The sequence below is a fragment of the Sinomonas humi genome, assembly GCF_000802235.1.
Lineage (GTDB): Bacteria > Actinomycetota > Actinomycetes > Actinomycetales > Micrococcaceae > Sinomonas > Sinomonas humi.
This window is the reverse complement of record NZ_JTDL01000141.1, coordinates 114,158-170,791: the sequence shown is the minus strand read 5'-3', so window position 1 is coordinate 170,791 and position 56,634 is coordinate 114,158. Positions and strand designations below refer to the sequence as shown.

At 67.6% G+C, this 56,634-nt stretch carries 53 protein-coding genes (2 of these 53 only partly in view); 18 read left to right on the top strand and 35 right to left on the bottom strand.

Features of this window, described 5'->3' with window-relative positions; translation table 11 throughout:
- The 6 genes from LK10_RS16465 to LK10_RS16440 form a co-directional block, all read right to left on the bottom strand.
- Positions 1–316: the beginning of an FUSC family protein gene (locus tag LK10_RS16465; protein ID WP_081998618.1), read on the bottom strand. The gene continues 860 nt to the left of window position 1, outside the view; only the first 316 of its 1,176 coding nucleotides appear in the window; the start codon lies at positions 314–316; its stop codon lies beyond the left edge, outside the window.
- Positions 317–323: 7 nt separating this feature from the next.
- Complete coding sequence (rlmN, locus tag LK10_RS16460) at positions 324–1,544, bottom strand: 23S rRNA (adenine(2503)-C(2))-methyltransferase RlmN (RefSeq protein ID WP_231567811.1); 1,221 nt, start codon at positions 1,542–1,544, stop codon at positions 324–326.
- Positions 1,545–1,924: 380 nt separating this feature from the next.
- Entirely contained in the window at positions 1,925–3,820 is a 1,896-nt protein-coding gene (locus LK10_RS16455; RefSeq protein ID WP_043125907.1) for an ABC transporter ATP-binding protein, read from the bottom strand.
- Positions 3,821–3,845: 25 nt separating this feature from the next.
- Positions 3,846–4,442, bottom strand: coding sequence for a PadR family transcriptional regulator (locus tag LK10_RS16450; RefSeq protein WP_043125905.1), 597 nt, complete (start codon positions 4,440–4,442; stop codon positions 3,846–3,848).
- A 304-nt stretch (positions 4,443–4,746) separates the two neighbouring features.
- A complete protein-coding gene (locus LK10_RS16445) occupies positions 4,747–5,937 on the bottom strand; it encodes a 4-hydroxybenzoate 3-monooxygenase (RefSeq protein ID WP_043125902.1) in 1,191 nt (396 codons plus the stop codon).
- Positions 5,938–6,165: 228 nt separating this feature from the next.
- Positions 6,166–6,921, bottom strand: coding sequence for an IclR family transcriptional regulator (locus tag LK10_RS16440; protein WP_043125900.1), 756 nt, complete (start codon positions 6,919–6,921; stop codon positions 6,166–6,168).
- 335 nt (positions 6,922–7,256) lie between these two features.
- Between LK10_RS16440 and LK10_RS16435 the strand changes: the two genes are divergently transcribed.
- Positions 7,257–8,951, top strand: a complete 1,695-nt coding sequence (locus LK10_RS16435) for a GAF domain-containing sensor histidine kinase (protein ID WP_043125898.1) — start codon at positions 7,257–7,259, stop codon at positions 8,949–8,951.
- Positions 8,952–8,957: 6 nt separating this feature from the next.
- Here the strand turns inward: LK10_RS16435 and LK10_RS16430 are convergent, their stop codons facing one another.
- Complete coding sequence (locus tag LK10_RS16430; RefSeq protein ID WP_052207493.1) at positions 8,958–9,623, bottom strand: response regulator transcription factor; 666 nt, start codon at positions 9,621–9,623, stop codon at positions 8,958–8,960.
- Positions 9,624–10,038: 415 nt separating this feature from the next.
- Between LK10_RS16430 and LK10_RS16425 the strand changes: the two genes are divergently transcribed.
- Positions 10,039–10,569, top strand: coding sequence for a hypothetical protein (locus tag LK10_RS16425; RefSeq protein WP_043125894.1), 531 nt, complete (start codon positions 10,039–10,041; stop codon positions 10,567–10,569).
- A 200-nt stretch (positions 10,570–10,769) separates the two neighbouring features.
- Here LK10_RS16425 and LK10_RS16420 read toward each other — a convergent pair whose 3' ends face one another.
- The 10 genes from LK10_RS16420 to pcaH form a co-directional block, all read right to left on the bottom strand.
- Complete coding sequence (locus LK10_RS16420) at positions 10,770–12,227, bottom strand: benzaldehyde dehydrogenase (protein ID WP_043125892.1); 1,458 nt, start codon at positions 12,225–12,227, stop codon at positions 10,770–10,772.
- A gap of 113 nt (positions 12,228–12,340) precedes the next feature.
- Complete coding sequence (locus LK10_RS16415; RefSeq protein WP_043125890.1) at positions 12,341–13,138, bottom strand: IclR family transcriptional regulator domain-containing protein; 798 nt, start codon at positions 13,136–13,138, stop codon at positions 12,341–12,343.
- A gap of 142 nt (positions 13,139–13,280) precedes the next feature.
- Complete coding sequence (locus LK10_RS16410; RefSeq protein WP_081998616.1) at positions 13,281–13,985, bottom strand: 3-oxoacid CoA-transferase subunit B; 705 nt, start codon at positions 13,983–13,985, stop codon at positions 13,281–13,283.
- Positions 13,986–13,989: 4 nt separating this feature from the next.
- Positions 13,990–14,649, bottom strand: coding sequence for a 3-oxoacid CoA-transferase subunit A (locus LK10_RS16405; RefSeq protein ID WP_043125887.1), 660 nt, complete (start codon positions 14,647–14,649; stop codon positions 13,990–13,992).
- A gap of 12 nt (positions 14,650–14,661) precedes the next feature.
- Positions 14,662–15,909, bottom strand: a complete 1,248-nt coding sequence (locus LK10_RS16400; protein ID WP_043125884.1) for a thiolase family protein — start codon at positions 15,907–15,909, stop codon at positions 14,662–14,664.
- Positions 15,906–16,388 (bottom strand): 4-carboxymuconolactone decarboxylase, encoded by a 483-nt coding sequence (gene pcaC, locus LK10_RS16395; protein ID WP_231567810.1) that lies wholly within the window; start codon positions 16,386–16,388, stop codon positions 15,906–15,908. The genes LK10_RS16400 and pcaC overlap by 4 nt, the downstream gene beginning before the upstream one ends.
- Entirely contained in the window at positions 16,385–17,197 is an 813-nt protein-coding gene (locus LK10_RS16390; RefSeq protein ID WP_043125883.1) for an alpha/beta fold hydrolase, read from the bottom strand. The genes pcaC and LK10_RS16390 overlap by 4 nt, the downstream gene beginning before the upstream one ends.
- On the bottom strand, positions 17,194–18,672 hold the full coding sequence (locus LK10_RS16385; RefSeq protein ID WP_052207480.1) for a lyase family protein: 1,479 nt from the start codon (positions 18,670–18,672) through the stop codon (positions 17,194–17,196). The genes LK10_RS16390 and LK10_RS16385 overlap by 4 nt, the downstream gene beginning before the upstream one ends.
- 6 nt (positions 18,673–18,678) lie before the next feature.
- Positions 18,679–19,269 (bottom strand): protocatechuate 3,4-dioxygenase subunit alpha, encoded by a 591-nt coding sequence (gene pcaG, locus LK10_RS16380; protein ID WP_231567809.1) that lies wholly within the window; start codon positions 19,267–19,269, stop codon positions 18,679–18,681.
- Complete coding sequence (pcaH, locus tag LK10_RS16375) at positions 19,256–20,074, bottom strand: protocatechuate 3,4-dioxygenase subunit beta (RefSeq protein ID WP_052207479.1); 819 nt, start codon at positions 20,072–20,074, stop codon at positions 19,256–19,258. The genes pcaG and pcaH overlap by 14 nt, the downstream gene beginning before the upstream one ends.
- 414 nt (positions 20,075–20,488) lie before the next feature.
- On the opposite strand from pcaH, the gene LK10_RS16370 reads away from it, so the two are divergent.
- From LK10_RS16370 to LK10_RS22735, 3 genes are all read left to right on the top strand, one after another.
- Positions 20,489–21,481, top strand: a complete 993-nt coding sequence (locus LK10_RS16370; protein WP_043125880.1) for an aldo/keto reductase family protein — start codon at positions 20,489–20,491, stop codon at positions 21,479–21,481.
- Between the two features lie 258 nt (positions 21,482–21,739).
- Positions 21,740–23,638: an FAD-binding monooxygenase gene (locus LK10_RS16365; RefSeq protein ID WP_043125877.1), complete on the top strand. Its 1,899-nt coding sequence runs from the start codon at positions 21,740–21,742 to the stop codon at positions 23,636–23,638.
- Positions 23,639–23,762: 124 nt separating this feature from the next.
- Positions 23,763–25,310, top strand: a complete 1,548-nt coding sequence (locus tag LK10_RS22735) for a family 16 glycosylhydrolase (RefSeq protein WP_231567808.1) — start codon at positions 23,763–23,765, stop codon at positions 25,308–25,310.
- Between the two features lie 97 nt (positions 25,311–25,407).
- Here the strand turns inward: LK10_RS22735 and LK10_RS16350 are convergent, their stop codons facing one another.
- Positions 25,408–26,439, bottom strand: coding sequence for an aldo/keto reductase (locus tag LK10_RS16350; protein ID WP_043125876.1), 1,032 nt, complete (start codon positions 26,437–26,439; stop codon positions 25,408–25,410).
- A 53-nt stretch (positions 26,440–26,492) separates the two neighbouring features.
- A complete protein-coding gene (locus LK10_RS16345) occupies positions 26,493–27,182 on the bottom strand; it encodes a type IV toxin-antitoxin system AbiEi family antitoxin domain-containing protein (protein WP_043125873.1) in 690 nt (229 codons plus the stop codon).
- Between the two features lie 238 nt (positions 27,183–27,420).
- On the opposite strand from LK10_RS16345, the gene LK10_RS16340 reads away from it, so the two are divergent.
- Positions 27,421–28,404 (top strand): aldo/keto reductase, encoded by a 984-nt coding sequence (locus LK10_RS16340; RefSeq protein ID WP_043125871.1) that lies wholly within the window; start codon positions 27,421–27,423, stop codon positions 28,402–28,404.
- A 107-nt stretch (positions 28,405–28,511) separates the two neighbouring features.
- A complete protein-coding gene (locus LK10_RS16335) occupies positions 28,512–29,741 on the top strand; it encodes an MFS transporter (protein WP_231567807.1) in 1,230 nt (409 codons plus the stop codon).
- Here the strand turns inward: LK10_RS16335 and LK10_RS16330 are convergent.
- Both LK10_RS16330 and LK10_RS16325 read right to left on the bottom strand, forming a co-directional pair.
- Positions 29,716–30,486, bottom strand: coding sequence for an SDR family NAD(P)-dependent oxidoreductase (locus LK10_RS16330; protein ID WP_043125869.1), 771 nt, complete (start codon positions 30,484–30,486; stop codon positions 29,716–29,718). The genes LK10_RS16335 and LK10_RS16330 overlap by 26 nt on opposite strands.
- An 87-nt stretch (positions 30,487–30,573) precedes the next feature.
- Positions 30,574–32,004, bottom strand: coding sequence for an MFS transporter (locus tag LK10_RS16325; protein WP_043125867.1), 1,431 nt, complete (start codon positions 32,002–32,004; stop codon positions 30,574–30,576).
- A gap of 156 nt (positions 32,005–32,160) precedes the next feature.
- On the opposite strand from LK10_RS16325, the gene LK10_RS16320 reads away from it, so the two are divergent.
- The 3 genes from LK10_RS16320 (at position 32,161) to LK10_RS16310 (ending at position 36,280) form a co-directional block, all read left to right on the top strand.
- Positions 32,161–33,162: an SDR family oxidoreductase gene (locus LK10_RS16320; protein ID WP_043125863.1), complete on the top strand. Its 1,002-nt coding sequence runs from the start codon at positions 32,161–32,163 to the stop codon at positions 33,160–33,162.
- Positions 33,163–33,172: 10 nt separating this feature from the next.
- Positions 33,173–34,210 (top strand): zinc-binding dehydrogenase, encoded by a 1,038-nt coding sequence (locus LK10_RS16315; protein WP_043125861.1) that lies wholly within the window; start codon positions 33,173–33,175, stop codon positions 34,208–34,210.
- Positions 34,211–34,357: 147 nt separating this feature from the next.
- Positions 34,358–36,280: a hypothetical protein gene (locus LK10_RS16310; protein WP_043125859.1), complete on the top strand. Its 1,923-nt coding sequence runs from the start codon at positions 34,358–34,360 to the stop codon at positions 36,278–36,280.
- Here the strand turns inward: LK10_RS16310 and LK10_RS16305 are convergent.
- Entirely contained in the window at positions 36,271–36,684 is a 414-nt protein-coding gene (locus LK10_RS16305; RefSeq protein ID WP_043125857.1) for a VOC family protein, read from the bottom strand. The genes LK10_RS16310 and LK10_RS16305 overlap by 10 nt on opposite strands.
- Positions 36,685–36,728: 44 nt before the next feature.
- Positions 36,729–37,490 (bottom strand): IclR family transcriptional regulator, encoded by a 762-nt coding sequence (locus LK10_RS16300; protein ID WP_043125854.1) that lies wholly within the window; start codon positions 37,488–37,490, stop codon positions 36,729–36,731.
- A gap of 198 nt (positions 37,491–37,688) precedes the next feature.
- Here LK10_RS16300 and LK10_RS16295 point away from each other — a divergent pair, with 198 nt between their 5' ends.
- Positions 37,689–39,008 (top strand): MFS transporter, encoded by a 1,320-nt coding sequence (locus LK10_RS16295; RefSeq protein ID WP_052207476.1) that lies wholly within the window; start codon positions 37,689–37,691, stop codon positions 39,006–39,008.
- 21 nt (positions 39,009–39,029) lie between these two features.
- On the top strand, positions 39,030–39,770 hold the full coding sequence (locus tag LK10_RS16290; protein ID WP_043125852.1) for a fumarylacetoacetate hydrolase family protein: 741 nt from the start codon (positions 39,030–39,032) through the stop codon (positions 39,768–39,770).
- Here the strand turns inward: LK10_RS16290 and LK10_RS16285 are convergent.
- The 6 genes from LK10_RS16285 to LK10_RS16260 all read right to left on the bottom strand — a co-directional run bounded on the left by LK10_RS16285 (position 39,767) and on the right by LK10_RS16260 (position 44,954).
- Complete coding sequence (locus tag LK10_RS16285; RefSeq protein ID WP_043125850.1) at positions 39,767–40,252, bottom strand: hypothetical protein; 486 nt, start codon at positions 40,250–40,252, stop codon at positions 39,767–39,769. The two genes, LK10_RS16290 and LK10_RS16285, sit on opposite strands and share 4 nt — an antisense overlap.
- Complete coding sequence (locus LK10_RS16280) at positions 40,249–42,723, bottom strand: molybdopterin oxidoreductase family protein (protein WP_043125846.1); 2,475 nt, start codon at positions 42,721–42,723, stop codon at positions 40,249–40,251. Before LK10_RS16280 ends, LK10_RS16285 begins: the two co-directional genes overlap by 4 nt.
- A 109-nt stretch (positions 42,724–42,832) precedes the next feature.
- The gene (locus tag LK10_RS16275) at positions 42,833–43,060 is read right to left on the bottom strand and encodes a hypothetical protein (RefSeq protein WP_043125843.1); all 228 of its coding nucleotides are present in this window, start codon (positions 43,058–43,060) and stop codon (positions 42,833–42,835) included.
- On the bottom strand, positions 43,053–43,307 hold the full coding sequence (locus LK10_RS16270) for a hypothetical protein (protein ID WP_043125840.1): 255 nt from the start codon (positions 43,305–43,307) through the stop codon (positions 43,053–43,055). The genes LK10_RS16275 and LK10_RS16270 overlap by 8 nt, the downstream gene beginning before the upstream one ends.
- Before the next feature lie 2 nt (positions 43,308–43,309).
- A complete protein-coding gene (locus LK10_RS16265) occupies positions 43,310–43,729 on the bottom strand; it encodes a hypothetical protein (protein WP_156144218.1) in 420 nt (139 codons plus the stop codon).
- Positions 43,730–43,733: 4 nt separating this feature from the next.
- Entirely contained in the window at positions 43,734–44,954 is a 1,221-nt protein-coding gene (locus tag LK10_RS16260) for an NRAMP family divalent metal transporter (protein WP_043125836.1), read from the bottom strand.
- Between the two features lie 175 nt (positions 44,955–45,129).
- On the opposite strand from LK10_RS16260, the gene LK10_RS16255 reads away from it, so the two are divergent.
- The 4 genes from LK10_RS16255 (at position 45,130) to LK10_RS16240 (ending at position 48,032) form a co-directional block, all read left to right on the top strand.
- Positions 45,130–46,206: a YeiH family protein gene (locus LK10_RS16255; protein ID WP_043125834.1), complete on the top strand. Its 1,077-nt coding sequence runs from the start codon at positions 45,130–45,132 to the stop codon at positions 46,204–46,206.
- Between the two features lie 80 nt (positions 46,207–46,286).
- Positions 46,287–47,276 (top strand): formylglycine-generating enzyme family protein, encoded by a 990-nt coding sequence (locus LK10_RS16250; protein WP_081998624.1) that lies wholly within the window; start codon positions 46,287–46,289, stop codon positions 47,274–47,276.
- Positions 47,273–47,635, top strand: coding sequence for a YidH family protein (locus LK10_RS16245; RefSeq protein ID WP_043125833.1), 363 nt, complete (start codon positions 47,273–47,275; stop codon positions 47,633–47,635). Before LK10_RS16250 ends, LK10_RS16245 begins: the two co-directional genes overlap by 4 nt.
- Before the next feature lie 16 nt (positions 47,636–47,651).
- Positions 47,652–48,032 (top strand): DUF202 domain-containing protein, encoded by a 381-nt coding sequence (locus LK10_RS16240; RefSeq protein WP_052207475.1) that lies wholly within the window; start codon positions 47,652–47,654, stop codon positions 48,030–48,032.
- Positions 48,033–48,076: 44 nt separating this feature from the next.
- Here LK10_RS16240 and LK10_RS16235 read toward each other — a convergent pair whose 3' ends face one another.
- The gene (locus LK10_RS16235; protein WP_052207474.1) at positions 48,077–48,952 is read right to left on the bottom strand and encodes a hypothetical protein; all 876 of its coding nucleotides are present in this window, start codon (positions 48,950–48,952) and stop codon (positions 48,077–48,079) included.
- 124 nt (positions 48,953–49,076) lie between these two features.
- On the opposite strand from LK10_RS16235, the gene LK10_RS16230 reads away from it, so the two are divergent.
- A complete protein-coding gene (locus LK10_RS16230; RefSeq protein WP_043125831.1) occupies positions 49,077–50,174 on the top strand; it encodes an ATP-binding protein in 1,098 nt (365 codons plus the stop codon).
- A gap of 17 nt (positions 50,175–50,191) precedes the next feature.
- Here the strand turns inward: LK10_RS16230 and LK10_RS16225 are convergent, their stop codons facing one another.
- From LK10_RS16225 to LK10_RS16205, 5 genes are read right to left on the bottom strand one after another with little or no spacing between them, the layout of a single operon-like run.
- Positions 50,192–52,108 carry a bifunctional sugar phosphate isomerase/epimerase/4-hydroxyphenylpyruvate dioxygenase family protein gene (locus LK10_RS16225; RefSeq protein ID WP_043125830.1) on the bottom strand — a complete coding sequence of 639 codons (1,917 nt, stop codon included), beginning with the start codon at positions 52,106–52,108 and terminating at the stop codon, positions 50,192–50,194.
- Positions 52,108–53,040 (bottom strand): shikimate dehydrogenase, encoded by a 933-nt coding sequence (locus LK10_RS16220; protein WP_043125828.1) that lies wholly within the window; start codon positions 53,038–53,040, stop codon positions 52,108–52,110. Before LK10_RS16220 ends, LK10_RS16225 begins: the two co-directional genes overlap by 1 nt.
- Before the next feature lie 40 nt (positions 53,041–53,080).
- The gene (locus LK10_RS16215) at positions 53,081–53,896 is read right to left on the bottom strand and encodes an IclR family transcriptional regulator (RefSeq protein WP_052207473.1); all 816 of its coding nucleotides are present in this window, start codon (positions 53,894–53,896) and stop codon (positions 53,081–53,083) included.
- 58 nt (positions 53,897–53,954) lie between these two features.
- On the bottom strand, positions 53,955–54,971 hold the full coding sequence (locus tag LK10_RS16210; protein WP_043125825.1) for a glycosyltransferase family 9 protein: 1,017 nt from the start codon (positions 54,969–54,971) through the stop codon (positions 53,955–53,957).
- Positions 54,968–56,185 (bottom strand): glycosyltransferase, encoded by a 1,218-nt coding sequence (locus LK10_RS16205; protein WP_081998613.1) that lies wholly within the window; start codon positions 56,183–56,185, stop codon positions 54,968–54,970. The genes LK10_RS16210 and LK10_RS16205 overlap by 4 nt, the downstream gene beginning before the upstream one ends.
- A gap of 180 nt (positions 56,186–56,365) precedes the next feature.
- Here LK10_RS16205 and LK10_RS16200 point away from each other — a divergent pair, with 180 nt between their 5' ends.
- Positions 56,366–56,634 carry the beginning of a LacI family DNA-binding transcriptional regulator gene (locus tag LK10_RS16200; protein ID WP_043125823.1) on the top strand. Its footprint extends 709 nt past the window's final position, so only the first 269 of its 978 coding nucleotides appear in the window; the start codon lies at positions 56,366–56,368; its stop codon lies beyond the right edge, outside the window.

Below are 56,634 nucleotides of genomic sequence, written 5' to 3'. Positions count from 1 at the left end.
GCGTTTGGGCCACGAGGCGGACGCGGTGGGGCTCGTTTCGGCCATAGATCCCGGTGAACGCAGCGAAGTTCGCAAAGATCGCAAGATCGAGCCGGTTCGTGAGCGTGAGAGTCAGCAGCGGGATGAACAGGCCCGCCGCCGCCCGCAGCGCCGCGTGGTGGTCGTTCTTCCCGGGCCCGATGCTGAACAGCACCTCATGCAGGAAGCGGCCGACGACGGCGAGTGGGCCGCGGTGGCGAGCTCCGCCGTCGTCCGCTCCCGCCTGCCTTTCGGCACCCGTGCTTCCCGAGGTGGCCCGAACCTTCGCACCCCTCATTCGGCGCCTATTCTGCAGCGGCAAGCTGGCCGCACGCGCCGTCGATCTCCTTGCCGCGCGTGTCGCGCAGGGTAGTCGGAATCCCGGCGGCGCGGAGGGTCTCGACGAACTCGTCCTGCACCTCGGGTTCAGAGGAGGTCCAGATGGATCCCGGAGTCGGGTTGAGCGGGATCGGGTTCACGTGGACCCAGCCGCGCCCGCGCTGGTTGAGCTTCTTCGCTAGGAGGGCCGCGCGCCACGCGTGGTCGTTCATGTCCTTGATGAGCGCGTACTCGATGCTCACGCGTCGGCCCGTCTTGCGGAAGTAGTCGTACGCAGCGTCGATCGCCTCGTCGACCTTCCAGCGGTTGTTGACCGGGATGAGCTCGTCGCGGAGCTCGTCGTCGGGCGCGTGGAGCGAGAGCGCAAAGGTGACCGGAAGCTCCTCGTCCGCGAGCTTCCGGATCGCGGGGACGAGGCCGACGGTCGAGACCGTGATGTTGCGCGCCGACATGCCAAGGCCCTCCGGGGCGGGATCGACGAAACGGTGGACGGCGGCCATGACCCGCTTGTAGTTGGCGAGCGGCTCGCCCATGCCCATGAAGACGATGTTGGTGACGCGCTCGTCTGGGTGCTCGGTCACGCCGAGCTCCCCAGCCGCGATCACGCGGTTCGCCGCAACAACCTGGTCCACGATCTCGGCCGTGGACATGTTGCGCGTCAGCCCGGCCTGACCCGTGGCGCAGAAGGGGCAGTTCATGCCGCAGCCGGCCTGGGAGGAGACGCAGAGCGTGATGCGGCCCGGGTAGCGCATGAGCACGGACTCGACGAGCGCGCCGTCGAAGAGGCGCCAGAGGAACTTGATCGTGTTGCCGTCGTCGGTGCGGAGGCGGCGGACCTCGGTGAGCAGCGGCGGGAACATCGCCTCGACGAGTTCCTCGCGGCCGGCCTTGGGCAGATCGCTCATGCGCTCTGGATCGGTGGTCCAGTGCTGGAAGTAGTGCGTGCTCAGCTGCTTCGCGCGGAACGCCGGGAGCCCGAGCTCCTTGAGCTTCGCCTGCCGTTCCGCGAGCGTCAGATCCGCAAGGTGCTGCGGCGGCTGCTTCACCCGCGGGGACGCGAACTGCAGCAGCGGCCGGCCCTCCGGCGTGCGCTGCTGCTCCCACCCCTCCGCGGCGGGGCGGACCTGGCGGCGGTCGCCGGCATCGGAGGGCATAGGGGTGTTCGAGGTTCGAGTGGGGGAAGTCATCCCGTCTATCATCCCACGTCGGTTTTCGTGATTCCCAATCGGGCGACTATGATTCCGCTCTCTCCGATGATCCCGCCCTCTCTGCCCTCCCCGCCCCCTTTCACCGTTTCGGGTACAGATACCGCGTCTTTTCACCGTTTCGGGTACGGATACGTCCGCCTTTTCGCTCGCTCCCGCTCTTACTGACGCACGACGCCGGGGCGCGGCCCGCGCTTGCCGGGGAACCCGCCGTCGTGCGCGCTTCAGAGACGATGCGTGCGGCGATTATCCGTACCCGAAACCGTCTTGGAGCGAAGTATCCGTACCCGAAACCGCCTTGGAACGAAGTATCCGTACCCGAAACCGCCTTGGAGCGAAGTATCTGTACCCGAAACCCACTCCTAGAGCTGGCCCGTTGCGGACGGCTCCGCCGCCTGCTCCGCGTAGAGCCTGGCATAGGCACCGCCCGCGATGAGCAGCTCCGCGTGGGAACCGTGCTCGATGATCCGACCGTGGTCCACCACGTAGATGACGTCAGCGCCGACGATGGTCGAGAGGCGGTGGGCGATCGCGATCGTCGTGCGCCCGTGCGCGGCGGTGTCGAGGGCCTGTTGGACTGCGCGCTCGGAGATCGTGTCGAGGGCGCTCGTCGCCTCGTCGAGGACGAGCACCTCGGGGTCCTTGAGCAGCACGCGGGCGATGGCGATGCGCTGCTTCTCGCCGCCCGAGAGCCGGTAGCCGCGCTCGCCGACGACGGTGTCATAGCCATCGGGGAAGGACACGATCGTCTCGTGGATGTTCGCAGCCCGCGCCGCCGCTTCGAGCTCCTCCTGGGTGGCATCGGCCTTCGCGTAGCGCAGGTTCTCCGCGATCGTGGCGTGGAAGAGGTAGGTCTCCTGGCTCACAATTCCGATGTGGCTCACGAGCGACTCGTGGTCGATCTCGCGGACATCCCGGCCCGCGAACCGTACTGATCCGGCACTCGCCTCATAGAAGCGCGGGATGAGGTAGGAGACCGTGGTCTTCCCGGCTCCGCTCGGCCCAACGAACGCCGCGAACTGCCCCGGCTCGATGGTGAAGGACACGTCGTCGAGGGTTGCGCGCTCCTCTCCGCGCGCGTCCGGGTAGCGGAAGGACACCCGCTCGAACTCGACCTCGCCGAGGCGCGAGGTGTCGACCGGGAGCGGAGCGGCGTCCGGCGCATCGACGATCGCGGGGCGCAGGTCGAGGTATTCGAAGATCCGGGCGAACAGCGCACCGGAGGTCTGGAGGTCGAGTGCCACGCGCATGATCGCGATGAGCGGGAACAGTAGCCGCGCCTGGACGGTCGTGAATGCGACGATCGTGCCAGCCGTGATGTTGACTGATCCCCCCGAGAGGAGCCACCCGGCCACGAGATACACGATCGCCGGAATGGACGACAGGAAGATGCTCACCAGAGCGAAGAAGTACTGCCCGCTCATCGCCTGCTTGATCTGAAGGCCAACGAGGTTCCGATTCTCGGCGGAGTACTTCCCGATCTCGTCCCGCTGCCGGTTGAAGCTCTTCGACAGGAGGATCCCGGAAACGCTCAGCGATTCCTGGGTGATCGCCGTCATGTCGGAAAGGGACTCCTGAGTCCTCGTCGCAATCCTGGCCCGAACCTGCCCCACCCGCCGCTGGGCCACGACCAGCAGTGGCATGAGCAGGACGGCAATGAGGGTGAGCTGCGGATTGAGCGCGAGCATCGCGACGAACGCCGCGATAACGGTCACAACGTTGCCGACCACACCTGAGACCGTATTGGCCAGGACATTGGCGACGCCGCCGACGTCGTTCTGCAGGCGCGACTGGATGACGCCCGTCTTCGTGCGCGTGAAGAAGCTGAGCTCCATCGACTGGAGGTGGCTGAACAGTCTCACGCGCAGCGAGCCCATCACCGCGTTGCCAACCGTCGACGTGACGTACGTCTGCCACACGCCGAGCAGCGCCGAGACGACGTAGACCGCGATCATGAGGCCCACGAGCTCAGCCAGCCGCGGAAGGTTCGGATGGCCCCCGGGAGGGAACAGGCCGTCGTCGAACGTCCTCTGGGTGAGCAGCGGCGGCACTACGGAGAGCGCCGCCCCTGCCAGCACCAGGACAACGGTGAGAATGAGCGAATACTTGTGCGGGGCGAACAGCTCCGAAATGCGGCGGAAAAGGTGCGGGATGCGCGGCGCCTCCGCATTGAGCTTCCGCTGCAGCGCGGCGTCGCCGCTCGAGATGCGGCCACCGCGGACGACGGCGGGTGGTCGCCCGGAAACGTTGTGGGACATAGGCCTCCTAGGCTAATCGGCCGCTCTATTCGGCAAGTATGAGGTAGAGCGCCTTGCGCGCCTCGTCGATGGCAGCCGCTGCCTTGGCGCGCTGCTCATCGGTCGAGGCGACTTTGAACTGGTGGAGCACGCCCATGAATTTCATGGCGCTTTCCATGAGGGCATCGGTCTCTTCGCTCCGGCCCGGGGCGGCTTCCCACGCCTTGCGGAGCTCTTCGGCGTGACCGGCGACGTACTCCCTGCCCGAATCGGTCAGCGTGTACTCCGTCCGCTTCCCTTCACCCGCCTGCTCGACAAGGTCCTCGTCGACAAGCTGCTGCAGCGTTGGGTAGACCGAGCCGGGGCTGGGGCGCCACATGCCGTTGGTGCGCTCGCTCGCGGCCTGGATGATGCCGTAGCCGGTGAGGGGCTGTTCGGCGAGTAGCGAGAGAATCATCGCCCGCACGTCGCCGCGGCTCGCTCGCCGGCCTCCTCTGGGCCCGAAACCGGGCGGGAAGCCGTGGCCGCGCCCGAATCCCGGGCCCCCGAAGCCGGGGCCGCCGAACCCCGGGCCGAAGCCGCCTGGCCCGCCGGGGCCGAAGCCGCGCCCCTCGTGATGGTGGTGTTCTGGGTGTCCGCGCATGGTGTCCTCCTGATCGTTAACGCAACCCGGATCCGATGTGATCCAGTACTTAACGATATATCGCTGACTGTCGAAGAACAAGTGTGAGACGAAAAGGGCCCCGCACCGGACTGGGTGCGGGGCCTGCGGAACTCGCTGTGTCAGGGCGGCCTCCTCCATCTCGGTGCCTGGAGAGGCCGGGTGGGCGGAATCCGACCATGATTGACAACGCGCCGTATGAGCAAGCGGCGTGTCGCGACACGACACGCCGGCTTCGCGGCTCAATCAAGGTCGGGATCCGGCGTCGGGCGACGACGCGCGGCGGCTACTTGCCCTGCCACCCCGTGTAGCACTCGGCGATGTAGGCGCGGCCGTGCTCGGACTCAAGCAGCGAGCGGAGCTCACCAAGCTGGCGCGAGCGGAAGAATGCGTGGTTCTCCTCGGTCGGGACGGTGTGGAGGAGCGTGGTCATCCAGTACGAGAAGTACTGTGCCTTCCACACGCGATCGAGGGCGCGCTCCGAATACGTGTCGATGAGCGCGCTCGAGCCGGTCTTGAAGTACGAGTCGAGGCTTTCGAACAGCAGCCGGACGTCGTGGAGCGCGAGGTTGAGGCCCTTGGCCCCGGTCGGCGGTACGGTGTGCGCGGCATCGCCGGCGAGGAACAGGTTGCCATACCGCATGGGGGTGTGCACGAAGGATCGGAACGGCAGCACGACCTTGTCGATGACCGGCCCCTCCTTGAGTTCGAAGCCGTTGCCGTTGACGCGCAGGCGCAGCTGCTCCCAGATCTGCTCCTCGGTCCAGTCCGCGGGGTTGGTCTTGGGATCGCACTGGAAGTACATGCGCTGCATCGTGTCCGTGCGCTGGCTGATGAGCGCGAAGCCGTGCGCCGAGTTCGCGTAGATGAGCTCGGGCGCGCTGCGGGGCGCCTCCGTGAGGATGCCGAACCATGCGAAGGGGTATTCGTTGAAGTACCACGTGCGCTCGGCCTCGGGAATCTGGACGCGGCAGTGCGAGCGCGAGCCGTCCGCGCCCACGAGCATCTCGGCCTCGATCTCCCATTCCTGGCCCTCGGCGTCCTTGAACTGCACCTTCGGGCGTCCGAGGAGGTCGCTCACCTGCGTCTCCGAGCACGAGTACCGGACATCGCCGCCGTCGGCCTCGCGCTGGGCGGCGAGATCGTCGAACACATCGTTCTGGGGGTAGAGCCAGACGGACTGCCCGGTGAGCCCCTTGAAGTCGATCCGGTGCCCCTCGCCATTGACGCGGAACTCTGTGCCCTCGTGCTCGTGGCCTTTGCGGAGCACGTTGTCGACACCCGAGCCGACCAGAAGGTCCACCGACCCCGCCTCGAGGATGCCTGCGCGGACGGTGTGCGAGATCGCCTCGCGGCTCCGGATCTCCACCACTGTGCTGTCGATGCCTGCGCGGTACAGCAGGTGCGAGAGCATGAGGCCCGCGGGCCCCGCCCCCATGATCGCCACTTGGGTCTTGTGGGTCTTGCGCTCGGTCATCGTCGTCGCTCGCTTTCTGCTTCTTCTGCGGGCCGGCCCGCCCGTCTTTGGGCGGCGGCTGACGTCTACTTCGAGTGTGCGCCGAATCACGACGACGGCGTTACCGGCTTTCCGTTCAACGGAACCCCAGTGGGCGGTATCCGTACCCGAGAGCCGCTGGGAGGGGAGTTGGCGTACCCGAAACGACGAGGGAGGGGAGTTGGCGTACCCGAAACAGGTCCGGCGGGGCTAGGGAGTGGGGGCCAGGGCACCCAGCTGGCGGCCGATGCCGCGAGCCGCCGTGCGGAGGGCCGGCACGATCTGGTGGATGCGGACTTCCGCGAGCGGGACGACGACGCCGATCGCCGCCACAGTCCGCCGCTGACGGTCTTCTATCGGCACCGCGATGCCCCACGTCTCCGGGTCGACAACCCCCGCGAGCTCCGCGTAGCCGCGCTCCGCTGAGGTCGCGAGAAGCCGGCGGACATGATCGGCGTCGACTTTGCCTGCAGGATCCTTGAAGCGGGCAAGGTAGGCGTTCTGGGCAGCGCGCGGCTGGCCGGACATGAGGGCCACCCCCGCCGAGGAGATGTGGACAGGCATCCGGCCGGCCACCTTCGCCCGGTTCGCCACCGAGCCGCGGCGAGAGAGCCGCTCGACGAACAGGACGTCGTCGCCCTGCAGGACTCCGAGGTTGACGTTCTGGTTGAGGACCTGGTGGATGTCGTCCATGAAGGGGAGGGCGGCCTGCCGCAGAAGGAGGATCGGCGAGTTGCGATTCACGAGTTCCCACAGGCGCAGGCCGACCTGGACCTTTCCGCCCGGCGCCTGTTCGAGCAGCCGATAGTCCGCGAGTTGACGCACGAGCCGGTGCGCGCTCGTGAGCGGAAGTCCCGAGCGCTCGGCCAGCTCGGTAAGCGGGAGCGAGCTGACGCCCTCCGGAAACGCCTCGAGGACCCTGACCACCCGGTCGACGACGGAGTCTCCCGAACTCGAATTGGCCACTGAACGCCCTTCTGTTCAACGGAAGACCAAGCTTTCACTTTGCACTCTCGGCCACGCCCAGCGCAAGCTGCTGGCCGCGTTTGTCCAATCGGTTGAAATCTGAAGCGTGCCCCTTCCCGACGATGCGCCATTCGGCCAGACTGGTCTTGTTCCGTTCGTACATAAGGATTGAAGGCAGCGGCTTTCGAGCCACCCAGTGAAGCAGCCGCCGGGGAAGTTGCTGGACGTCCCAGACGCCTCACCAGCGTCTGCCTTCGCGAACCGGGAACTGTGCCGATCCGTTCCGGCGCAGCACCGCTTGGCGAGAGCTGACAACTTAATCGGAGGTTGCTGCCATGCCGGACCGTCTTCCTCGTCGACTTCAGGGCCTGCTCCGCGAGTTCGTTTCTCGCGCCGAGGAGCTCATGCGCTTGCAGGAGCACATGAATGGCCTGCTCTCCGCGGTCGTATCGATCGCTGAGGATCTGGCACTCCAGCCCGTTCTCGAGCGCGTCGTGGAATCCGCCCGTGTCCTCGTAGGCGCCCGGTACGGGGCCTTGGGAGTCATCGCCGAAGGCCACACGCTCAGCCACTTCGTCACGGCTGGAACCGACGAGGAAACTGCGCAACTTCTCCGCGAGCTGACCTCTGGCCAGGGCGCCCTCGGCGAGCTCCTCCGCGACCCGCGGCCGGTGCGGCTCCACGACCTCCGCGACCTTTCGGTCTCGGCCGCGTTCCCCGCAGACGACCCGCCGCTGCACACGCTTCTCGAGGTCCCCATCAAGGTGCGGGACAGCGTCTTCGGCAATCTCTACCTGACCGAGAAGGAAAACGGGGAAGAGTTCTCGATCGAAGACGAAGAGCTCGCAGCGGCCTTCGCGGCGGCGGCCGGCGTCGCCATCCAGAACGCGCGGCTCTATGACGACAGCCGACGACGCCAGCGCTGGCTCGAGGCGAGCATGGTGGCGAGCACGACTCTGATCGCCCCGGGCGGGGCTGTCTCCGGCGCCGACATGACGGCCGACCTCGATGCATCAGCCGACCTTGACCTCGTCGCCGAACGCGCCCTCCACGCCAGTGACTCCGTGCTCGCAGTCATCGCCCGCCCCGGTGACGAGCGCCTTGAGGTGCGCACCGCCGTCGGCGCCCTGGCCTTGGTCGCTGGGGAGGACATTCCCTTCTCACCGGCCCTCCAGAAGGTGGACGAACTGGGCAAGCCGGTCATCATCAGTGACGCCGAGGAGATCTTCGGGCCAGTATGCGCGGAGAAGCTCGGCGAGATCCTCGCCGTTCCACTGGGCCACAGCGGCATCGGGAACCGGCTCCTCATCTTGGCCCGGGGCGAGGGCACCGGCCCCTACCCGCCGTCGGACCTCGATTCCTCGGCGGTGTTCGGCTCCCACGTCGGGCTCGCCCTGGATCTCAACCGCGCCAACCGCCAGCGCGAGCACGCGCTGCTCTCAGTCGATCGCGACCGGATCGCTCAGGATCTTCACGACCTAGTGATCCAGAGGCTCTTCGCCGCCGGGCTCAGCGTCCAGAATCTGCGGCGCTTCACGACCGACCCCACCGCGGAGGCCCGCATCACCAAGGTCACCGAGGAACTGGACGAGACGATCCGGGAGTTGCGGAACACCATCTACTCCCTGCGAGCAGAGGAAGACGAGGACGAATCCTTCTCCCGGACCCTCTTGAACACCGTCCGGGAGGGCCTCCTGAACTCGCCGATCCGGCCGCGGATCAGCGTAGCCGGCCGCATCGACGAGGTCCCCGCGTCGATAGCCCGCCAGCTCCTCGCCGTCGTCTCCGAAGCTGTGAGCAATGCGGTGCGGCATTCGGGGGCTCGTGGAGTGAGCGTCTCGGTTGCGCGCGAGGACGGACTGCTCGAGGTGGTCATCGAGGACGACGGGCGGGGATTCTCGGACCCCAAGCGTCTGAGCGGCCTTGCGAACATGGAACAGCGGGCCGCTTCCCTCGGAGGGACGAGCGTTTTCGAGAGCACGCCCGGCGAGGGCACGAAGATTACCTGGCGAGTCCCGCTCCCGGAGTAGTTCGGCTTATGCCTGTCCGGTCTGGGCGAGGTAGAGGGCGGCCTGCGTCCGGCGCTCGAAGCCCAGCTTGGCTAGCATCGACGAGACGTAGTTCTTGACCGTCTTCTCCGCGAGCCGAAGCTCCTCGCCGATCTGACGATTCGTCAGCCCGTGGCCGATGAGCTCAAGGACTCGGCGCTCCTGAGGGCTCAGAACGTCCAGACGCGGGTCGGACATGGCGCCTGCCACCATCCCCTTGAGCGCGGCATCGCGCAGGATCGGGTCGAAGAGGGATTCGCCCTTGGCCGCTCGCCGAATCGCGTTGGCGAGATCGTGGTTGCGGATCTGCTTGAGGATATAGCCCGAGGCGCCGGCCAGGATCGCAGCACGGAGGGCTTGGTCGTCGTCGTAGCTCGTGAGGATGAGGCAGCGGATCCGTGGATCCACAGAGCGCACCTCCCGGCAGACCTCGATCCCAGTGCCATCGGACAGCCGCCCGTCCAGCACGGCGACATCAGGCTTCAGAGCCGGGATCCGGCGCCCCGCTTCATGGGCAGAATCGCTCTCCCCGACGATGTCCATCCCCTCATGCTCGAGCAGGTCACGAAGGCCCTGACGCACGAGCTCGTGATCATCCAGGATGAACACCCGGATCGCGTCGACCCGGGTGCCTTCCACTGCGGTTGTTGTCATGCCGAGACCGTCTCCCATCGCTTCGATAACTCCCCTTGATCCGCGACGCCCCCACGCGCGACGCCCGGCGAGAGACAAGCCCTTCACCGAGCAGCAAGTTCCCAGTCTGGGATCGAGCGAGGCCGGAAGGCTAGGGACCAAAGTCAGTGGTCTGCGTCGTACGCGCGGGTCCAGTTCGTCGCGACTCGCCCGATATTCACCTCAATCAGGCGGAATAGGGACTTTTAGCCCTATAGTGGCCGACCTCACATCTGGGATCCTGATGGAGGTGCTGTCCCAAGGGTCCTCAGAGTGCGAGGCCGAAGGATGCGCCGTCCGCCCTCAGCTGGGGATCAGGCAGCGGTTCCCGCGGACAGAGTTCGATGTATTTTGGCCCGCCCCAATGACGGTGGCGCGGCCGTGGAAAGGAAACGGCATGTTCGCCGACACCCCCGCCACTGTTCGTCCCCGACTTCACGCCCTGCCCTCCGAAGCCGAAACCTCCCGTTCGCGTTCCCTTCGGGCCCACCCCTCGAATCACCAGCCATCTCAAAAGGTTCCTCCGCAGCCGCCGGTCGATGAGGACCTCGTCTCCCGCTGGGAGAGGCTCCGGCTCGTGCTCGTCGGCCAAGGGCTCAGCGACAGCGAAGCCCGAACCGAAGTAGCCCGCATCGCCGCGGGCAAAGTGTGGGACGAGTTCGCGGACGAACTCCGCCAGCACCGAGCGGCCGGGCGCCAGAAGGAAGCGAACGCCCTGGCCGTCGGGCTCCGCTCGATGCAGGGCCTGACGCAGCCGATCCTGCGCCACCCGGGCGATGTCGCCATCGCCCGCTCAGCGCTCGGCCGTGCACGCCGGCGGCTCAGCCACAACGGCACCTTGCTCGACAGGCTCCAGGAGTGGCCCAACCCCCTGCGGCGCGCCGAGAGCGCGTTCCGGATCCTCGACGCCTTCTTGCGCCTCGCCTGATCCGGGCCGCCCGCGCGCTCCAGCCCGAGCCCCGCGCCGCGGCCCTACGCCGCGCTCCAGCCCATTTCTGCCCGCGCCGAGGCCGTGTCGCGGCGAAAACGTCGGCGTGTCCGGCCCCTCGGCGAACAGAAGTGGGCTGGAACGCGCGGCTCGGCGCCAGGCACCCCGCGTCGGGCGGGTCAGAACGGCTCAGAACGGGTTCAGAACGGGTATTGCGGAACGTCCGGCCGCATCGTGAGCCATTGGACCTCCGTGAAGGCCTCGATATTGGCCGCTGCCCCGCCGAAGCGCGAGCCTGTGCCCGAGACGCCGACACCTCCGAACGGCGCATTGGCCTCGTCCGAAACCGTCTGCTCGTTGATGTGCACCTTGCCCGAGCGAACCCGGTCGGCGATCTTCATGGCCATCCCGAGGTCGCCGATGATCCCCACGGACAGGCCGTACTCGTTCGCGTTCACCATCCCAACCACCTCGTCGACCGAGGAGAACCTCGTAACGGGTGCGACCGGCCCGAAGATCTCCTCGACGAACGCGGGGTTGTCGAGCGCGAGGTCGGCGAGGACGGTCGGCCGGTAGAACAGGTCCTCGTAGGTACCGCCCGCCGTCAGCCTGCCGCCCTGAACCACGGCCTCCTGCACGATGCCGTCGATCTTGTCGCGCTGCCGTTCGTCGATCACCGGCCCGAGCGCCACTTCTGCGGCCGTCGGGTCGCCGACGGGCAGGTTGTCGGCCTTGGCCGAGAGTTCGGCGACGTAGTCGTCGTACAGGGACTCGTGCACGAAGTGCCGCCCGGTGGTCATGCAGATCTGGCCCTGATGCATGAAGGAACCGAAGGCTCCAGCCGATGCCGCCTTCGTCAGGTCGGCGCCGGGGAGGACGATGAGCGCGCTGTTGCCGCCGAGTTCGAGGTGGACCCGCTTGAGCAGTCGCGCGCCGAGGGCACCAACCTTGCGGCCGGCTTCGGTCGATCCGGTGAAGGAGATGGTAGCGACCTCGGGTGCTTCGACGACCGCGGCCCCGACGGGAGCGTCTCCAGGAAGGAGCGAGAGCACCCCGGCGGGCAGCCCAGCCTCCTCGAAGATCCGCATGAGGGCCACGCCGCCGCTGACGGCTGTACGAGGATCGGGCTTGAGGAGGACCGCGTTGCCGAGTGCGAGGGCGGGGGCGACCGAGCGGATTGCGAGGACCAGCGGGAAGTTGAACGGAGCGATCACACCGACGACGCCGGCCGGACGGCGCCGTGCGAAGGACCACCGGTTCTCGTCCGAAGGAAGCACCTCACCGTGCGGGTGGGAGGGCAGGGCGGCGGCCTCATAGCATTCATTTGCTGCGAGGTGCGTCTCGAGGGCGGCCTTGGGCGGGATGCTGCCGGCCTCACGGACTATCCAGTTCTGGATCTCGGCGCCGTGCTCTTCCCACAGCTGCCCCGCGCGGCGCAGGACGGCGGCGCGTTCCTCGGGCTTCGCGGCCGCCCAGCCAGCTTGCGAATCAGCAGCCAACGCCGCTGCGCTCAGGACGTCTTCTCGGTTCGCGATTCCAGCGGTGCCGAGAACCTGCCCTGTCGCTGGCTCGACGATGTCGGAGACGCCGCCCGTCGACTCGACCCAGCCGCCGACGTTGATCCTGCCGCCCCAGATTGCTGCGTCGAGAAGAGCCACGGTGTTCCTCCTGCCCGGGATTGTTGGCTTCCGATGGGTCGGGGATCCAACCCGGGTTAATCCAACAATTCTGGGAGGCGAGAAGGGAAGAGCCGACGGAGCGGGCTAGGGCTTTAGCCCACCCCTGCGGCGCGTGCGGCGTCCGCGATTCCAGCCGCCGTCTTTCGCAGCTCCGGCACGAGGCGCTGTACGTCCGCGTCCCTGTCCTCGGCTCCCTCGAGCCGCGCGGACAGGGCGAGGTTGATCGCTGCGAGCGTGCGACCGTCCGCACCTTGCAGGGGGACGGCCAGCGAGCGCAGGCCCACCTCGAGCTCCTGGTCGACGACGGCGTATCCCTGCGCCCGTACCCGCGTCAGCTCCGCTTCGATCGCCTCACGCGACGTGAGGGTGCGGGGCGTGAGCGGCTCGAGGCGAGCGGTGGCGAAGTACGCTTCGAGGTCGCCGGGCGAGAGGGCCGCGAGCAGGACGCGTCCCATCGACGTGGCGTGCGCCGGGAATCGGGTTCCGGGTGAGATCCCGACGGAGATGATGCGCCGCGTGTGGATCCGTGCGAGGTACACGATGTCCGTCCCATCGAGGATGGCCATCGACGTGGATTCGCCCTCGCGGTGCGAGAGGTCCTCGAGGAACGGCTGCGCGAGTTCGGGCAGCCGCTGCCCCGAGAGGTACGCGTACCCGAGCTGCAGCACGAGGGGGGTGAGCGCGAAGAGGCGCCCATCGGTGCGCATGTACCCGAGCTCCACGAGCGTGTGCAGGAATCGTCGCGCCGTCGCGCGGGTCAGGTCGGTGCGGGCGGCGACTTCGGAGAGCGTCATCTCCTGATGCTCAGCGTCGAACGCGCGGACGACGGCGAGTCCACGCGCAAGGGACTGCACGAACTGGTCGCCGGGCGCTGACGCCGCCTCACCCATCACCGTTCCACCCTTCCGCGTCTCCGATGTCCCTCACCAACACGAGCAGCCGCACACCAGCACAGTCGTCCCTCGAAGGCATAACCGTTCTTCGTGAGCACCGAACATGCCTCCAAGGGACGGTCATCGCAACACTACGTTCTCAGCCAGCGAGCAGTGGGACGTCCACGAGCTGCTCGAGCTCCTCGAAGGTGATGCCGAACGTCTCCCGCACGCGCACGCCGTCGTCCGTGATGAGGAAGACCGCCTTGTCCGTGTACACCCTCGTCACGCAACCCACGCCCGTGATCGGGTATGTGCACTCGGGGACGAGCTTGGACTTCCCGTCCTTGCTGAGCAGCGTCATCATGACGTAGACGTCCTTCGCACCGGTCGCGAGGTCCATCGCTCCCCCGACGGCGGGGATCGCGTCGGGCGCACCAGTGTGCCAGTTCGCGAGGTCTCCCTTCGCGGAGACCTGGAACGCGCCGAGCACACACACGTCGAGGTGGCCCCCGCGCATCATCGCGAACGAATCTGCGTGGTGGAAGTAGCTCGCCCCCGGCAGCTCGGTAACGGGGATCTTGCCGGCGTTGATGAGGTCCGGGTCGATCTCCGCGCCCTTGGCCTCCGGCCCCATGCCCAGCATCCCGTTCTCCGTGTGGAGCGTGATGTTCTGCTCGGCGGTCAGGTAGTTCGAGACGAGAGTCGGCTGGCCGATGCCGAGGTTCACGAACGAGCCCGGAGCGATGTCCCGCGCCACCAGTCGAGCGAGGTCGTCGCGGCCGAGCGGGGTGTCGCTGCTCTTGGGCGTGCCGCCGTAGTTGGCCGCGTCCTGAGTCGCGGACGACGTCGAAATCTCACTCATGCTCTCAGCCCACCTTCACGATCGTGTTGACATAGATGCCCGGCGTCACGACGTTCTCGGGGTCAAGGCCGCCGACGGGCACGACCTCGGACACCTGCGCAATGGTCTGCTTCGCGGCCGCGGCCATGATCGGGCCGAAGTTCCGCGCCGTCTTGCGGTACACGAGGTTGCCCTTGCCGTCCGCCTTGAGCGCCTTGATGAGGGCGACATCAGCATGGATCGGCGTCTCGAAGACCTGCCACTTGCCGTCTAGGAATCGCGTCTCCTTGCCCTCCGCGAGCATGGTGCCGTAGCCGGTCGGCGTGAAGAATCCGCCAATCCCGGCCCCTGCAGCGCGGATGCGCTCCGCGAGGTTGCCCTGCGGGACGAGCTCGAGCTCGATCTCCCCCGCGCGGTACTTCGCGTCGAAGTGCCACGAGTCGCTCTGCCGTGGGAACGAACAGATCATCTTGCGGACGCGGCCCTCCTTGATGAGGAGCGCGAGGCCCTCGTCGGCCTGGCCCGCGTTGTTGTTGACGACCGTGAGATCACGCGCGCCGCTCTGCAGCAATGCGTCGATGAGCTCGAACGGCTGCCCGGCATTGCCGAAGCCGCCGATCATGACCGTCGAGCCGTCCTGAACCCCTGCGACGGCCTCGGCGACGGTGTCCTTGAATTCCAACATCTGCCCGGCCCCTTACTCTGCACTCTGCTTTGCAGCAGTCACGTTCTCGAGCACCACGGCGAGCCCCTGACCCACCCCGATGCAGATGGCAGCGACGCCCCAGCGCTCACCGCTGCGCTGCAGGCTGCGCGCGAGCGTCCCCAGGATGCGGCCACCGGACGCTCCGAGAGGATGGCCCATCGCAATGGCCCCGCCGTGCTGGTTCACGATCTCGGGGTCGATCTTCCACGCGTCGAGGCACGCGAGCGACTGCGCCGCGAACGCCTCGTTGAGCTCGACGGCGCCGACCTGGTCCCACGTGATGCCTGCCTTGGCGAGAGCGCGGTTGGCGGCCTCGACTGGGGCGAAGCCGAAGAACTGCGGCTCGTTCGCGGCGGCGCCGCGGCCCGCGATGCGGGCGATGGGCTCGAGGCCGATCGTCCCGGCCGCCGCCTCGGAGCCGAGGAGCACAGCGGACGCGCCGTCCGAAAGCGGTGAGGCGTTGCCCGCCGTCACGGTACCGCCCGTGGTCGAGCCGGAGCGGTCGCCATTGTCGGGGCGGAACGACGTCCGCAGGCCCGCAAGCTTCTCGGCGCTCGAGCCAGGCCGGATGCCCTCGTCGCGGGTGAGGTCCGTGCCAGGTACGGGTACGACGAGGTCATCGTAGAAGCCGTCGTTCCATGCCTTGTCCGAAAGGTTGTGCGAGCGGGCGGCGAACTCGTCCTGCCGGTCGCGGCCGATCGCATGCCGCTCGCGCAGCTGCTCAGTGGCCTCACCGAGGGAGACGGTCCATTCCGAGGGCATCTTGGGGTTCACGAGGCGCCAGCCGAGCGTCGTCGAGGAGAGCTTCAGGTCCCCGGCCGGATACGGCTTCTCGGTCTTCGGGAGCACCCACGGCGCACGGCTCATCGATTCGACGCCGCCCACCAGGACGACGTCGGCGTCGTCCACCGCGATCTGGCGCGAGGCGATCATCGCGGCATCGAGCGACGAACCGCAAAGCCGGTTGACGGTCGTGCCGGGGATCGACGTCGGGAGGCCCGCGAGGAGCGTGGCCATGCGGGCGACGTTGCGGTTCTCCTCACCGGCGCCGTTCGCGTTGCCTAAGATGACCTCGTCAAGGGCACCGGCTTCCAGAGCCTCAGCGGTGAGGCCCGGAGCACGATCGACGATGGCGCGGACGATGTGCGCGGCCAAGTCGTCGGGGCGGACGGCAGCGAGGCCGCCGCCGAACTTTCCGAACGGGGTTCGAACGGCGTCGTACACAAATGCTTCAGTCACTGTTGTTCCTTATTGTTTGCTGCGTCGCTGTCTTCTGCGTCGACGTCAGCCAGAGTCTTCTGCGCCACCTTGAACGCCGTATTGGCGGACGGGACCCCGCAGTAGATGGCGGACTGCAGGATGACTTCCTTGATCTCGTCGCGCGTGAGCCCATTGCGAAGGGCGGCGCGCACATGCATGGCGAACTCGTCCCAGTGGCCGTGGGCGATCATGGCCGTGAGCACGGCGACCGAACGCATCTGGCGGCTCAGGCCCGGCCTGGTCCAGATGCCTCCCCATGCGATGCGGGTGATCATGTTCTGGAACTCGGCAGTGAACTCGTCCGTGTTCGCGTTCGCCCGGTCGACGTGCGCGGCGCCGAGCACCTCCCGCCGGACCTCCATGCCGCCGTCGTACAGCGCGCGCTGGGTGGCGTCGGGCTGGACGGCGCCGGCCCGCGCGTCGTCCTTCCAGTTCTCCCCCACCTGCTGCGCGCTCACTCCGCACCCTCGTTCTCGTAGGCGGTCGCGAAGTGCTTGCGCAGCAGCTCGGCGACGGCGGCGGGATTCTCGGTCGGCGCGATGTGGGCAACTCCGGGGAGTTCGACGGCGGCCCCCCGCTGCGCGTGTTCGGCCATCCATTGGGCGTCCGAGAATGGGCACACGGAGTCGTACTCGCCTGCGACGGCGAGGAACGGGACGGCGATCTCGCCGAAGCGGTCGCGGACGTCGTAGGCGGCGATCGCGCGGCAGACGGCGGCGTATCCGAAGCGATCGGCGTCGCGGAGGGTGTGCAGTAGCCGCGATGATTCGCTCGGGTGCTCGCCGAGGAAGCCGGGCGCAAACCAGATCTCGGCGGAGGCCTGGAGGCGGACCGCCGTGCCCTGCTTGGCGACGAGCTCGGCGCGCTCGGCGTAGCCCTCAGCGCCGTTGAAGCGCGCCGACGAGCAGAACATCGCGAGGCTCAACAGGCGGTCAGGGTGGCGCAGAGCGAGTTCCGCGCCCGTGGCACCTCCCACGGAGTCGCCAGCGTAGTGGAACCTCGCCCCGGGGGCGATCGAGTCGACGAGTCCGACGACGGCGTCCGCAAGATCGGCGACGCTGAAGGCCGTGCCGGGTTCCGCAGCGGGAGAGACGCCGTGGCCCGGGAGGTCCCATCCAAGGACGTCGTAGTCCTCCCCGAGGAGGCGCGCGACCGCGTCCCACATGACCGTCGACGTCCCGAGCGACGGCCCCAGGACTACGAGCTCCTTCTCGCCCAGCTGCTCCCGCGGGGAAAGCCGCACGGCACGGATCTGTGGCACGCTCACGTCTGTCGCGTTCCTTTCTTTCGTTGCGGGTCGTGGCGGCGCTCGGCCGCGGTTTCTTCGTAGGTCTTCAGGATCCGGTCGACGATCCCGGCCGCGTCGCCCTGGTATCCGGCGGGGTCGAGCAGCTCGTCGAGCCGGGCGTCGAAGTCTTCTTCGGCGCCATCTGAGCGCACGACGGCGCGCAGCTCCTTGCGCAGGACGCGCGCCTGATCGGCGGGGTCGCTTCCTGCCTGCAGCGCGGCGTCGACGGCACGCTGGACGCCCGAGCGTCCCCCCTCTGCCTCAGGGGAGAGCTCGAGCATGAGGCGCTCGCTCACGAGCAGCGGCCCGGTCAGGTCGAGATTGCGGCGCATCCGATCCGGGAACACGCGCAGCCCCTCGACGAGCTCGCGGAGCGACGTCGCCGCCCCGCCCGCAAGGCGCAAGAGCTCCCGGAGGGAGGCCCACTCGCTGTGCCAAGCGCCGCCGGTGCGTTCGTCCTCGCTCAGGGCCGCGGCCATCTCGAGCTGCATCGTCTGGGCTGGCGCCTGCAGCGCGGCCGAACGGATGAGCGCCGAAAGGGCCGGGTTCTGCTTCTGCGGCATCGCCGAGGATCCCCCGCGGCCCTCCGCGAGCGGCTCGCCGAGTTCCGCGATCTCGGGACGGGCGAGCAGCATGACGTCGTTCGCCACGTGCCCAGCGGCCGCGGTCACCGATGCAAGCGCGTGGCCGAGGTCCGTGACAGGGCCGCGGAATGACTGCCAGGGCGCAACGGCGGCATCAAGGCCGCAGCGCTCTGCCCAGTCAGCGGCAAGAGCGGCCGGTTCGCCGCCAAGGGCGACGAGGGAGGCGTTCGTTCCCGCGGCTCCCCCGCACTGCACGGGGAAGCCCAGCGAGGCGAGCCGCGACTCGGCGTGCGCGACCCCTTGCAGCCAGTTTGCGGCCTTGAGCCCGAAGCTCGAGGGCAGCGAGTGCTGGGTGAGCGTCCGGGCCACTTGGGGCGTGGACCGGTAGCGATCGGCGAGCGTGGCAAGCGCCTCGGCGGCCGGGCTCAGGTCCGCGAGGATCCCTGCGACTGCCCGCTTCGCGATCAGCATGAGCGCCGAATCGAGCACGTCCTGACTCGTGAGGCCCTTGTGGACGGCGGCCTTTCCCGGCTCCAAGGTCGCCTCGCGGAGCGCCTTGACCAGCGGGATGACGGGGTTGCCGCCGCCCTGCGAAGCTTCGGCGAGCCGCGCGCCGTCGTACGTTCCCGCCGTCGTGCCCTGCCTGACGGCGTCCCGGACAGCGCTGCCAGCCCCCGCCGTGGCGAGGCCCGCCGCCTCGAGCGTCTCCGCCCACGATGCCTCGAGTTCGAGCATCGCGGCGACAATCGCGTCGTCGCCCGTCACTCCCGAGATGGCCGGGTCGGCCCAAGCCGGGGACAGCAGGCCCCGATCCGCAGGATCGAAGGGCGGCACGGCAAAACGGCTGGTGCTGGCGGCGGGATCCGTCATCGTTTCTCAGCCCTCGGCGTGGAAATCGAGGAACACGGTCTCGTCCTCGCCCTGGAGGCGGATGTCCCAGTGGAGCGAGCCGTCGGCAAGACGCTCAGCAATCAGCGTCTTGCGGCGCGCGGGCTCAAGCGAGCTCAAGAGGGCGTCGTTCTCGAGCGCCTCCGTGTCCTCTGGCAGGTAGACGCGCGTGAAGAGGCGGTTCATGAGGCCGCGCGCGAAGACGGCGACCGCGAAGAACGGCGCCTTGCCGGGCTCGGTCGGGCCGGGATTGACCGTCGAGAAGACGTACTTGCCCGTGTTGCCGACCGGGGTGCGGCCCCAGCCCGTGAACGTGTAGCCGTCACGGACGAGCGAGCCGGTCTCGTTCGGGATGTTGCCGTTCGAGTCGGCTTGCCAGATCTCGACGAGCGCGTCTGGAATGGGAGCGCCATTGCCGTCGAAAACCGTGCCGTGGAGCTTGATGCTGTTCGGGCTGCCCGCCGGGACGAGCTCGCCGCCCTTCTCGAACGGCAGCGCGTAGCCGAAGAAGGGGCCGACCGTCTGGCCGGGGGTGGGGGTCAGCTTCTCAGTGCTCACCGGCTTTTCAGTGCTCATCATCGCCCTGCTCTCCGTACGCCTCGTTCTCGGTCCATGTCCGCTTCGGGCCCGTGAGGACGATGTCCCACTCGTACCCCAAGGCCCATTCAGGCGAGGTGAGGTCATGGTTGTAGCGGGCCACAAGGCGCTCCCGCGCGTCTTGATCGACGATCGATTGGTAGATCGGGTCCAGCGGGAAGAGCTGGTCGCCCGGGAAGTACATCTGGGTGACGATCCGCTGGGTGAACTCCGTGCCGAAGAGGCTGAAGTGGATGTGCGCCGGGCGCCAGGCGTTCAGGTGGTTCTTCCACGGGTAGGCACCGGGCTTGATCGTGAGGAACTCGTACGAACCGTCCGGGCCCGTGATGCAGCGGCCCACGCCCGTGAAGTGCGGATCGAGCGGCGCGGGGTGCTGGTCGCGCTTGTGGATGTAGCGGCCCGCGGAGTTCGCCTGCCAGATCTCGACGAGCTGGCCCGCAACCGGGCGGCCATTGCCGTCGAGCACCTTGCCCCGCAGGACCATCCGCTCGCCCAGCGGCTCCCCGCCGTGCTGGATGGTCAGGTTCGACTCGAGCGCATGCACATCCTGATGCCCGAACGCCGGGCTGTAGAGCTCGATCGTCTCGGGGTCTGCGTGGTGCAGGCTCTTGGTGGGGTGCCGCAGGATCGAGCTGCGATACGGGGGGTAGTCGACGCGCGGCTGGACCTCCGCGGGTTGGCCGGCGGCGCGAGCCGCTCGGTAGCCCTCTTCGATGTCCCGAATCTCCTGGCTGACGATCGCCTGATTGTCAGCGGCTGCGTCGGACGATTTGACGGGCTCGCCCATAGTTCCTCCTCTAGCTTCCTTGCTGAGTGCCCCGCGTGCGGCACCGTCTCCTCTTCGAGGGTAACGGACGTTCGCCTCCTGTACAACTGTTCGTAATGCGAACAGCGACGCGCGGGCCGGTTGCTTCAGGCTAGGGGCGAGACGCGGCTAGGGGTAGAGGTTCTTCCGATGAACGGAAGAACCTCTCTGAGGTCTCCAGACGAACCCGGTCCAGCCCACTTCTGACCCCGGGACACGAGGCGTTTTCGCGACACGCAGCGCCCTGCACTGATTGGGAAAACACAACCGGGCGGGAACGCGACCCCCTTTTGCGTTCGAGCCACCTGTGAGTAGGTCTGAGAGAACCTTCCTCCGCTCAGCCCAACGGGCGTACTCATAGATACGTCAGCAAAGCTCGATCAGGAGAACACCCTCATGCGCTACCGCAAACTCGGCAGTTCCGACCTCGAAGTCTCCGAGATCTCACTCGGCTCCTGGCTCACGTTCTCGGGCGGTGTCGAGGCCGAGCAGACCCGAGCCTGCACCGAAGCGGCCTTCGACGCCGGCATCAATTTCTTCGACACGGCGAACGTGTACGGTCGCGGAGCAGCCGAAACGGCCTGGGGCGAAATCCTCTCGAAGCACCCGCGCGACTCGTACATCCTCGCGACCAAGGTGTTCGGCGAAATGTCCGATACCGACTCCGGCCTCTCGGCCGATCAGATCGCGAAGCAGATCGACGCCTCCTTGACCCGCCTGCAGACCGACTACGTGGACCTCTACCAGGCTCACCGCTTCGACGCCTCGGTGCCCATTGAGGAGACGGTCGAGGCGTTCCAGAAGGTCGTCGAGCAGGGCAAGGCCCGCTACCTCGGATTCAGCGAGTGGACCCCCGAACAGATTCAGGCCGCGATCGACATCGCAGGCCCGGATCTCTTCGTCTCGTCCCAGCCGCAGTACTCCATGCTGTGGCAGGCACCCGAGGCCGAGGTGTTCCCGCTGTGCGCGGCGAACGGCATCTCCCAGATCGTGTGGTCGCCGCTCGCCCAAGGCGTCCTCACCGGCAAGTACAAGCCGGGGCAGCCGATCCCCTCGGACAGCCGATTCGCGAGCGAGACCATGAACGTTTCGAAGGACAGGCTCATCACGGATCCGATCCTCGAGGCGGTCCAGCGCCTCGTGCCGATCGCGGAGGGCGCGGGCATCAGCCTTCCGACCATGGCACTCGCTTGGGTCCTCCGCCGGAGCGAGCTCGCCTCCGCGATCACGGGCGCCTCGCGGCCGGAACAGGTCCATTCGAATGCTTCGGCCTCCGGCGTCGAACTGAGCGACGACGTCCTCAAGGCCATCGACGAGGCCCTCGGCGACGTCGCGGTCAAGGAACCGACGCTCGCACCCAACGCGCAGACGGGTGTCAAGCACCGCTAGGCCGCACCGCTCGACTTCGGCGAGCTACCGAAAAGACCGAGCCAGCAAGAAGACAAGGAGGACGACGACGGCGAGAGGCGCCGTCGTCGTCCTCCTTGTCTTTTCTCGTCTGCGGGTCATCAGGCGAGGGCCCGCAGACAGGGGCTTGAAGAGCCACGGGTGTGAGCCCTACCATAGTGAGCGATATTAGAACTTGCTGTTCCATTATCGAACATGAGCGAATGGCGACAGCCAGCCACAACGAAGTGAGGAAAGCCCGTGCAGTTCCACCACCACGGATACGTCTCCGGTGACCCGCGTATCCAGCCAGCCGCCGGCGTCGGCATCGATCGTCCAGAGGACCTTCCGGACCAGGTCGACGTGCTCATCGTGGGGACGGGTCCCGCGGGCATGATCACGGCCGCGCAGCTCTCCCAGTTCCCCGACATCACGACGCGGATCGTCGAGCGTCGTGGGGGCAGGCTCGTGATCGGCCAGGCGGATGGCATTCAGGCGCGCAGCGTCGAGACGTTCCAGGCCTTCGGCTTCGCCGAGCGGATCACTGCAGAGGCGTACCACATCACCGAGATGGCGTTCTGGAAGCCGGACCCCTCCGACCCGTCGCGGATCATCCGCGGCGGCCGGGCGGTCGACGACGAGATGGGCATCAGCGAATTCCCTCACCTCATCGTCAACCAGGCCCGCGTCCTCGACTACTTCGCCGAGTTCATGGCGAACTCGCCTTCCCGAATGAAGCCGGACTACGGCTACGAATTCCGTGGTCTTGAGGTCGACGGCGAAGGCGAGTACCCGGTGGCCGTCACCTTGGTGCACACCGCCGGACAGCTCGAGGGCCAGAAGCGCACGGTTCGCGCCAAGTACGTCGTGGGAGCCGACGGCGCGCGCAGCAAGGTGCGGCAGTCGATCGGCTGCACCCTCGCTGGCGATCAGGCCAACCATGCGTGGGGAGTAATGGACGTCCTCGCCGTGACCGATTTCCCCGACATCCGCGAGAAGTGTGCGATTCAGGCCGAGAGCGGCAGCATCCTCCTCATTCCCCGCGAGGGAGGGCATCTCTTCCGCATGTACGTCGACCTCGGCGAGGTCGCGGCGGACGACAACGGCGCCGTGCGCAAGACGACGATCGAGCAGATCATCGCCAAGGCCAACGAAATCATGCACCCCTACACCGTCGAGGTGCGCAACGTCGCGTGGCACAGCGTCTACGAAGTGGGCCACCGCCTCACAGACCGCTTCGACGACGTCCTGCCCGAGCAGCTCGGGACCCGCACACCGCGCGTCTTCATCACGGGCGATGCGTGCCACACCCACAGCGCCAAGGCCGGCCAGGGCATGAACGTCTCGATGCAGGACGGCTTCAACCTCGGCTGGAAGCTCGGCCACGTCCTCGAGGGCCGCAGCCCCGAGAGCCTCCTCTCCACCTACTCGGCGGAGCGGCAGGTCATTGCGAAGAACCTCATCGACTTCGACAAGGAATGGTCGACCCTCATGGCGAAGAAGCCCGAGGAGTTCGAGAATCCCGCCGAACTCGAGGACTTCTACGTGCGGACGGCAGAGTTCCCCGCCGGCTTCATGACGCAGTACGCGCCGTCCCTGCTCATCGCCGAGCCGAAGCACCAGGACCTCGCGACCGGCTTCCCGATCGGCAAGCGCTTCAAGTCCGCGCCCGTGGTGCGGGTCTGCGATACAAACCCTCTGCAGCTCGGACATCAGGCGAGCGCTGATGGCCGGTGGCGGGTCTATGTGTTCGCTGACGCCGCCCCGGCGGGAGCGGCCTCACCGGTAGCCGACTTCGCGGAATGGCTCGAAACGGGCCCGGACTCCCCGCTCGCCGCGACCCCCGCTGGCGCCGACCGCGACGCTTGGTTCGACGTCAAGGTGATCTACCAGCAGGACCACAAGAACGTCGACATCAACGCCGTGCCTTCGGTGTTCAAGCCCGAGGTCGGCCCCTTCAAGCTCACCTACCTCGAGAAGGTCTACGCGACCGATCCGAAGGCCGACATCTTCGACGTGCGCGGAATCGACCGCGGTGGGGTCGTCGTCGTCGTGCGCCCGGATCAGTACGTGGCGAACATCCTGCCCCTCACGGCAACCGCCGAACTGGGAGCCTTCTTCGCGCCGATCCTCGGTGCGCGGAAGCCCGAGACGGTCTGAGCGTCCCGAGCAACGGCTGGGCGGCGGTCCCCCCGCCGGATCGCCACCCAGCCATAAGGGCTTGCCGACTCGCCGCTCGCGTCAATCCCGAGATCCCGCGGACCGCGCTTGTACGCTCGGCCGCATGGCAAGGAGATGGGCCACAGCGGTGGCCGTCGTGGGCACATTTCTGCTCTCAGGCTGGGTTGCACCAGCGCAGCCGAGCTACGCAGCGGCATCCGACGGAACCCAGGCCGCGGTCACCCAAGGGTGGGGGCCCGTCGTCGCGGGCGACGAGTTCAACGCAGGCACGGTGCCCAACCCGCTCCTCTGGAACGTCTACAACTCGGCCGGAAATGCCGGTCAGGGCCTCCGCTCGCCCTCCGCGGTCACTGTGGCAAACGGCATGCTCACCATCTCCGGGAACGCCAACGGGACCACGGGCGGCCTTTCCGCCAAGTTCGCTCGGCAGGAGTACGGGCGGTGGGAGGCCAGGATGCGGACCTCGGCTAGAGACCCGAAGTACCACCCCGTGATGCTTCTCTGGCCGGACTCCAACAACTCGCCCACGTGCGCGGAGACTGACTACGCCGAGGGCCAGAACGACGCGACGAACATCCACTTCTTCCTTCACCACGCCTGCTCCGGGAGCAACTTCCAGACCGAGGCGACTAAAGTTATCGACACCACCCAGTGGCACAACTACGCCGTGGACTGGTCGCCGACGGGAATCATCGGCTACATCGACGGGGTCGAGTGGTTCCGCGACACCAACCCGGCCGACATCCCCGCCGAGTCGATGCATCAGGCGCTGCAGCTCGACTGGTTCCCCAATGGAACACCTACGACCCCGACTCAGATGTACGTCGACTGGGTCAGGGTCTACGCACCGGGCACGCTCAGTGGCGAAATGGACACGAAGGCGGCGAGCTGGGGGCTTGGCAGCGCTACAAGTGCGGTCATGCCCATCCGCGACGGCGGCTTCTACCGCAACTACCAGTACGGCGCCATCATCTCGACGCCTTGGCACACTCTGCAGGTCTCCCACGGTGCCATCCGCAATGAGTGGGCCGCGCTCGGCTTCGAGAACGGGGTCATGGGCTACCCGACGACGGACGAGGTCGGCGGCCTGCGCGACGGCGGCGTCTACCAGAACTACCAGGGCGGCGCGATCGTCTGGTCCCCTGCCACTGGGGCTCAGGAGTCGGCGGGCCCCATCCGCACTGAATGGCAGCAGCTCGGCTTCGAGGGCGGCGTTCTGGGCTACCCCAGCACCGGACTGGTTACCGGCCTCATGAATGGGGGCTCCTACCAGAACTACCAAGGCGGTGCCATCGTCTCCTCGCCGGCGTCGGGAACCCACGAGTCGGTCGGGGCCATCCGCTCGGAGTGGCAGGCCACCGGATTCGAACACGGCGTCCTGGCCTACCCCACCACTGAAGTTGTCACGGGGCTGGTGAACGGCGGCTCCTACCAGAACTACCAAGGCGGAGCGGTTGTCTCCTCGCCGGCCTCGGGAGCCCACGAATCATTTGGGCCGATCCGGGCCGCGTGGCAGTCCAGCGGATTCGAAAGCGGAGCCCTCGGCTACCCGACGAGCGAGGTCTACTCCGTTCCGAACGGCGTTTGCCAGGACTTCCAGGGCGGCCGGATCACCGACATCGGCGGGACCGTGACCGTCACGCATTCCTGATTCGAGCTGCCACTGCCTGATCGAGGCGTGGCCGGCCTCTTAGCCGAGAGGCCGCGCGGCTGACGCACGGCCTCCCGCCCGAGGCGAAACCGCCGGTCTAGCGGCCTCCCTCGATCTTGCGGCTCCGCTGCTGGAGGGCCTGCTCGCCATAGGGGTAGACGTCGAGCTCGGGCTCGCTGACCTTCGTGAGCCGCTCGACCTCCTCCTGCTCAAGCTGCAGGGCGTCGGCCTTGAGGTTGTCGGCGAGCTGTTCCTGGGTGCGCGCCCCAAGGATCACAGAGGTGACCGCGGGCCGGTCCGCGAGCCAACGCAGCGCGACCTGGGCCGACGATACGCCGTGGGCATCCGCGATCTCGCGTACGGCGTCGATGATCTCCCACGTGCGGGTCTTCGCGTTGCGCGGCTCCCAGGCTTCCATGCCGCGCTGCGGGTTCTCGCCAAGGCGGGTCGCCCCGGTAGGCGCGGTGTCACGCTGGTACTTCCCGCTCAGCCAGCCGCCACCGAGCGGGGACCACGGGAGCAGCCCCATTCCGGCGTCGAGGGCTGCGGGCACAATTTCCGACTCGATGCCGCGCACGAGCAGGCTGTACTGCGGCTGCAGCGTGACCGGGGGCGCCCAGCCGTGGGCCTTCGCCTCGTAGACGGCCTTGGTGAGCTGCCAGCCCGTGAAGTTCGAGAACCCGTAGTAGCCGATCTTGCCGGAGGCAACGGCGTCGTCGAGGAAGCGCAGCGTCTCCTCGATAGGCGTCAGCGGATCCCACGCATGCATCTGGTACAGGTCGATGTGGTCGACGCCGAGCCTCCGCAGCGACGCGTCCAGGGCGGTGCGCAGGTGCCGTCGGGAGATGCCGAGATCGTTGGGGCCCTGCCCCATCGGGAAGCGGCCCTTGGTTGCGATGACGAGCTGGTCGCGGCGGCCCGGATCCGCCGCGAGCCACCTGCCGATGATCTCCTCCGACGTTCCGGCCGAGTAGACATCCGCGGTATCGATGAAGTTCCCTCCCGCAGCGACGAAGTCGTCGAGAATCGCATGCGATGTCGATTCGTCGGCTTCATGGCCAAAGGTCATAGTGCCGAGGCAGAGAGCAGAGACGACGGCGCCACTGGCGCCGAGATTGCGGTATTCCATCACGATCCTCCGTGTGAGGTTACTGAGGGGCCGCGTTCCAGCCTATTCAGCAATCACACTCGGGAGAAGGCTTTCCCAGCAGAATTCTTTGGCGGGATAGTGATCACGCCCGCCCTCTGGAAGAGCAGCTTGGCGAGCGCGCGGCCGTCCCCGAGCGGCAGTCCGTGTTCCGAAGCCTGTGGTGCAAGGTACTGGGCGAACTTGTCGGTCGAGAGCAGCTTCTTCTGCCGCACGGCCTCGCGGAGCATCCGGTCGACCCACGCCAAAGGCGTGCGGGTGGTGACGAGATCCGCGATCGTGCGCTCGACCGTGAGCGTGGGGATACGGTCGACGACGGTCACTTCGCCAGGCGTGAGGGCATCGGCCCGTAGGACGACGCTCGAAAGCCGGGTCCGTCGACGCTCGGGCACGATGAACTCGTAGTTCCCGGAGCGGATCGTGCCGATTCCGTGCAGGAGGGCTGCGCTCTCACCCGCCGTGACGACGGAAGGTGCGCCAGTCGCCGTCGTCGGCTCCACCGGGGCGGTGAGCATGAGCCACCGCGCGACGAGCCCCTCGAGCCGGGGGTCGCACGCGGGCGCCATCCGGTAGACGCCTTGGGCAACCCGGACGACGACGCCCAAAGAGGCCAGACGTGACATCTGCTTACGGCTGATACCAGCCCCTTCTGCCTGAGCTGTGGTCACGAGTCCCCAACGGTTGCCCGAAGCTTCTGTGAGGCGAGCGATCAGATCCGAGGTCATGTCCACCGAGACTAGGCGCGCTCCGAGCGGCATCCGTGGCGAGCGGCGGAAACTCAGTAGTGCCGAAGGGCCATCTCCGTCCAACCCACAGGGCGCCCCGACGTCGTACCGCAGCGGAACACGTTTGTCTCCGGGTTTGACCCATCCTCAGGACTCAGTGTTCGAGGCGATTGCATGGATGCTGAGTGTGTTGGGCAGCAATGTACCGGGCAATAAGCCTGCCGGAGAAAGGACACCCATGGACTACAGGACCGTCGGCGCCACCGGCGTCCAGGTTTCGCCTCTGTGCTTCGGCACGATGTCATTCGGCTCGGAAGCGGACGAGGAAACGTCCGCGGCAATGTACCGCCGCGTCCGTGAGGCGGGGATCAACTTCTTCGACACCGCAAACGTCTACGGCGGTGGCCGCTCAGAAGAGATCCTCGGCAAGCTCGCTGTCGGCGAGCGCGACGACATCGTCATCACGTCTAAGGTCGGATTCCCCGTCAAGGGCGACCCCAACGCGCAAGGCCTCTCTCGCCGGCACCTCATGCAGGCGGTCGAGGCGAGCCTGACGCGTTTGGGGACGGACCGGATCGACTTCTACTTCCTTCACACCTTCGACCCCCGGACTCCGATCGAGCAGACACTGCGGGCGCTCGACGACCTTCAGCAGCAGGGGAAGATCCTCTACCCCGCCGTTAGCAACTGGGCCGCCTGGCAGATCGCAACCGCACTCGGCATCTCCGCCCGGGAGGGCCTCGCCCGGTTCGAGCTCATCGAGCCGATGTACAACCTCGCGAAGCGACAGGCTGAGGTCGAGATCCTTCCGCTCGCCCAGGCCGAGAACATGGGGGTCATCACGTACAGCCCCCTCGGCGGCGGCCTCCTCACGGGCAAGTACCGCGGCGGAGCGCAGCCCGAGGGCGGGCGCTTGATCGAGAACGCGCGCTATGCGGACCGCTATGGACTGGAGAGCGATCGCACCACCGCTGAGCGTTTCGCGGCTTTCGCGGACGACGCCGGGATCGCGCCTGCCGCCCTCGCCGTCGCCTGGGCAATGGGTCATCCGGGCGTCACCGCGCCGATCATCGGTGCCCGGAATCTCGAACAGCTCGAAGGATCTCTCGCGGCGCTCGACGTCGAGATGACTCCCGAGCTGCGGCGCCAAGTCTCCGAGCTCTCCCCGACCCCTGCCCCAGCGACGGACAGGAGCGAGACGCTCACAGGGAAGTGGGGCTGACGCTTCGTTCGTTGGTCACCTTCCGACGGTCACACCCGCGGGACGTGACCAACAAACGGGACCACACCCGCGGGACGTGACCAACAAACGAGAGTGAAAGGAGAGCCTTGAGCCGAACCCAAGCGAAGCCGCCGGCCCAGCAGCCCTCGATGACGCGCGGCCTGACGCTCCTCTTCGCGGTCGCGTCGGGAGCCGCAGTCGCAAACCTCTATTGGGCGCAGCCTCTCCTCGACACCATCGCGGGGCAGCTGCATGCGGCTCCTTCGGCGGCTGGCTGGCTCGTGACCTCAACCCAGATCGGGTATGCCGTCGGGATCCTCTTCATCGTCCCCCTCGGCGACGTGCTGGACCGCCGGCGGCTCACGGTCGCCATGATGCTCATCTCGGCGGTCGTCCTCGTTGCGTGTGCGCTCGCGCCGTCGTTCGTCTTCCTGCTCGTGGCCCTCTGCCTGCTGGGCATCACGACGATCTCGGGGCAGATCCTCACGCCGCTCGCGGGCGATCTCGCCGACGACAAGAGCCGCGGCCACATCGTCGGGACGGTCGTCGCGGGCATCCTGACCGGCATCCTCGCTTCGCGGGCGATCAGCGGTCTCGTCGCGACGTTCGGCGGGTGGCGAGCCGTGTACGCCGCGGCGGCGGTCGCCGTCGTCGTCCTCGCGGGACTCGTGTGGCGAACTCTGCCGCCGCTGCACCGAAAGGCGAGGGTCGCGTACCCGAAGCTTCTCGCGTCGGTGGTTGCCGTCGTCGTCCGTGAACGCGCGGTGCGCTGGACGCTCGCGCTGTCAACGACCGGATTCGCCGCGTTCACGATGTTCTGGACTTCGCTCACATTCCTGCTCGCAGGCCCGCCGTTCCACTATCCCGTCTCGATCATCGGGGTGTTCGGGCTCGTGGGCATCGCTGGAGCCGTGACCGCCCAGCGCGCGGGGAAGCTTCATGACAAGGGGTGGTCGCTCCCGGTCACGGGTATCGCGTGGGTGCTCGTCCTTGCCTCGTTCGTGCTCGCTGCCTTCTCAGGACAGTCGGTGTGGATGCTCGTCCTCGTCGTGTTCCTGCTCGACGTTGCGATCCAGGGGCAGAACGTTCTCAACCAGACTCGCCTGCTCTCGCTCTCGCACGAGGGGCGCAGCCGCCTCAACACGGCGTACGTGACCACGAACTTCATCGGCGGGGCGATCGGCTCGGGGGTCTCGGCGCTCCTGTGGGCTTCGAGCGGCTGGACCGGGGTCGCGGTCGCGGGCATCGTCATGAGCTGCTGGGCGCTCGGCGTCTGGGCCATAGGGCGGCGCGGGCCGCTCGTGACGGCGCCTAGTTCGGCAGGTCGACCCGAGTGAGCTCGGCGAGCTTCGCGACCACGGCGTCCTGAAACGCTTCATCCCGGACGGGGGCGGCCGGCTCGCGCCGGCGCTGGTGGTACCAGTAGCCGCCGCTGGTGCGGGCGTCGTCGTCCTCCCCTGCTGCGAGCCAGGCTTGGGTGAGGTGCCCTTGTTCGAGGTCGTCGGGGGCGTTCGGGCCGCCCATCCGGGTGGGCACCCAGCCGGGGTCGACGGCGTTGCTCGCGACTTCGGGCCAGCGCCGGGCGAGCGCGAAGGCGAGCGCACTCACGAGCAGCTTGCTGTCCGAGTAGGCCTGGTAGGCCTCCCATCGGCGCGTGAGCCAGTCGACGTCGTCGAGCGAAGCCGTGCCGCTGCGGTGCATGCCGCTCGTGAGGAACACCAGGCGGGACGGGCGCTGAAGCTTGGCCGTGAGCAGGTACGGGGCGAGGACGTTGACGGCGAGCACTCTCGCGTGGCCTTCCGGGGTGGCGACGCGCCGCGACTCGGTGTAGACGCCTGCGTTGTGGATGACGGCGTCCATCCGGCCCAGTTCGTTGACCTCGTCCGCGAGCGCGATCGTCTCTGCGCGCACGGCCAGATCGCCGACGACGACCCCCGCGGCTTCGCCCGCAATCTCGCCCAGGTCGCCGGCCCGCTGGGCCGTGCGGGCGTGGACGACGACGTCGTGCCCCTGCGCTATGAGCGTCCGAGCCGCGGCAAGCCCGAGGCCTTGGGTGGAACCGGTGATGAAGATGCGAGCCACGTCAGGCCTCCTTCGCAGGCTGCTTCGACAGTAGCGGGTGGTGTGGTGTGCCGCAGCAGTTGGCGCGGCGCCCGACCACGCCCACCACTAAACCGACGCCCGCTCACCCCTGCCCTCGAAGAGGAGCCGCACCGCCTCGCTCGAACGGTGCGCCCAAGGCGTCGTGGAGACGTAGCCGATGACAAGCACGGCGAGCCCTGCACCTGCGACCGCCCACCACAACGGATGGGTGTCACCCGTGAAGGACGGGCCGATCACGGCGCTCGCGCCCGCACCGGTCAGGGTCCCCGCAAGCGCGACGCCGATGGACGTGCCGGCCTGGCGGCTCGTCGAGGCGACGCCCGCGGCCACGCCGGCCTGGGAGAGCGGCATGCCGCCGACTGCCGTCGTCGTGATGGGAGCGTTGACGGTCCCGAACCCGAGGCCGAAGAGCACATAGGAGACCAACAGCACGGAGTACGGCGTGTCGGACCGCAGGAACGTGAGGCTGATCCCGCTCGCGCACAGCATGCCGCCTGCGATCATGAGCGAAGGACGGGTGCCGAAGCGGGCGACCATGCGCCCGGAATTGAGCGAGGCTACCAGGGTGCAGGCGGCGAGCGGCAGCATGTAGAGCCCGGTGGCGAAGGGCGAATAGCCGCGGACCTGCTGGAGGTAGAGCGCGTTGACGAAGAGGAAGGCTGCATAGGCCCCGAAGGCCAGGACGGCGCACAGGGTCGCCGAGGAGAACGGCACGGAATGGAAGAACCGCATGTCGAGGAAGGGCTCCTCGAGCCTGCGCTCGTAGCCGATGAGCGCCGCAACCGCGGCGGCTGCGACCACAATGAGCGCGACGATGACGGGTGAGCCCCACCCCTGGCCGGGGCCCTCGATGAGGGCGTAGACCAGTGAGGCGAGCCCGACGATGACGAGCACCTGCCCCACCGGATCGATGCTGCGGGCGCGCGGAGCCTTCGACTCCGGCACGAACAGCGAGGTCAGCACAATGGCAAGGATCGCGATGGGGACGTTGATCCAGAAGATCGAGCGCCACCCGACGTGCTCGGTGAGGTAGCCGCCGACGAGCGGCCCGAAGGCTTGGGAGACACCGACGACGGCGCCCCAGACGCCGACGGCGCGAGCCCGCTCGCGGCGCTCGGTGAAGATGTTGGTGATGATCGACATCGCGACCGGGTTGAGCATTGAGCCGCCGATGCCCTGCAGGATGCGGAAGAGGATGAGCAGGTGGATTGTCGGTGCGAGGCTGCACAGCAGCGAGGCGACGCCGAAAGTCACCAGCCCGGTCTGGAAGACCCGACGCCGGCCTATCCGGTCCGCGGCGGATCCCGCGAGGAGCAGGAAGCTCGCGATGGCCACGGTGTACCCATCGATGGTCCACTGCAGCGTTGAGACAGTGGTGTCGAGGTCGCGCCGAATCGAGGGCAGCGCCACGTTCACGACCGTGGCGTCCAACGAGACGATGAGCAGGCTCATGCAGCAGATGGCGAGCACGAGCCCCTTGCGCGGGTGGGCGGTCATGGCACTCCTGGCGATAGACATATTGTTAACAAGGCTAACAAAATGTGGACAGGCTCTCCAATTCGGCGATACGGTACGGCCATCTCGGCGGCCCAGATCGTTCCCGCTCCCGCTGTGGAGACTGGCACATTCGTTCGCTCAATCAGGAGGAAACCCATGTCCGGAAAGAGCATCCTCTACATCGGTGGAACCGGCACCATCAGCGCGGCCTGCGTGGCCCGTTCCCTTGAGCGAGGAGACTCGGTCACCGTACTCAACCGAGGCACCGGACGGCAGCCCCTCCCCGACGGGGCCCAGAGTGTCACGGCCGACGCGCGGGACCGGCAGTCGGTGCGGGACGCCTTGGGGAACCGGGAGTTCGACGTCGTCGCCCAGTTCGTAGCCTTCACCCCCGACCAGGTGGCCACCGACATCGAGCTGTACGAGGGCAGGACGGGCCAGTACGTCTTCATCAGCTCGGCTTCGGCCTACGAGAAGCCTCCGCGCCGCCTCCCGATCACGGAGTCCACTCCCCTGCGCAATCCGTTCTGGCAGTACTCACGGGACAAGATCGCGTGCGAAGACCTTCTCGTGAACTCATTCCGGGAACGGGCCCTGCCCATCACGATCGTTCGCCCATCGCACACCTACGATCACCGCCTGTTCCCCAACCTCGGCGGGTGGACCGACGTCGCCCGGATGCGCGCGGGGAAGCCGGTCTTGATCCATGGGGACGGCACGAGCCTGTGGACGCTCACCCACAGCGAGGACTTCGCGGTGGGCTTCACCGGTTTGCTCGGCCATCCCGATGCCATCGGCGAGGCCTTCACCATCACTGGGGACCATGCCCCGACATGGAACCAGATCTACGGCTGGCTCGCGGATGCGGCGGGGGTCGAAAGCCCCGACTTCGTCCATGTCGCTTCCGAGACCATCGCCCGGCTGCAACCCCCGCTCGGCCCAGGACTCCTTGGGGACCGCTCGCATTCGGTCCTGTTCGACACGACCAAGCTGCGAGCGCTCGTCCCCGAATTCCGCACGACGATCACATTCGACGAGGGCGCGCGACGCCTCTTGGCCCACTACGAGGCGCACCCGGAGCTGCAGACCATCGATGTGGAACTGGACGCCGCCTTCGACCGCATTGCGGCAGCCGCCCTCAGTTCCTTGAACGCGTAGCGGAGGGCACGTGCGCGCGATTGTGATGGATCGGATCGCCGGACCGCTTGCCGTTCGGGAAGTCGAGGAGCCAGAGGTGCCCGACGACGGCGTCGTGATCACCGTCGTCGCCACTGGGCTGTGCCGCAGCGATTGGCACGCGTGGGTGGGGCACGACGACGTCGCACTCCCCCACGTCCCCGGCCACGAGTTCGCAGGGCTCGTCACGCAGGTCGGGCGCGGAGTGACCAAGTGGGCGCTCGGCGACCGCGTCACCGCTCCCTTCGTCGAAGGCTGCGGGACCTGCGAGTGGTGCCTGTCGGGCAACGCACAGGTCTGCCCCGAGCAGCAGCAGCCGGGCTTCACCCACTGGGGCTCGTTCGCTGAGCGAGTCGTGATCCATGCGGCCGACACCAACCTCGTCGCCATCCCCGAAGGCGTCAGCTCCGAGGCCGCCGCGAGCCTGGGCTGCCGTTTCGCGACCGCCTACCGCGCGCTCACGAGCCGGGCACGCCTGGCCGCCGACGAGTGGGTCACGGTCGTCGGCGCCGGGGGCGTCGGGCTCAGCGCCGTCATGATCGCGAAGGCCCTCGGAGGCAAGGTGATCGCCGTCGACCGCAACGCCGCCGCCCTCGAAGTCGCGGCGTCCCTCGGTGCCGACCATGCGCTGCTCGCCGGCGGTGCCGATGTTCCGGGACAGGTGCACGCACTGACGGGCGGGGGAAGCCATGTTGCGATCGACGCCGTCGGCAGTGAGCAGACCTGCGCCGACGCGATCCTGAGCCTGCGCCGCCGTGGGCGGCACGTCCAGATCGGCCTCCTGCCGCCCGTCGATGGGCACCCTCGCGTGCCCATGGCGCGGGTCATCGCGTGGGAACTCGACGTTTTCGGCAGCCACGGAATGGCCGCCGCGGACTACCCGGGAATGCTCGCCCTGATCAGCACCGGGGTGCTCGAACCACAGAAGCTCGTCGAGCGGGTCATCGGGCTCGATGAGGCCGCCGCGCTGCTGCCGGGCTTCGATACCGCGAACGTCGCCGGCATGACGATGATCGACCCGAGCCGCTGACTCCGAAGGTTCGAGACACCCCCTCTCTGAACCATTGACTTGTGCCTCTATCTCTGGAAATAATCGTTTCAATTTCTCGGAAACCGCTTTCCGGAGGCGTCATGCAAAGTGACGGCGTCGCACGACTAGCTCATTGAGGAGCAAGAGATGCAGCCAGACAAGTCAGATCAGATGCAGCCAGCTCAGCGAGAGCTCCGTTCGGTAGGGTCCAACGGAGTCACCCGCAGGAGGGTCGTCCAAGGCTTTGGCGGGGTCGCGCTCGGAGCGGCGCTTGCAGGCAATTCGGGCATCGGACCGGCCGCCGCCGCGACTGCCCCGCCAGTGGGCGAGGGCGTCAAGGTGCTGATTGGCGGGACACCCGCCAAGGTCGGCAGCTACGCCTTCCCGAGCCAGGTGCCTGAGCTGGTCTTGGACAACGGGCTCGTGCGGGCCGCGTTCGGACGGGACGACGTCGGAGTCCCCACCGGTTGGCAGGACGTCTCCATCACTGCGACGTCGATTGTGGTCGCTGGCACTGAGCTCGCCCACAACCTCAACGGTGTCAATCCGCGGGACCCTGACCGCCAGCACTCGTTCTATGTCGACGCCTCCGGCGGCAAGACGCGCCTTGTCTGCTCGAGGGTGGATGTCCTTCGAGCAGAGCCGGGGCTGGTCGAGGTCGCGTTCCTGGACACGACGAGCACGCCGCTGCAGCACGAGCACCATCTGGTGATGCGGTCCGGCCATCGCGGGATCTACGGCTACGACATCATGACCGCTGTGACCGACACCGCGATCAACGAGGTGCGGATGAACACGCGCTGGGACCGCAGCATCCTCGACCACGCCTACAACTGGGAACGGGGCGCGGGGCAGCAGCCCACCTACGCCTACCTCGCGACCCAGCAGAGTGTGCAGGACGAAACGTGGCGCGTGGACGGGGTCAACAACCCGAACCTGCCCAGCCCGGAGAGCAACTCGGGCAATCTCCCCGCCGGTGCCGTCTACAGCAAGTACGACTGGAGCCTCTACCACCACGAGAACCCCATGTTCGGCCACTTCGGGAACGGCTTCGGCGCGTGGTTCACTCCTCTCGGCGGCGTCACAGACGAAACGCTGTGCGGGTTCTATGGTGCTGGCCCACAGCATCAGGACTTGGGCATCCATCAGGACGCGCTGATCCTGAACTACTTCTCCCGCAACCACTATGGCGAGCCCGCCTACCCGATCCCGGCTGGCTACCGGCGCCTGTACGGGCCTTGGCTGACCTTCTTCACTGTCGGGGATCCAACGGCGCCGGAGTCGATGATCGCCGAGGCGGCCCGAACCGCTCGGGCCGAGATTAGCGAGCACCGGGCCGGGGCCCCGTGGGTGAGCGATTCCCTCTATCCCTCCCCAGCCCAGCGCACTACCCTCACAGGACGGGTCCGCCTCGCCGACGGACGGCCCGCCGCGGACTTCCACGTCATCCTCTCCACTCAGGACAGCGACAGCGTATTTCCGATCGCAGAGCCGACGTACTTCGTCAGGACGGACGCCCAGGGCCGATTCGAGCTTCCCGGCATTCCGCCCGCATGGCAGCCCGGGAGTACCGCTCCGGGATCCTACGTCCTGTATGTCCAGCCTGCCGACGGATCGGTGACTGACCTCTACCGCCAGCCCGGCGTCGTCGTCCGAGGTGCCGAGCACCGCTCCCGCAGGAAAGGGCCCGGGGTGGGACACCCTGGTCCTGGAGGTCGACGACGGCGCGCAGCCGGCGCCCGCGAAGCTGGTCGCCTCCATCGCGAAGACCTATTCCGGCGGCACAACGAATTGGAAGGTCACCGTCCGCAACGAGGGCCCCGGCACGGCCCACGACGTGCGCATTCAGAGCATCACCAGTCCCTCCGGTCAGCCCGCGCAGATCATCGGCCGCGATCCGGCCAAGTTCGCGGTTCCCGTCGCCGCGACCCTGGGCCCGGGAGCGAGCATCGCCACCCAGGTCACGGTTGCGGGCGGGGCGCCCATCGCCGTTACGCTCACGGCCGACGGCGGGCGCATGACGACGACGGCAAGCTGACGGAGTCGAAGGGCTCAGCGGCTCAGCTGTAGATGCGGTTGTCGAGCGACGAACGGGGCTGCTGCAGGGGGCTGGGATGTGCGATGACGACGCGGATGCCATCCGGATCCCGGCCCTCTACGAAGGTCACACCGCCTGAGGAATGCGTGTCGGAGTCGCCGCTCACCGACTTCAACGACGTTTCGAACTGCCGCAGACCTTCCGGGGTGTCTACGGCCCACATCAGGTACTGCGCCCCGATCCCCTCCAGCGGGTGGGGCGTTTCCTCGCCCTTTGCGACGAGGTAGATCTGGAACCCACCGGGCGCGAGGAGGAGGGCGCCGCCGTCGGCGTCGAGCGTCTTCCGGCAGCCGAACACGCTCGTATAGAAATCGGCGGACCTTTCAAGGTCCCTGACGAAGACAACCGTGGACGTGACCTTGGCTTCGTGTTCCATCCCCCGATTCTCGACCATCAGTCAGTGGGGTGGAATAGGACGGCTTACCGCGGCGGCAGCAGGATCGTCAGCTCGCGGGCGGCCTCGTTCAAGTCGGGGAGGTAGTCGAGGAGCTTCTCGCGACTGACACGGTATGCGGGTGCCGCAACGGACACGGACGCAATCGTGGCGCCGTCGAGGTCCTTCACCGGGACGCCGATCGCTCGGATGCCCGCTTCGTGCTCTTCGTCCGCGATCGCATAGCCCTGGTCTGCGACCGTCCGAATCTCATCTCGGAACTGCTGCCTGTCCACGATGGTGCGGGGCACGAAGGGAGTCAGCTCGAGGGTTTCGACGAGTTCGTCCCGTTGAGCCTCGGGGGCGAAGGCGACGAGTACTTTGCCCATCGAGGTGCAGTGGAGGGGGCCGCGCCGACCGGGTTCGCCGCTGACGCTCACGGAGTGCCTGCCTTGGACGTGGTGCACGTAGAGCTGGTGGTGGCCGTCGATGACCGACATGAGTGCGCTCTCGGACGTCTGCTCGGCGAGTCTGCGCAAGACGGGGAGGGCGGAGCCAGCGAAACCATGCCGGTGCGCGACCCGGCTGGCGAGCGAGAAGACCTGGAGCCCGAGCCTGTAGCGCCGACTGGTCTCGTCGACGCAGGCGTAGCCGTCGCGGACAAGGGCAGAGGCGAGTCGGTGTGCGGTGCTCAGGGGGAAGCCTGCCCGCCTCGCGACCTCCGAAAGGGATGCGCCGTCGGGGTAGTCGCCGAGCAGGGTCAGGAGCAGGAGGGCCTTGCCGACCATATCTGGGGGTGTCTGGCTCACACGTGCATTATTCCACAGACCTTCCACCATATGGGAGGCAGTGCCATAAAGAGGAATTTATTTCGCGTGGCCCCTTGTGCGTCTGGCCCACGAGGGGGCAGACTTGCTTCCAAGTGGCGATAAGACCTTCCATCATCTGGAACGGCGGCCTTTCGAATACCCGAACCCCCGCAAGGGACATCACAGTGAGGTGATCTCATGCCCGAACAACCCCGCACGGTTCCCGGCCCGATCGCAGCATCCCCCGGGCGCACCCGTTGGGCCAGGCTCCTTCCGATCTCGTTCGTGACCTACTCGCTCGCGTATCTCGACCGCTCGAACTACTCGATCGGCGTCGCGGGCGGAATGAAGACCGACCTCCATCTGGATGCTGGCGTCTCGGCCCTGCTGGGCGCACTGTTCTTCCTGGGCTACTTCCTGTTCCAGGTGCCCGCCGGCGTCTACGCGGAGCGGCGCAGTGCTCGCAACCTGATCTTCTGGAGCCTGCTCGCATGGGGAGTCCTAGCCTCCCTGCAGGGCGTCGTCTCCTCGGTCCCGTTGCTCATGGTGGTGCGCTTCCTCCTCGGTGTGGTCGAGGCCGCCGTTCTGCCAGCGATGGTCATCTTCCTGAGCCACTGGTTCACGAAGGCCGAACGCGGGCGCGCCAACACCTACCTGATCCTGGGCAACCCGGTGACCGTGCTGTGGCTGACGGCGCTGTCCGGGTACCTCGTCCAGGCCACCTCATGGCGATGGATGTTCATCATCGAGGGCCTGCCCGCGATCATCTGGGCCTTTGTGTTCCGTGCCCTCGTCCGCGACCACCCGCATGAGGCGAGCTGGCTCGATCCCGACGAACGGCGCTACGTCGAGGATGCCCTCACCGCCGAGCAGCATGCGATGGCACCTGTCGCCTCCCTGTGGACCGCGCTCCGCTCGCGTAACGTCGTCGTGCTCTCCGTGCAGTACTTCCTGTGGAGCCTGGGCGTCTATGGTTTCGTGTTCTGGCTGCCGTCGATCGTGAAGGCCGCGGGCGGCCAAGGCATCGGCATGACTGGCCTCATCTCCGCGATCCCGTACGTGTTCGCCGTCGTGCTGATGGTGCTCAACAGCCGGCTCTCCGACCGCTCGGGCCGGCGCAACCGCTACGTCTGGCCGTGGCTGGCCCTCAGCGCGGTGGCCTTCTACGGCTCCTACCTCCTCGGAACGAAGAACTTCTGGGCGGCCTTCGTCCTTCTCGTGATCGCAGGCGCTGCCCAGTACGCTCCGTACGGACCGTTCTTCGCCGCCATTCCCGAGCTCATGCCCCGGGACGTGGCCGGACCCGCGATCGCGCTCGTCAACTCCCTCGGTGCCCTCGGCGGTTTCGCTGGCTCGTACTTCGTGGGATGGCTCGATGGGACTACCGGCTCGAGCAGCGCATCGTTCCTGCTCATGTCCCTCAGCCTCGCCGGCTCCGCCATCCTCATCCCGTTCGTGCGGGCACCCCGTCCGCACAAGTCGTCCGGACCTGCCCTCCGTACAGGAGCGGACTCCTGAGATCCGCGTCTAGCTCCTGAGATGCGCATCTGCAGGATCGCCCACGCGGGCGGAGTGGACTATGCCAGCTGGGATGAGGAGGGCTTCACACTCCTGCTCGACCCCTTTGGGGCGCACGCGCGGCAGGCGGGGCTTCGGGTGCCCGCCGCCCGCGCGCGCTTGCTCGCACCCGTCGAGCCCCGGACGGTTGTGGGGATGGCGCACAACACCGGGCCGTCCGACCGTGGGCTGCCCCCGGCAGCGTTCCTGAAGGCGGCCCGCTCCGTGGTCGGTCCGGGCGCCGCCGTGCGCTTGCCGGACGACGGCGGCCGCGTCGTCGCCGAGGGCGAACTCGCCATGGTCATCGGTCGGGAGACGGCGGACGTCCGGCCTGCGGACCTGCTCTCCTGCGTTCTGGGCTTCACCATCGCGAACGACGTCACCGACCGCACCGCTCAGAGCCGAGACCCGCTCTGGACCGAGGCGAAGAGCAGGCCAACGTTCACCCCCGTCGGTCCGTGGATCGAGACGGACCTCGATCCGGCCGACGCGGCGATCACCGTCACGGTGGGCGGGGAGGCGCAGACAGCCTCGACCAAGGGCCTGGCCCGGGATCCGGAAGAGATCCTGGCCTATCTGTCGAGGCTCATGCCGCTCGGACCCGGAGATTTGGTCCTCACAGGCGCGCCCGGGGCGGCGGTCGCCGTGAGCAGGGGGGACGACGTGAGCGTCCGCATCGACGGACTCGGCGAACTCACCAATCCGGTGGAGGCGTGCTCCTAGCTGACGAGAATCTGCGTCGCACTCTCCTTGAGCTTGCCATTGGCCCAGCGCATCTGGCGGAGCGTCTCGGGGTGGTCCTTCTGGGCCAGTGCGAGGAGGTCGCGGTGCTTGATCCCCTGGGCAGCCTGGGCGAGAAGTTCCCAGTCCACTGAGACGCCGGCAGCCTTCATGTACACCTCCCGCAGGTCGCGCAGAAGCAGGAGGGCAGGGGAGCTCATCCGGCCGATGAGCTCGCTGCCCTTCTCCACAATTGCATCGACGGGCCCGTGCTTTGTGCCCGCTTCCGGATCCAAGTGATCCTGCCCGTAATCCTTGCCGATTTCCGCGATGTCCCGGACGTGCTGCTGGGACCACCGGGCCAGATCCTTCGCGAGGTGGAAGATCTCGTGGTCCACCTTGTGGCGCTCGGAAATCTTCAGGAGTTCATGTGCGAGTTCCGCCTCCGAGCGGTGGAGTTCCTCGAGCGCGAGTCCGATCTTCATAGCGTCCCTCCCGCGGATTGCTGCGCAAATTCCTCGTCTGCTTCGGCCGACTGATTGCCGCGCGTCGGCGAAATTGAGGCCGCGGCGGGGCCCGCGGGGCGGGACGCCGTCGTCGTGGGCGCCGGCGAAGGGCCGTCCGCGGCGCTCACCTTTTCCACCCGCGCCGCCGCGGTCTTGAAGATGGGCTGCTTCGAGCAGGCGTCCCAATCGGTAATGGTGAGCTCGTTCGCGGCGCGCCCCGCATCCTCGGGCTCGTAGCCGCCCTCGGTGTCCCAGTAGCCGTAATGGAAAGGCAGGAACACGACGCCCTTGCGGATGTCCGTAATTCTGGCCTTGGCTTTCACTGAGCCCCTGGGGCTCGTCACCTCGAGAAGGTCACCTTCCGAAATTCCGACGACGGCGGCATCGCCTTCCGAGATTTCCACCCATACGTCGGGGGCCGCTGCCTGGAGCTGCGGCGCCCTGCCCGTCTTGGTGCGCGTATGGAAGTGGTAGAGCGTCCGTCCAGTGATGAGGATAAAGGGGAATCCTTCGCTCGGGATCTCGTGCGGAGGGACATACTCGGCAGCCTTCAGGATCGCTTTCCCCGTGGGATTCAGGGCCTTGTATTCCGTCGGCTCAACCGGTGCGCCGGTGACGAGGTCACGCCCATAGCTCTCGCAGTATTCGGGCGTGCTGAAGAATTTCCCGCCCTCGTACAGCCGTTCCGTGCCGTCGGGGTTCTCGTCGTTGCACGGCCACTGGACTCCGGACCCGCCGCGCAGCTTCTCGTACGTGATGCCTGTGTAATCGCAGGGCCTTCCCCTGCTGCATTCCTTCCACGCCTCGAAAGCGGATTCTGCGTCATCCCATTTCACGAGGGGAGCCCCGTCTTTGTCCTTCAACCCCAGACGGCGGGCGTAGTCGATGAAGATGTCCAGATCGGCTTTGGCTTCTCCCGGCGGTTCCACGGCCTTTTCGGAAAGGTGCACCGTGCGGTCGACGTTGGTGAAGGTTCCGGTCTTCTCGCCCCAAGTCGCTGCAGGGAGGACGACATCAGCCAATTGAGCGGTCTCGGAAAGGAAGATGTCCTGGACAACGACGAACAGCCGCTCCTGCTCGAGGATTGCGCGAACCCGCGGAAGCTCGGGCAGCGAGACAGCGGGATTCGTCCCGCTGACCCAGAGCATCCTGATCGAGCCGTCTTCGGCATAACGCATCATCTGCATGACGTGAGTGGGGGGCGAGTAATGTGGAATCTCCATCGGATCCACGTTCCAGACCTTTGCAAGATCCTTGACGTGCACCTCATTCGACCAATTGCGGAAGGCTGGCAAATCGCCGTCGCCCCCGCATTCGCGCGTGTTCTCGGCGGTCGGCTGGCCATTCATCTGCAGAATCCCGCACCCCGGCTTTCCGAGCATTCCGCGGATGATGTTGATGTTGTTGACTTGGACGGCGGCCGCCGTCGCCTGGTTCGACTGGTAGAAGCCCTGCAGGACCGTCGAGAGCAGGCGCTCCGCGTGCCCGAGGATCGACGCTGCCTCGCGAATCTTCTCAGCCGGTACGTCGCAGATGTGCGCGACGGTCTCCGGCGTGTAGTCCTTCACCATCTTCACGAGCTCATCGAAGCCCACCGCGTGGGCCTCGACATAGGCGTGGTCCACCCAATCGTTCGCGATGATCTCGTGCAAGAGCCCGTTCATGAGGGCCACGTTGGTGCCGGGCAGCGGCGCCAGATGGACGGTCGCGTGGCGTGCGACCTCGGTGGGCCGAGGGTCAACGCAGAGGATCTTCGGTGGATTCGGACCAGCCAACCGGTCCAACATCCGCATCCAGAGCACGCTCTGGGTCTCGGCCACATTGTGCCCGTAGAGCGCGATGACGTCCGCATGATCGACGTCCGTGTAGGAACCGGGCTGACCGTCGCTCGCGAAGGATTCCTTGAGCGCCGCGGCCGCCGTGGCAGTGCAGAGGCGCGTATTGCCGTCCACATGGTTCGTCCCCAGGCCGCCGTGGGCGAGGACACCGAGCGTGTAGTACTCCTCCGCGAAGAGCTGACCGGTCGTATAGAAGCCGATCGCGCTCGGACCCTGCTCCGCGAGGAGCTGCTGCGTCCGTTCGACAATGCGGTTCATTGCCGTGTCCCAGTCAGTCTCGACGAGGCGGCCGCCCTCCCGGATGAGCGGGCGCGTCAGCCGGTCAGGGGACGAGTTGGCCTGCCATCCATACAGGTCCTTGACCCCGAGGCGCCCATGGTTCACCCGGTCCACAGCTCGGCCGCGAACGCCCACAATCCGCTCGTCCTTGACCGCGATGTCCATCGCATCGCCGTTGGAATGCAGGAGGGATGCGGTCTGCACCCATCTGTCGACCTCGCCCGGCGCGATGCCCGAGGCCAAGTGGGTATCCACCCGGACGGGCCACGCCTCGCCCGATCCGTAGGGGCTTCTGGAACCCCACGGTTCCGCTATCCGGTCCATGGCTGCCATAGGTCCTCGGTTCCCTCCTCTAAAAAGAGCAGACTTAGCCGCGTCTTACCCGCGCCCGCTGCCGGGAACCTCATTCCGGCCGATCTGTTTCACGTCGCTTTCGCGCAACCTACTCCCCAGCTGTCTTCCGCTGTGCCCGTGGGTCTCCGCGCCGGCCGGGGGCGATCTGCTCTCCCGGGTTCTCGTACCGGCCCATGAACCTCCCCCGCCTGTCATAGGTAGGGACGCGCGGGCGCTCCTCGGGAAGGCGGGCCACCGCGAAGAGATAGATGACGAAGCCGACGACGACGGCGGCCACCAGGACACTGATGGCCCACCCGATGATTGCCTCAGCCATCGTTCCCCCTGAGGCGGATTCCGTTCTCGTCGATCGCAGCGATGTGGCTTGCGGGAATAGTGGTCGTCTTCGGACGCGGCTTGAACCGTCCGGCAAGGAGGGCGAAGCGGTGAGGCACGACGAGCAGCGCCCGAACGACCATGTCCTCTCCGTCGGGAGCCACGATGAGGTCCAGGACCCTGCCCCGAGGCTGCCCGTCGTCGGACGAGACCGCCAGGCCGCGGAGGCGACTGTAGGTCAGCATCATCCCTACTCCCTCCCGGCCCCGGGGAGCTTGCCGACGTAACGCAGCACTGCTTCGTCCACCCTCCGCAGGCCAGCTGCAACCCGCTCGACGTCGAGATGGACGAACGCGTCGATCGCCTTCACGTGCGACCAGTCGACGACAGCCGGTCGGGGATCCTGAACCCCGATCAACCGGTAGCAGGCACGCGCGATGCCGCCGAGCAGACTGGGCATCGGCCGAGGCACCGGGCCCGAGACGATCGCGCGCAGCACAAGCCTCGGCGGATCGCCCTCCGAGCGCCCCGGCTCGAGCTCGAACTGCAGGTCGTCGACGCGCCCAGCGCGGTGCCCGTCACGGTCCAGGATGGCGTGGTCGATGATCTGGCCCATCGAAAGCCCCCGCCGGCCGCCGTCGTCGTCCATTCCCGCCTCCTGCGGGCTCACGCGCCTAGAAGTTGCCACCAGTAATCACCAGCAGGGGGATCGTTGCAAGGGTCGTGAGCACGAGCACTCCCAAGACAATGCTCGCCACGACATTGACAGCCAGCGTATTTCTCAGCCTGCCCATGAACTGGGAATCGTTGGCGAGGAGCAGCAGTGGGCCGAAGGTGAAGGGAAGGGCTGCGGACCCGAAGGCCATCGTGATGACGGTGAACTGGATGGGGTCCACCCCCGTGAGGTCGATGATCATGGCGAGGGCGATCATCGCCAAGAACACGAGGTTGAAGGCGGGGGCGCCCCGGGCAGGGGCGCTCTTTCCCCAGTCCCACCCGTAGTACTGGGCAACGCCGTACCCTCCCGAGAGGCACAGCTCCACAGAAGCGGCCACTGAGACCGAGAAGACGCCGACAACGAAGACCACGAAGCCGATCTCGCCGAACGCAACTTGAGCGGGCCGCGCTGCGGCCAGGATCGAATCCACGGGCTGGCTGTACGGGTAGAGGGCTTTCGCCCCGGCGGTCATGACGGCCATCGTCATGACCGCGCCGAAGAGGGTTCCGACGACGGCGACAATGCGGTTCCGCCCGAGGTCCTTGCCGGTCCAGCCCTCCTCGATCGCCCCAGACGAGTAGAAGTCGAATTGGTAGGGGGTCATGAACGAGCCGAGCAGAGATGCCGTGGCAAAGAGATACCCGGGGATCGAATAAGAAGAGGAGATGTTGGGGTGCACGACGGCGGCCGCGACCCTTCCCCAGTTCGGGGAAAGCGCGACGCTGGCCGGAATCATGACGAGCATGGTCAGGCCGGCCAAGGCTGCACCGGTATCGACCCTGCTGAAGTTGAAGAACCAGAGCGCCAGCGCGAGCGCGACCGCCACGACGGGCACCCAGACCCTGTAACCGATGCCGGTGAGCAGCTGAAGTGCGAGTGCCATCCCGACGAGGTCCACTGCGAGGACCAGCACGTGCACGACCACATTGGCGATGAGGGGAACCGCGCCGAGGCGTGGGCCCAGCCTGGTGCGAATCACCTCGTACGTGGGCTGGGCAGAGGATATCGCCACGCGGCCGGACATCTCGGCGTAGACAGAGAAGCCGACGAGGCCCAGCACAACGGTCCACAGGAGCGCGAATTGGAACCGTGCACCTGCTGAAACGGCGGTGATCACTCCGCCCGTGTCCAGGAACCCGCCGATGCCGGCCAACACCCCGAGCGCAAGAGCGGCCACAGGATGCTTCCGTCCACTGGCTTTCGTGCGCGCGTTCACCCGGCTCCTCCCCTGTCGACCTCCTCCCTCCGAGCAACTACCCGCCATCCACACCCTCAAGCCATATCACCAGCGCATGCCCCCATGCGGAATTGCCCTCTACTGGCCTTCGCCGGATCAGCGGAGAGTTGATTGCATGGGCAAATCTGACGGAAGAATCGAATCGGAGACACCGCCCGCCCCTCGTGAAGCGCGCCACCGTTCCGCCACCTTCGTCGCGGCCCTTCCGGGGCTCGCAGTCGCCCTCGTCGTCGCTGGTGCGGCAGCGCTCCTCGGCCAACTCGCCCCCATCATCGGAGGCCCGGTGTTCGGGATACTGCTCGGCGTGCTCGCCGCGGCCGGGATCCGGCCCCTTCGAGCGGAGCGGATGACGGCGGGCTACCGCGCCGCTGGCACCTTCGTCCTCCAGGCCTCGATCGTGGTCCTGGGCACCGGACTCTCGCTCGGGGAAGTCGCCCGAGTGGGCGCCACCTCGTTGCCCGTCATGCTGGGCACCCTCGCCGTCGCGCTCGGCGGCGCGGCCCTGGCGGGGCGCGCGCTGGGTCTCGATGCCGACACCCGTACCCTCATCGGGGTGGGCACGGGCATCTGCGGCGCATCGGCGATCGCTGCCGCCTCCGCGGCCATCAAGCCAAAGGACTCCGACGTCGCCTACGCGATCGGGACGATCTTCACGTTCAACATCGCGGCCGTCCTCCTGTTCCCCCCGCTCGGCCATCTCCTCGGCCTCAGCGCCCACTCGTTCGGCCTCTGGAGCGGCACGGCGGTCAACGACACCTCGTCCGTCGTCGCCGCAGCCGAGAGCTATGGCGGCGGCGCGTCGTCGTACGCCATCGTCGTCAAGCTCACCCGCTCGCTCATGATCATCCCGATCGTCACGGCACTCGTCGCCCTCAGGACGAAACGCGAGCAGGCAGCAGAGGGAGGAACTCGCTCCCGCCTGCCCTGGCGGCGAATGGTCCCAGCGTTCATCATCGGCTTCGTCCTTGCAGCCGCGCTCGACACCGTCGGCGCCGTACCCGCCTCATGGCACCCGGGCCTTTCCGCCCTCGGGACGTTCCTCGTCACGATCGCACTTGCCGGCATCGGCCTCAATCTCCGGATTTCGGAGATGCGCAAGGCCGGCGCACGCCCCCTCCTGCTCGGCGGCGTGCTCTGGGCCGCCGTCGGACTCACGAGCCTAGGGCTGCAGGCGGTCACGGGGACGCTGTGAGGGGGCCTCCCCTTGCGCCGTGACCCTCACCGTGCAAAGGTGACGGCGCAACGGCAAGACCAGAAGGAACCATGGATCCCATGACAGAAGCCGCCCACACCCCCGACTGCTGCATGCCCGAAAGACCGGGCAGCGTAGCCCTTCCCGAGTTGGCTGTGCCGTCCACCGGGATCGAGCAGCGGGCCCACCACGACGACGTCGCGGTCCCGGGCGGGGCCTTCCAGATGGGCGATGCCTTCGGGGAGGGATACCCGGGCGACGGCGAGACACCCGTGCACGAGGTCGAGCTCCCGGGCTTCCGCATCGACGCGACCGCGGTCACCAACGCGATGTTCGCGGCCTTCGTCGAGGCCACCGGCTACCGCACCGAGGCCGAGCGCTACGGCACCTCCGCGGTCTTCCACCTCCTGGTCAAGGCGAACGACGACGACGTGCTCGGCGCCGCGGCCGGCGCACCCTGGTGGCTCAACGTCCGCGGAGCCGACTGGGCCCACCCCCGCGGGACCCTCTCCCACTGGACCGCCGCCCCGGACCACCCCGTCGTCCAGGTCACCTGGCACGACGCCCAGGCCTACTGCTCGTGGGCAGGACGGCGCCTGCCCACCGAGGCCGAATGGGAATACGCCGCCCGCGGCGGCCTGGCCGGCAAACGCTACGCATGGGGCGACGAACTCACCCCCGACGGCCAGCACCGCTGCAACATCTGGCAGGGCACCTTCCCCACCGTCAACACCCAGGACGACGGCTTCCTCGGCACCGCCCCCGTCCGCACCTTCCCGGCGAACGGGTACGGCCTCTACGAGATGGCCGGCAACACCTGGGAATGGTGCAACGACTGGTTCCTGCCCAAGTACTACCGCAACTCCCCCCGCCAGAACCCCCAGGGCCCGACGATCGGCGCAGGCCGGGTCATGCGCGGCGGCTCGTACCTGTGCCACGAGTCCTACTGCAACCGCTACCGCGTCGCCGCCCGAACCTCCAACACCCCCGACTCCTCGAGCGGGAACTGCAGCTTCCGCACGGTCGCCCTCGCGCCCGATGCGACCTCGACCACCGAGAAGACTCCATGAGACTCAAGGAGCCGCAGTGGCGCCGTGAAGGCGAGATGCCGGACTACCGCTTCTCGCTCGCGAACGAGCGCACGTTCCTCGCGTGGATCCGCACCTCGATGGCGATCCTCGCCGGCTCGATCGCGATCGACCAGCTCACCCCGGACATCGCCCCGGCCCCGGTCCGCATCGCCCTGTGCCTGGCGCTGGCCGCGATCGGGGCGGCCCTGGCCTTCGAGGCCTACCGCCGCTGGTCGCTGCAGGAGCAGGCCATGCGCAAGAAGCGGGAGCTTCCGCACGCATGGCTGCTCGTGGCGATGACCGTCGTCGTCGCCCTCGCGGCCCTGGTGTTCGCGGCCCTGATCCTCTTCTCACGGTGACAGCCGGGGTGTCCCCGTGACTGACGAGCCGGACCCCGAGGCCGCCCGCGACCCGGGGCTCCACGCCCGCGACCCGGGGCTCCAGCCCGAGAGAACCTCCCTCGCCTGGGGGCGCACCCTTCTGGCCCTGCTCGTCTCAGACCTGCTCATCTGGCGGTCCTGGACCCGGTCCCTGGCCCGCCACGCGGGCAGGATCGAGGGCAACGCGCTCAGCCTCGGCATCGCCTCAGCCGTCGCCGCGGCCGCCACCGCGGTCATCGCCGGGTGCGTCCTCTACCGCGGCCGCGCCCTCCGCGCCGGAAACGCCGCCCCGCCCGCAGCCCTCATGCGCACCGCGACCCTGGCACTCCTCACCCTCGCCGCCGCCACCATCGTCTCGATCCTCCTAGCGAGGTAAGGACCACCTGCCCTTCTTGGAGGAGGTCGGTCTTCCCGCCGCGGCTATTGGCCAGTCGTGCTCGTCGACGTCGCTCCGCCCGAATTCTGAGTGCTCTGCATCGGCGTAGCGGTGAGGGTCTCTGTGACAGTCGGCGTGCTGGTCTCGCTACTCGAGCTTGAGCTTGAGCTGCTTTCAGAGGAGGTGTCAGAAGGAGACGCGGTTCCTGACGTCCCGGACGAGGAAGCCTTCTGGAGGACGGTGTTGACGAGGTCCTCGAGTTCCTGCTGATCGGTGTCGCCGAGATTCCCACCGCTCTTCGTCGCCACGACGAGGAGCCTGCCCTGGCCACCCGAAACCTGCATCAGCATGTCGGACGAATTGCCGCCCTTCGTGCTGACGGTACCGAATGTCTCATCAGCGTTCGTCTTGGCCTGAAGCTGTTTGCTCGAGACCGTCACCTTCTGCCCGACGGCGGATACGGTGAAGGTCGAGCACTGGGTCATCTTGCCGCGTATGTCCCGCACGAGCTGTTCCGCGTCCGGTCCTTGCGATCCCGACTGCGCCGAAACGGTGCGGGGCTTCTGGCTGTCCGAGATGGCAACAGCTACGGAGCCATTGTCGACGCTGTTCACGAGGCCCGCCGTGGCGATCGACTTGCAGTCCGACGGGTCCACCGTGGCCGTGCTGAGAAGGAGGTTCCCGAGATCCTTGCCCGCGGTCACCTGGGCGGCGGAGTACAGGTTCAGCGAGTTGCCGTCCGAATCCTTCAAGCCTGAGATGAGGTTCCGCAGTTCGGATTCGCTGTAGACATGAGTGCTCGCCGCGCTCGACGACGACGCGGACGGGCTCGGCGTCGTCCCTCCCCCACCGGTGCAGCCTGCCAAGGCAAGCGCACCCGCGCACGCGACTCCGAATATGGCACTTCGCTTGGACTTCACGGATCCTCCACTCCTCGGCCTGAACGTGAGAGGTGGTTACCCGGAGAAGGAGCATGGAATCCACGTAGACTCGAGGAAGATTAACCGGATTAACCAGATTCACCAAGATTCACCGGAGGCTCGAGTGCAGAATCCATTTCGACCGACGGCCGGAGCGACACCACCCATCGTCGTGAGTCGCGAGGGGCTGCTTCGCGAATTCGGTTACGGCCTCACCATCAGGTCGGGAGCGCCGGGGCTCCTCACGATCTTCACCGGAGCGCGCGGCGTTGGCAAGACCGTCATGCTCGGAGCAGCTGAGGACCTGGCCCAGGAGCAGGGGTGGCTCGTGATCTCCGAAACGGCCACGCCCGGATTCATGGCGCGAATCGGCGAGGCGATGCGCCGAGCGCTTGCCGAGCTCGGGGACGGCCCCATTGGGCGCCGCATCACGGGAGTCACCCTCGCAGGCTTCGGCGTGACAACTCAGCTTCCCCCTGAGGAACAGGTCAGCTGGCGGGACGCGGGCGAGCAGTTGCTACGGCTCCTCGACGATCACCGGACTGGCCTCACCATCACCGTCGACGAGGTCCACGCTGCCGATCGCAGCGAGATCGCGGCCTTGGCTGCCAACGTCCAGCACTTCATCCGGGACGGCCTCCCGATCGCCCTGCTCTTCGCGGGTCTCCCTGCGGCGGTCTCCGACCTGCTCAATGAAGGAGTGGCCACCTTCCTTCGCCGAGCCGATCGCATAGATCTCCACTCCGCCTCCATCGAGGAGACGGCAGACTCCTACGTGAGGCTCTTCGCCGAGGGCGGACACCACCTCTCACCCGAGCTTGCGAGGGCCGCCGCCGAGGGCACGGGAGGCTACCCCTTCCTCATCCAGCTGGTGGGGTACAGCCTCTGGCAGGAGGCCGAGGCGGGAAACGGCGACCTCGACGACGCCGCAGTCGCTCGCGCGATCGCGGCCGCTCGGCGTCGGAACGAGCGCACGGTGATCGAGGCGGCCCTCTCCACCGCAACGGCGCGCGACATGGACTTCCTCATTGCCATGGCGCAGGACGACGCCGCCTCGGAGGTCGGCGACATCGGCCGGAGGATGAGCGCGAGACCGAGCCTCGTCGGCAAGTACCGCGCCCGCCTCATTGACGCGGGACTGATCGAACCGGCCGGCTACGGCCGCGTTGAGTTCGCCATCCCGGGACTGGCCGACTACCTCCGCGCCTACATCAGCCGTTGAGCTGACGGCGAGGAGGCCTACTTCGACTTCTGAGCGGCGTGCTGCACTGCGTGCCTGACGGGAGCGTTCGGGGCACCGAACCCGTCGTAGCCATCGATCCGCTGGATCATCTCGAAGAACACGCTTCCCACGGTGGCGGTGTAGAAGTGCAGGAAATCGCCCTGCTCGTCCCGGTCGTAGAGGAGGTCGAGTTCGCGCAGGGTCGCCAAGAACTGGGGCTCGAGCCCGAATCGCGCGTCGAGGTCCTCGTAGTAGTTCTCCGGGATTTCGAGGAAGGGCAGCTTCCGCGCCCGGCACGCGCGTGCGGTGGCAATGAGATCCGGCACCGCGATTGCGATGTGCTCCTGGAAAGTGTCCGCGACCGTGCCTCGCACGCTATCGGCCTGCACCCACGGTGCCAGATTGAGCGCGAGCCGCACTGCGCGTTCGCCGCCGACAAGCTCTGTCTGCATGACCTGCGAGCGCACGAGCCCAGCCGGGCTCGAGACCTCCTGGGACGGCTGCGGGCTCAGCGCGAGCACCGACGAGTAGAACAGCACCCCCTCGTCGTAGTGCTGCCAAGGCTGCGCCAGATTGATGTGGTCGATGCGCGCGGCAGGCGGCTCCGTTGCGGACGCCGGCAGCCCAGCCCCGAACTCCTCCGCCCAGAGCGTGTCCTGGCAGAGGAACACCTCAGTGCCGTCCGGTGCCTCGACCGCCTGCAGCACCTCCTCGTTGGCCTGGGACGTCCGGGGCACAGCGACGGCCTTCAGCTGCAGGGCGCGGGCGACGGCGGTCACGGAGTTTTCGACGTCGAAGCCGAGCGCTGAGATCGCCGGTGCGACACCGCGGGCCTGCTGGCGGTTGAGAATGATGCGCGCGTCACCGAGCGTCCACAGGCTCACAGGCTTGGTCCGGTGTTCGCCCCTGGATTCGAAGCCCAGCTGTGCTAGAAGCCGCTCGAGCTCGCTGGCGCCGGCCGCCGCGGGGTCCGCTTTGACCTCGGCGAAGTTGATGCCCGACGGCGGTGCGACCTGCGGAAGCGTCGTCAGCGGCATGGGATAGGCGCGGGAAGCGGCTGCGAGTTGGGCGGGGGTCGGTGTGGCGGCCGGATCGCCGGATTCCGCGGTTCCGGCGGCGAGATGCTTCGCCGTGCGCTCCTCGAGCCAGATGAGGGAGCGCATGGCGTCGACCGCGGTGCGTTCGACGTCGGCCTGCCGGAACGTGTCGTTGAAGACCTCGAGCGAGACCGGCCCGTTGTAGCCCGTGCGTGCTACGTGGCCGAGGAACTTGGGCAGGTCGAACTGGCCCTCGCCGGGGAAGACCCGGTAGTGACGGCTCCAGTTGAGAACATCCATCGAGAGCTTGGGCGCGTCCGCAACCTGCACGAAGAAGATCTTCTCCCCCGGGATCCGTTCGATCGGTTCCGTGTCCCAGCCTCGGGAGAGGATGTGGAACGTATCGAGGCACGTGCCGAGGTTCGCGTGGTCTGCATCGGCCACGACCCGCCAAGCATGCTCGAAGTCATTCACGAACGTGCCCCACGCGAGAGCTTCGTATGCGACCTTCACGCCGTGATCGGCCGCGAGCTCCGCCAGTCCGTGGAGCTGCTCGGCGCGGAGGGCGTCGTCGTCGATGCTTGCTGTGGCGACGTTGCTGCACACGAGGATCGTCTCGATCCCCAGCCGATCCATGAGCTTGAACTTCGCGTCGGCTCGCCGAAGGTTGTCGCGGTAGAGCTCGTCAGGCACTGAGTCGAAGTCGCGGAACGGTTGGTAGAGATCCAGCCCGAGGCCAAGCTCGTCGGCGAGGGACCGGACCGCCTCGGGGCTCAGCGATGAGGTCACGAGGTCCGCCTCGAAGATCTCGACCCCATCGAATCCGGCCTTCGCCGCCGCCCGCAGCTTCTCCTCGAGCGTTCCGGAGAGGCAGACAGTCGCGATCCCGGTGCGCATCAGCGGGCTCCTGCCTCGGCCTTGGGCGCAGCGTCCGGATGCGCCTCCGATGCTGCACGCTCCTCACGCTCGATGAGCTCGAGGAAGTGCGCCCGCATGCGCTCGGCGTCGGGCTCGAGGCCCGTGAAGATACGGAAGGAATCCACCGCCTGGCCCACAGCCATCCGTCCGCCGTCGAGCACACGGCACCCGAGGGCCCGCGCCTCGCGCACGAGCTGCGTCTCGATCGGGCGGTACACGATGTCCGCGACCCAGTGGCGCGATCCGAGGAGCGAGACGTCGAACGGGGTCCCAGGGTGCGCGGCCATCCCCGTCGGGGTGCAATGGACGACGCCGTCCGCCGCCTCGATCAGCGAGGCGAGCTCCGCCGTCGTGCGCCCCTCCACGGACGCGCCCGGGAACATGGCCGCAAGCTCGGCGGCGCGCTCGACGGCGCGTGAAGCGTCGACGTCGACGATGCTGAGGTGCTCGACGCCCGCGGTGAGCAGGGCATAGGCGACGGCAGAGCCCGCGCCGCCCGCGCCGAGCTGCACGACGCGCCCGAGAGCCGCGCCGGGGAGGCCCGCGCGGAAGGCGCTCAGAAAGCCCGACCAATCCGTGTTGTGGCCCACGGTCCGCCCATCCTCGCGGATGACGACGGTGTTCACGGCACCGAGGCGAGCGGCGTCGTCGTCGATCTCGTCGAGGTGCTCGATCACGAGCTGCTTGCATGGGTGGGTGATGTTGAGGCCGTTGTAGCCGAGGTTCCGTGCCGCCCGCACCAGATCGCCGACACTCTCGGCAGGAAGTCCGAGGACGGCGATGTCGATCGGCCGGTAGAGGTAGAGCAGGCCGTGCGCTGCGCCCTCGCTCTCATGCATCGAGGGGGTGAGGGACGGGACGACGCCGTCGCCGATGAGGCCGATCAGGTACGACTCGGTGGGGAGGCTCACTCGGAGTCCTTTCAGGGATTTCTGGAGGCTTTCAGGTCTCTTACGGGCGGGGCAGGCGGGCCGCGAGTTCCTCGGCGGCGTCGCGAAGGGCGGGGAGCTGGTCGACGAGGTCCTCGACGCTCATGCGGACGGTCGGCGCGGAGCAGGCAATGGCCGCGATGGCCCTCGCCTCCTCACCCGGGCGTGAGTCGGCCAGGACGGGCACCGCAATGGCGCGCATGCCGACCTCGTTCTCTTCGTCCATGAGGGAATAGCCCTGGCTGCGGACGCGATCGAGCTCCGCGCGGAACTCGCCACGGTCCGTGATGGCCTTCGGCGCGACGGGCACGAGGTCGATCGACTCGACGAGCCGCTCGCGCTCCTCGTCGGGGGCGAAGGCGAGAAGGGCCTTGCCGACGGCCGAGCAGTGAAGGAAGCCGCGGTAGCCGGGATCGCTCGTTACGCGGAAGGCCCTCGGTCCGTCCACCTTCGCTACGGTGAGGAACCGGTCTTCATCCGGGACGGCGAGGATGCTCGCCTCCTGGGTCTTCTCTGTGAGGCGCGAGAGCACCGGAGTTGCCGTGCCGGCGAAGCCGAGGCTGTTGGCGACATAGAGGCCGAGCTGGAAGACCCTCAGGCCGAGGCTGTACTTCTTGCCCTCTGGCTCGAAGTCGACGAAGCCGGCCCGTTGGAGGGACTGCAGGAGCCGGTACGCCGTGCTGAACGGCAGGTCCGCGCGGCGCGAGAGGTCGGCCGCGGTTGTGGCACCGGGAGCGTCCCCGAGCATGACGAGGAGACTGAGCGCCTTGCCGACCATGTCGGTCTTGGCGCGCTTCTCCTCATCGACAGGCTGCTCGTCGGGAGTGATGGAGGGCATAAGTCGATGGTGCCACAACTCTCACATGGCGGCAACGGCCGCCATAATGCGAGTAACGCTAGATCCCGAGTGCCGCAGCCACCTCCTCGGGGGCGATGTGGCTCATGCAGGCAGGCCCACCGGGCTCGCCTCCGTCAGCGAACGGACATTGCGCGTCCCACCAGCACACCTGTTCAGTGAAGTTGGCAGGATGCCGCTCCGGGCACCCCGGCAGGCCCTGCAGATTCACGCCCAGCTCTGGGTGCAGCCCGTAACGCGCGGCAACCGTCGGCCCGTAGAGGCCGACGGCGTGCATCCCCGCGGCCGTCGCGAGCCGGACAGGGCCTGTGTCGCCGCCGACGCAGACGCCTTCGCGCTCGGCGGCGGCCGCGTAGAGCGCAGCGAGCTGTCGCAGGGACAGCCGCGGAGTCCGGACCGCGCCGGCATCGGAGAGCGCCGGCCAGCTCTCCGGCTCCTCCGCGACGAGGACAGGGGTCTGGCCGGACCGAAGGAGCATCGAGGTGAGCCGTGCCCAGTGCTGCTGGGGCCAGCGCTTCACCGCCATCCCCGAATCGGGCACGAGGAACACGGGGCGCCGCCCCGCTGGGTTCAGCGCCGCGAGGAGCTCCCCAGCCGCCTTGAGCTCCTCCGGCGTCACCGCGACGCGTGGCGGCTGCCCGACGAAGTGGGGCTCGATGATCCCGTCACGGGCCAGAAGCTCGAGATAGCGCTCGTCCACTCGCTGATCGGGTGGTGGCGAGCGCCAGAGGTTGGTGACAGCGACCCCGCCGGCAGCCTCGAGAAGCTCGGGAAGCCCGTGGCGGCGATTGGTCGTGATGCTCAGGTCTGGCCGGATGCGCGCGAGCGCCTCTCGGGCGGCGCCTTGCACGTCCTCGCTCCCCCGCCCCGCAAGGGGAATCACCTCGTCGATCAGGGGATCCCCCTCGAGGAGCACATGCCAGGGCTCGAGCGTGAGGACGTGGACTGCCGCCTCCGGGTGGGACAGTGCGAGGGCGTGGACCGCCGGCAGGGCAAGGACCACGTCGCCGAGTCCTCCCATCACATCGACGAAGAGGATCCTCCGGAAGCTGCTCATCCCGCCACCTCCCGGTAGACGTCGGCATGCCGCCGCGCTATGTCCTGCCACGAGCGCCGGGCCGCGAGCGCTTTGCCCTGCCGGGCAACGCGACGCCGCAGGCCGCCGTCGCGCTGGGCGCGCCGCAGCCCGTCTGCCAGGGCTTCGGCGTCCCGCACCGAGTGCACCGCGACGCAGGTTTCGCCGTCCTCGACCGACTCGTCCTCGCCAGCCGTTGCGACGACGGGGAGCCCGTGGGCCAGCATCGTGAGCAGGGATCCGCTCTTCGTGGTGACTCCGGCCGTGAACGGGAGGACGCCGAGATCGCTGGCCAAGAGCCAGCGGGAAACCTCCTCCGGCGGCTGGAACCCCGTGAAGGTCACTTGCCCCTTCAGGCCGAGCGCGCCCACGCGGCCCTCCAGCTCGGCGCGGAAATCGCTCGCTTCCTGCCCCGGCAGCGCGAGGGATTCGAAGCCGCCGATGACGGCGAGATGCAGCGCTTCGCCTTCGTCGCGGAGCTGCGCCATGGCCTCGAAGAGATACCTGAGCCCCTTGACGGGGTGGACGAATCCGAAGAAGGCCAAGAGCGTGGTCCCGGGCTCGAGGCCGAGCTGGGTGCGAATCTGCTCCCGCGACCCGTCAGGACTCGCCTCCCGTGCCACCTCGACGTTCGCTCCGATGGGGATGTGCCGCCCAGGGACGTGGCCGTGGAATCGGTTTTGCAGCGTGGCGAGGTGGACGGGGTTGGTGACGACGACGGCGCGGCTGCGCGGGACGAGGAAGCCGGTTTCGCGGTCCAGCACGACGTGCCGCTCCGACCACGGATAGACGCTTCGCAGCGGGCGCGGGCGCGCTATCGGGAGTTCCCACGAGCCGTATTCGTGGAGGGTCGTCAGGAGCGGGACCGAGCGCGGGAGCACGAGGGGCAGGAGCCCGATTGATCCGCGGAAGCCGTACATCGACGGCGCGAACTGGACATGGACGGCGTCGAGATCCAGTTTGGCCAAGGTCCGTCCCGCGGCGGCGGCGGCGCGGGCGTCTGGGCCGCAGGGAACGACGACGGGCTCCACGCCCGCGGCCGGCAATTCCTGGGCGAGCCGCTCGACATAGCCCGCAACGCCGTCCAACTCCGTGCTGGGCCGACCACAGACCAAGCCCACGCGCAGCGGCTCCCGCCGCCGTCGTCGTCCTTCGTGCCGCAGTTGTTGGCGTCCCGGCTGTTGCCGTCCCCGCATGTCTGCCCCTCCTCTCGGACGCTAGGCCTCGCTCAGTCGAGGTCTTACCCCACTCGGGGACGAGTAGGCATGCTCCCTGGATGAGCGTGATGCAGTGGGTTGCAGAAACTATTTGACGCGTTGCAGAAACCATGTCATTCTGAACAAACGCTGTGATGCCGAACACACGAGGAGGTGGGGATGACCACGATTGCCGAGATCGCGAAAGTCGCGGGAGTCTCGAAGTCGACCGTTTCCAGGTCGTTCACCCGCCCCGATTCGGTCAACACCGAGACGCGGGATCGCATCCTGGCCGTCGCCTCGGAACTGGGGTACAACCCCGCCCCCGCAAAGACCGAACTGACGGGGACTATCGCGCTGTTCATCCCTGACATCGCGAACCCGTACTACCCGCCGCTCGTCAAGTCGATCCAGGCGGCCTGCCGCCGGCAGTCGATCTCGCTGGTCGT

Coding starts and splice junctions, on each gene's coding strand:
- rlmN (WP_231567811.1), bottom strand. CDS start 1,544: ATGACTTCCCCCACTCGAACCTCGAACACCCCTATGCCCTCCGATGCC.
- LK10_RS16455 (WP_043125907.1), bottom strand. CDS start 3,820: ATGTCCCACAACGTTTCCGGGCGACCACCCGCCGTCGTCCGCGGTGGC.
- LK10_RS16450 (WP_043125905.1), bottom strand. CDS start 4,442: ATGCGCGGACACCCAGAACACCACCATCACGAGGGGCGCGGCTTCGGC.
- LK10_RS16445 (WP_043125902.1), bottom strand. CDS start 5,937: ATGACCGAGCGCAAGACCCACAAGACCCAAGTGGCGATCATGGGGGCG.
- LK10_RS16435 (WP_043125898.1), top strand. CDS start 7,257: ATGCCGGACCGTCTTCCTCGTCGACTTCAGGGCCTGCTCCGCGAGTTC.
- LK10_RS16430 (WP_052207493.1), bottom strand. CDS start 9,623: ATGACAACAACCGCAGTGGAAGGCACCCGGGTCGACGCGATCCGGGTG.
- LK10_RS16425 (WP_043125894.1), top strand. CDS start 10,039: ATGTTCGCCGACACCCCCGCCACTGTTCGTCCCCGACTTCACGCCCTG.
- LK10_RS16415 (WP_043125890.1), bottom strand. CDS start 13,138: ATGGGTGAGGCGGCGTCAGCGCCCGGCGACCAGTTCGTGCAGTCCCTT.
- LK10_RS16410 (WP_081998616.1), bottom strand. CDS start 13,985: ATGAGTGAGATTTCGACGTCGTCCGCGACTCAGGACGCGGCCAACTAC.
- LK10_RS16405 (WP_043125887.1), bottom strand. CDS start 14,649: ATGTTGGAATTCAAGGACACCGTCGCCGAGGCCGTCGCAGGGGTTCAG.
- LK10_RS16385 (WP_052207480.1), bottom strand. CDS start 18,672: ATGACGGATCCCGCCGCCAGCACCAGCCGTTTTGCCGTGCCGCCCTTC.
- pcaG (WP_231567809.1), bottom strand. CDS start 19,269: ATGATGAGCACTGAAAAGCCGGTGAGCACTGAGAAGCTGACCCCCACC.
- pcaH (WP_052207479.1), bottom strand. CDS start 20,074: ATGGGCGAGCCCGTCAAATCGTCCGACGCAGCCGCTGACAATCAGGCG.
- LK10_RS16370 (WP_043125880.1), top strand. CDS start 20,489: ATGCGCTACCGCAAACTCGGCAGTTCCGACCTCGAAGTCTCCGAGATC.
- LK10_RS22735 (WP_231567808.1), top strand. CDS start 23,763: ATGGCAAGGAGATGGGCCACAGCGGTGGCCGTCGTGGGCACATTTCTG.
- LK10_RS16350 (WP_043125876.1), bottom strand. CDS start 26,439: ATGGAATACCGCAATCTCGGCGCCAGTGGCGCCGTCGTCTCTGCTCTC.
- LK10_RS16345 (WP_043125873.1), bottom strand. CDS start 27,182: ATGACCTCGGATCTGATCGCTCGCCTCACAGAAGCTTCGGGCAACCGT.
- LK10_RS16340 (WP_043125871.1), top strand. CDS start 27,421: ATGGACTACAGGACCGTCGGCGCCACCGGCGTCCAGGTTTCGCCTCTG.
- LK10_RS16325 (WP_043125867.1), bottom strand. CDS start 32,004: ATGACCGCCCACCCGCGCAAGGGGCTCGTGCTCGCCATCTGCTGCATG.
- LK10_RS16320 (WP_043125863.1), top strand. CDS start 32,161: ATGTCCGGAAAGAGCATCCTCTACATCGGTGGAACCGGCACCATCAGC.
- LK10_RS16310 (WP_043125859.1), top strand. CDS start 34,358: ATGCAGCCAGACAAGTCAGATCAGATGCAGCCAGCTCAGCGAGAGCTC.
- LK10_RS16305 (WP_043125857.1), bottom strand. CDS start 36,684: ATGGAACACGAAGCCAAGGTCACGTCCACGGTTGTCTTCGTCAGGGAC.
- LK10_RS16295 (WP_052207476.1), top strand. CDS start 37,689: ATGCCCGAACAACCCCGCACGGTTCCCGGCCCGATCGCAGCATCCCCC.
- LK10_RS16290 (WP_043125852.1), top strand. CDS start 39,030: ATGCGCATCTGCAGGATCGCCCACGCGGGCGGAGTGGACTATGCCAGC.
- LK10_RS16285 (WP_043125850.1), bottom strand. CDS start 40,252: ATGAAGATCGGACTCGCGCTCGAGGAACTCCACCGCTCGGAGGCGGAA.
- LK10_RS16280 (WP_043125846.1), bottom strand. CDS start 42,723: ATGGCAGCCATGGACCGGATAGCGGAACCGTGGGGTTCCAGAAGCCCC.
- LK10_RS16275 (WP_043125843.1), bottom strand. CDS start 43,060: ATGGCTGAGGCAATCATCGGGTGGGCCATCAGTGTCCTGGTGGCCGCC.
- LK10_RS16270 (WP_043125840.1), bottom strand. CDS start 43,307: ATGATGCTGACCTACAGTCGCCTCCGCGGCCTGGCGGTCTCGTCCGAC.
- LK10_RS16255 (WP_043125834.1), top strand. CDS start 45,130: ATGGGCAAATCTGACGGAAGAATCGAATCGGAGACACCGCCCGCCCCT.
- LK10_RS16250 (WP_081998624.1), top strand. CDS start 46,287: ATGACAGAAGCCGCCCACACCCCCGACTGCTGCATGCCCGAAAGACCG.
- LK10_RS16245 (WP_043125833.1), top strand. CDS start 47,273: ATGAGACTCAAGGAGCCGCAGTGGCGCCGTGAAGGCGAGATGCCGGAC.
- LK10_RS16225 (WP_043125830.1), bottom strand. CDS start 52,108: ATGCGCACCGGGATCGCGACTGTCTGCCTCTCCGGAACGCTCGAGGAG.
- LK10_RS16215 (WP_052207473.1), bottom strand. CDS start 53,896: ATGCCCTCCATCACTCCCGACGAGCAGCCTGTCGATGAGGAGAAGCGC.
- LK10_RS16210 (WP_043125825.1), bottom strand. CDS start 54,971: ATGAGCAGCTTCCGGAGGATCCTCTTCGTCGATGTGATGGGAGGACTC.
- LK10_RS16205 (WP_081998613.1), bottom strand. CDS start 56,185: ATGCGGGGACGGCAACAGCCGGGACGCCAACAACTGCGGCACGAAGGA.